At 68.9% G+C, this 50,562-nt stretch carries 53 protein-coding genes and 1 riboswitch (1 of these 54 cut by a window edge); of the genes, 28 read left to right on the plus strand and 25 right to left on the minus strand.

The window, feature by feature from the left end:
- The 5 genes from groL to E6C72_RS06085 form a co-directional block, all read left to right on the plus strand.
- A protein-coding gene (gene groL, locus E6C72_RS06065) for a chaperonin GroEL (RefSeq protein ID WP_109442795.1) crosses the window boundary here: on the plus strand, positions 1-915 show its 3' portion. 729 nt of this gene lie to the left of the window's left edge; only the last 915 of its 1,644 coding nucleotides appear in the window; its start codon lies beyond the left edge, outside the window; it ends in the stop codon at positions 913-915.
- A 270-nt stretch (positions 916-1,185) separates the two neighbouring features.
- Positions 1,186-1,527, plus strand: coding sequence for a hypothetical protein (locus E6C72_RS06070; RefSeq protein ID WP_109442794.1), 342 nt, complete (start codon positions 1,186-1,188; stop codon positions 1,525-1,527).
- Between the two features lie 17 nt (positions 1,528-1,544).
- Positions 1,545-2,462, plus strand: a complete 918-nt coding sequence (locus E6C72_RS06075; RefSeq protein WP_109442793.1) for a DMT family transporter — start codon at positions 1,545-1,547, stop codon at positions 2,460-2,462.
- A 435-nt stretch (positions 2,463-2,897) separates the two neighbouring features.
- Positions 2,898-3,590: a response regulator transcription factor gene (locus E6C72_RS06080; protein ID WP_247875915.1), complete on the plus strand. Its 693-nt coding sequence runs from the start codon at positions 2,898-2,900 to the stop codon at positions 3,588-3,590.
- Positions 3,591-3,734: 144 nt separating this feature from the next.
- Positions 3,735-4,907: a hypothetical protein gene (locus tag E6C72_RS06085; RefSeq protein ID WP_109442791.1), complete on the plus strand. Its 1,173-nt coding sequence runs from the start codon at positions 3,735-3,737 to the stop codon at positions 4,905-4,907.
- A 20-nt stretch (positions 4,908-4,927) separates the two neighbouring features.
- On the opposite strand, the gene E6C72_RS06090 is transcribed toward E6C72_RS06085, so the two are convergent.
- A complete protein-coding gene (locus tag E6C72_RS06090; protein WP_109442790.1) occupies positions 4,928-5,200 on the minus strand; it encodes a hypothetical protein in 273 nt (90 codons plus the stop codon).
- Positions 5,201-5,454: 254 nt separating this feature from the next.
- On the opposite strand from E6C72_RS06090, the gene E6C72_RS06095 reads away from it, so the two are divergent.
- Positions 5,455-6,480 (plus strand): zinc-binding alcohol dehydrogenase family protein, encoded by a 1,026-nt coding sequence (locus E6C72_RS06095; RefSeq protein WP_109442789.1) that lies wholly within the window; start codon positions 5,455-5,457, stop codon positions 6,478-6,480.
- A 35-nt stretch (positions 6,481-6,515) separates the two neighbouring features.
- Here E6C72_RS06095 and E6C72_RS06100 read toward each other — a convergent pair whose 3' ends face one another.
- Entirely contained in the window at positions 6,516-7,409 is an 894-nt protein-coding gene (locus tag E6C72_RS06100) for a LysR substrate-binding domain-containing protein (protein WP_109442788.1), read from the minus strand.
- A 208-nt stretch (positions 7,410-7,617) separates the two neighbouring features.
- Between E6C72_RS06100 and E6C72_RS06105 the strand changes: the two genes are divergently transcribed.
- Positions 7,618-8,154, plus strand: a complete 537-nt coding sequence (locus E6C72_RS06105; RefSeq protein WP_109442787.1) for a substrate-binding domain-containing protein — start codon at positions 7,618-7,620, stop codon at positions 8,152-8,154.
- Between the two features lie 22 nt (positions 8,155-8,176).
- On the opposite strand, the gene E6C72_RS06110 is transcribed toward E6C72_RS06105, so the two are convergent.
- Positions 8,177-9,727, minus strand: a complete 1,551-nt coding sequence (locus tag E6C72_RS06110; RefSeq protein ID WP_109442786.1) for an ATP-binding protein — start codon at positions 9,725-9,727, stop codon at positions 8,177-8,179.
- A gap of 209 nt (positions 9,728-9,936) precedes the next feature.
- Here E6C72_RS06110 and E6C72_RS06115 point away from each other — a divergent pair, with 209 nt between their 5' ends.
- Positions 9,937-11,820, plus strand: coding sequence for a GGDEF domain-containing protein (locus E6C72_RS06115; protein WP_109442785.1), 1,884 nt, complete (start codon positions 9,937-9,939; stop codon positions 11,818-11,820).
- 19 nt (positions 11,821-11,839) lie between these two features.
- On the opposite strand, the gene E6C72_RS06120 is transcribed toward E6C72_RS06115, so the two are convergent.
- From E6C72_RS06120 to E6C72_RS32695, 7 genes are all read right to left on the minus strand, one after another.
- The gene (locus E6C72_RS06120; RefSeq protein WP_109442784.1) at positions 11,840-12,619 is read right to left on the minus strand and encodes an ABC transporter ATP-binding protein; all 780 of its coding nucleotides are present in this window, start codon (positions 12,617-12,619) and stop codon (positions 11,840-11,842) included.
- A 3-nt stretch (positions 12,620-12,622) separates the two neighbouring features.
- Positions 12,623-13,483: an ABC transporter ATP-binding protein gene (locus E6C72_RS06125; RefSeq protein WP_109442783.1), complete on the minus strand. Its 861-nt coding sequence runs from the start codon at positions 13,481-13,483 to the stop codon at positions 12,623-12,625.
- Positions 13,484-13,486: 3 nt separating this feature from the next.
- Positions 13,487-14,407 (minus strand): nickel transporter permease, encoded by a 921-nt coding sequence (gene nikC, locus E6C72_RS06130; protein ID WP_109442782.1) that lies wholly within the window; start codon positions 14,405-14,407, stop codon positions 13,487-13,489.
- A complete protein-coding gene (locus E6C72_RS06135; RefSeq protein ID WP_109442781.1) occupies positions 14,404-15,414 on the minus strand; it encodes an ABC transporter permease in 1,011 nt (336 codons plus the stop codon). The genes nikC and E6C72_RS06135 overlap by 4 nt, the downstream gene beginning before the upstream one ends.
- A gap of 113 nt (positions 15,415-15,527) precedes the next feature.
- Positions 15,528-16,532, minus strand: coding sequence for a thioredoxin-disulfide reductase (gene trxB / locus E6C72_RS06140; protein WP_109442780.1), 1,005 nt, complete (start codon positions 16,530-16,532; stop codon positions 15,528-15,530).
- Positions 16,533-16,585: 53 nt separating this feature from the next.
- Positions 16,586-17,674, minus strand: a complete 1,089-nt coding sequence (locus tag E6C72_RS32690) for a hypothetical protein (RefSeq protein ID WP_371298432.1) — start codon at positions 17,672-17,674, stop codon at positions 16,586-16,588.
- On the minus strand, positions 17,614-18,513 hold the full coding sequence (locus E6C72_RS32695) for a hypothetical protein (protein WP_371298433.1): 900 nt from the start codon (positions 18,511-18,513) through the stop codon (positions 17,614-17,616). Before E6C72_RS32695 ends, E6C72_RS32690 begins: the two co-directional genes overlap by 61 nt.
- Positions 18,514-18,719: 206 nt before the next feature.
- Between E6C72_RS32695 and E6C72_RS06150 the strand changes: the two genes are divergently transcribed.
- The 10 genes from E6C72_RS06150 to sigJ all read left to right on the plus strand — a co-directional run bounded on the left by E6C72_RS06150 (position 18,720) and on the right by sigJ (position 25,496).
- A complete protein-coding gene (locus E6C72_RS06150) occupies positions 18,720-19,346 on the plus strand; it encodes a PadR family transcriptional regulator (RefSeq protein WP_109442778.1) in 627 nt (208 codons plus the stop codon).
- Positions 19,347-19,365: 19 nt separating this feature from the next.
- Complete coding sequence (locus E6C72_RS06155) at positions 19,366-19,674, plus strand: DUF2218 domain-containing protein (RefSeq protein ID WP_109442777.1); 309 nt, start codon at positions 19,366-19,368, stop codon at positions 19,672-19,674.
- 188 nt (positions 19,675-19,862) lie between these two features.
- The gene (locus tag E6C72_RS06160; protein WP_042701959.1) at positions 19,863-20,318 is read left to right on the plus strand and encodes an Rrf2 family transcriptional regulator; all 456 of its coding nucleotides are present in this window, start codon (positions 19,863-19,865) and stop codon (positions 20,316-20,318) included.
- Positions 20,319-20,427: 109 nt separating this feature from the next.
- Positions 20,428-21,387 (plus strand): cysteine synthase A, encoded by a 960-nt coding sequence (gene cysK / locus E6C72_RS06165; RefSeq protein ID WP_109442776.1) that lies wholly within the window; start codon positions 20,428-20,430, stop codon positions 21,385-21,387.
- Positions 21,388-21,554: 167 nt separating this feature from the next.
- A complete protein-coding gene (locus E6C72_RS06170; RefSeq protein ID WP_109442775.1) occupies positions 21,555-22,352 on the plus strand; it encodes a hypothetical protein in 798 nt (265 codons plus the stop codon).
- Positions 22,353-22,446: 94 nt separating this feature from the next.
- Positions 22,447-23,235, plus strand: a complete 789-nt coding sequence (locus tag E6C72_RS06175) for a molybdopterin-synthase adenylyltransferase MoeB (protein WP_169055131.1) — start codon at positions 22,447-22,449, stop codon at positions 23,233-23,235.
- Between the two features lie 81 nt (positions 23,236-23,316).
- The gene (locus E6C72_RS06180) at positions 23,317-23,769 is read left to right on the plus strand and encodes a DsrE family protein (RefSeq protein ID WP_109442839.1); all 453 of its coding nucleotides are present in this window, start codon (positions 23,317-23,319) and stop codon (positions 23,767-23,769) included.
- A gap of 31 nt (positions 23,770-23,800) precedes the next feature.
- A complete protein-coding gene (locus E6C72_RS06185; RefSeq protein ID WP_109442773.1) occupies positions 23,801-24,058 on the plus strand; it encodes a hypothetical protein in 258 nt (85 codons plus the stop codon).
- 23 nt (positions 24,059-24,081) lie between these two features.
- Positions 24,082-24,609 (plus strand): carboxymuconolactone decarboxylase family protein, encoded by a 528-nt coding sequence (locus tag E6C72_RS06190; protein WP_247875914.1) that lies wholly within the window; start codon positions 24,082-24,084, stop codon positions 24,607-24,609.
- Entirely contained in the window at positions 24,606-25,496 is an 891-nt protein-coding gene (sigJ, locus tag E6C72_RS06195) for an RNA polymerase sigma factor SigJ (RefSeq protein WP_109442772.1), read from the plus strand. The genes E6C72_RS06190 and sigJ overlap by 4 nt, the downstream gene beginning before the upstream one ends.
- Here the strand turns inward: sigJ and E6C72_RS06200 are convergent.
- The 4 genes from E6C72_RS06200 to E6C72_RS06215 all read right to left on the minus strand — a co-directional run bounded on the left by E6C72_RS06200 (position 25,493) and on the right by E6C72_RS06215 (position 27,803).
- On the minus strand, positions 25,493-25,867 hold the full coding sequence (locus tag E6C72_RS06200; protein ID WP_109442771.1) for a response regulator: 375 nt from the start codon (positions 25,865-25,867) through the stop codon (positions 25,493-25,495). The genes sigJ and E6C72_RS06200 overlap by 4 nt on opposite strands.
- A 76-nt stretch (positions 25,868-25,943) precedes the next feature.
- The gene (locus E6C72_RS06205) at positions 25,944-26,642 is read right to left on the minus strand and encodes an HAD family phosphatase (protein WP_247875913.1); all 699 of its coding nucleotides are present in this window, start codon (positions 26,640-26,642) and stop codon (positions 25,944-25,946) included.
- 152 nt (positions 26,643-26,794) lie between these two features.
- The gene (locus E6C72_RS06210) at positions 26,795-27,175 is read right to left on the minus strand and encodes a hypothetical protein (protein WP_109442770.1); all 381 of its coding nucleotides are present in this window, start codon (positions 27,173-27,175) and stop codon (positions 26,795-26,797) included.
- A 196-nt stretch (positions 27,176-27,371) separates the two neighbouring features.
- The gene (locus tag E6C72_RS06215) at positions 27,372-27,803 is read right to left on the minus strand and encodes a Fur family transcriptional regulator (RefSeq protein WP_109442836.1); all 432 of its coding nucleotides are present in this window, start codon (positions 27,801-27,803) and stop codon (positions 27,372-27,374) included.
- 462 nt (positions 27,804-28,265) lie between these two features.
- Between E6C72_RS06215 and E6C72_RS06220 the strand changes: the two genes are divergently transcribed.
- Positions 28,266-29,423 carry an ATP-binding protein gene (locus tag E6C72_RS06220; RefSeq protein ID WP_247875912.1) on the plus strand — a complete coding sequence of 386 codons (1,158 nt, stop codon included), beginning with the start codon at positions 28,266-28,268 and terminating at the stop codon, positions 29,421-29,423.
- Positions 29,424-29,496: 73 nt separating this feature from the next.
- Here the strand turns inward: E6C72_RS06220 and htpG are convergent, their stop codons facing one another.
- From htpG to E6C72_RS06255, 7 genes are all read right to left on the minus strand, one after another.
- Positions 29,497-31,377: a molecular chaperone HtpG gene (gene htpG / locus E6C72_RS06225; RefSeq protein ID WP_109442768.1), complete on the minus strand. Its 1,881-nt coding sequence runs from the start codon at positions 31,375-31,377 to the stop codon at positions 29,497-29,499.
- Between the two features lie 185 nt (positions 31,378-31,562).
- On the minus strand, positions 31,563-33,203 hold the full coding sequence (locus tag E6C72_RS06230) for a hypothetical protein (protein ID WP_109442767.1): 1,641 nt from the start codon (positions 33,201-33,203) through the stop codon (positions 31,563-31,565).
- Positions 33,204-33,312: 109 nt separating this feature from the next.
- Positions 33,313-33,981 (minus strand): glutathione S-transferase family protein, encoded by a 669-nt coding sequence (locus E6C72_RS06235; RefSeq protein WP_109442766.1) that lies wholly within the window; start codon positions 33,979-33,981, stop codon positions 33,313-33,315.
- A 123-nt stretch (positions 33,982-34,104) separates the two neighbouring features.
- On the minus strand, positions 34,105-34,566 hold the full coding sequence (locus E6C72_RS06240; RefSeq protein WP_109442765.1) for a GNAT family N-acetyltransferase: 462 nt from the start codon (positions 34,564-34,566) through the stop codon (positions 34,105-34,107).
- A gap of 126 nt (positions 34,567-34,692) precedes the next feature.
- On the minus strand, positions 34,693-35,973 hold the full coding sequence (locus E6C72_RS06245; protein ID WP_247875911.1) for a TAXI family TRAP transporter solute-binding subunit: 1,281 nt from the start codon (positions 35,971-35,973) through the stop codon (positions 34,693-34,695).
- A gap of 95 nt (positions 35,974-36,068) precedes the next feature.
- A complete protein-coding gene (locus E6C72_RS06250; protein ID WP_109442764.1) occupies positions 36,069-36,563 on the minus strand; it encodes a HupE/UreJ family protein in 495 nt (164 codons plus the stop codon).
- A 100-nt stretch (positions 36,564-36,663) separates the two neighbouring features.
- Entirely contained in the window at positions 36,664-37,209 is a 546-nt protein-coding gene (locus E6C72_RS06255) for a hypothetical protein (RefSeq protein ID WP_109442763.1), read from the minus strand.
- 186 nt (positions 37,210-37,395) lie between these two features.
- Here E6C72_RS06255 and E6C72_RS06260 point away from each other — a divergent pair, with 186 nt between their 5' ends.
- Positions 37,396-38,925 carry a DNA polymerase Y family protein gene (locus E6C72_RS06260; RefSeq protein ID WP_109442762.1) on the plus strand — a complete coding sequence of 510 codons (1,530 nt, stop codon included), beginning with the start codon at positions 37,396-37,398 and terminating at the stop codon, positions 38,923-38,925.
- Between the two features lie 26 nt (positions 38,926-38,951).
- On the opposite strand, the gene E6C72_RS06265 is transcribed toward E6C72_RS06260, so the two are convergent.
- Positions 38,952-41,015 carry a methyl-accepting chemotaxis protein gene (locus E6C72_RS06265; protein WP_169055132.1) on the minus strand — a complete coding sequence of 688 codons (2,064 nt, stop codon included), beginning with the start codon at positions 41,013-41,015 and terminating at the stop codon, positions 38,952-38,954.
- 239 nt (positions 41,016-41,254) lie between these two features.
- Positions 41,255-41,354: riboswitch (TPP riboswitch) on the plus strand.
- Between E6C72_RS06265 and thiO the strand changes: the two genes are divergently transcribed.
- The 5 genes from thiO to E6C72_RS06290 all read left to right on the plus strand — a co-directional run bounded on the left by thiO (position 41,346) and on the right by E6C72_RS06290 (position 44,751).
- Positions 41,346-42,527, plus strand: a complete 1,182-nt coding sequence (gene thiO / locus E6C72_RS06270; RefSeq protein WP_109864909.1) for a glycine oxidase ThiO — start codon at positions 41,346-41,348, stop codon at positions 42,525-42,527. It overlaps the preceding riboswitch by 9 nt.
- A complete protein-coding gene (thiS, locus tag E6C72_RS06275; RefSeq protein ID WP_109864907.1) occupies positions 42,524-42,745 on the plus strand; it encodes a sulfur carrier protein ThiS in 222 nt (73 codons plus the stop codon). Before thiO ends, thiS begins: the two co-directional genes overlap by 4 nt.
- A gap of 113 nt (positions 42,746-42,858) precedes the next feature.
- On the plus strand, positions 42,859-43,659 hold the full coding sequence (locus tag E6C72_RS06280) for a thiazole synthase (RefSeq protein ID WP_109864906.1): 801 nt from the start codon (positions 42,859-42,861) through the stop codon (positions 43,657-43,659).
- A 145-nt stretch (positions 43,660-43,804) separates the two neighbouring features.
- Entirely contained in the window at positions 43,805-44,248 is a 444-nt protein-coding gene (locus E6C72_RS06285; RefSeq protein ID WP_109864905.1) for a PaaI family thioesterase, read from the plus strand.
- Positions 44,249-44,277: 29 nt separating this feature from the next.
- A complete protein-coding gene (locus tag E6C72_RS06290) occupies positions 44,278-44,751 on the plus strand; it encodes a hypothetical protein (RefSeq protein ID WP_109864904.1) in 474 nt (157 codons plus the stop codon).
- 44 nt (positions 44,752-44,795) lie between these two features.
- Here E6C72_RS06290 and E6C72_RS06295 read toward each other — a convergent pair whose 3' ends face one another.
- The 3 genes from E6C72_RS06295 to E6C72_RS06305 all read right to left on the minus strand — a co-directional run bounded on the left by E6C72_RS06295 (position 44,796) and on the right by E6C72_RS06305 (position 47,613).
- On the minus strand, positions 44,796-47,048 hold the full coding sequence (locus E6C72_RS06295) for a hypothetical protein (RefSeq protein ID WP_109864903.1): 2,253 nt from the start codon (positions 47,046-47,048) through the stop codon (positions 44,796-44,798).
- A 95-nt stretch (positions 47,049-47,143) separates the two neighbouring features.
- A complete protein-coding gene (locus E6C72_RS06300) occupies positions 47,144-47,392 on the minus strand; it encodes a hypothetical protein (RefSeq protein WP_109864902.1) in 249 nt (82 codons plus the stop codon).
- Positions 47,393-47,427: 35 nt separating this feature from the next.
- Positions 47,428-47,613: a hypothetical protein gene (locus tag E6C72_RS06305; protein WP_109052013.1), complete on the minus strand. Its 186-nt coding sequence runs from the start codon at positions 47,611-47,613 to the stop codon at positions 47,428-47,430.
- A 251-nt stretch (positions 47,614-47,864) separates the two neighbouring features.
- Between E6C72_RS06305 and E6C72_RS06310 the strand changes: the two genes are divergently transcribed.
- The 3 genes from E6C72_RS06310 (at position 47,865) to E6C72_RS06320 (ending at position 50,515) form a co-directional block, all read left to right on the plus strand.
- Entirely contained in the window at positions 47,865-48,578 is a 714-nt protein-coding gene (locus E6C72_RS06310) for a response regulator (protein ID WP_109864901.1), read from the plus strand.
- Positions 48,579-48,695: 117 nt separating this feature from the next.
- Positions 48,696-49,310 (plus strand): 2-hydroxychromene-2-carboxylate isomerase, encoded by a 615-nt coding sequence (locus E6C72_RS06315; RefSeq protein ID WP_109864900.1) that lies wholly within the window; start codon positions 48,696-48,698, stop codon positions 49,308-49,310.
- Positions 49,311-49,489: 179 nt separating this feature from the next.
- Entirely contained in the window at positions 49,490-50,515 is a 1,026-nt protein-coding gene (locus tag E6C72_RS06320) for a potassium channel family protein (protein ID WP_109864899.1), read from the plus strand.
- Positions 50,516-50,562: the final 47 nt, after the last annotated feature.

Consider the following 50,562-nt stretch of genomic DNA (forward strand, 5'->3'; position numbering starts at 1 on the left):
TCGCGTCCGCTGCTGATCATCGCCGAGGACATCGAGGGCGAGGCGCTGGCCACCCTGGTGGTCAACAAGCTGCGCGGCGGCCTGAAGATCGCCGCCGTCAAGGCCCCGGGCTTCGGTGATCGCCGCAAGGCGATGCTGGAGGACATGGCCATCCTGACCGGCGGCCAGGTCATCTCCGAAGATCTCGGCATCAAGCTCGAGAACGTCACCCTCGACATGCTGGGCACCGCCAAGAAGGTCGTGATCTCCAAGGAGACCACCACGATCGTCGACGGCGCCGGCGACAAGGCCGACATCGAAGCCCGTTGCGGCCAGATCCGCGCCCAGGTCGAGGAGACCACCTCGGACTACGACCGCGAGAAGCTCCAGGAGCGTCTGGCCAAGCTGGCCGGTGGCGTCGCCGTCATCCGCGTCGGTGGTGCGACCGAGGTCGAGGTGAAGGAGCGCAAGGATCGCGTTGACGACGCGATGCACGCCACCCGCGCCGCGGTGGAAGAGGGTGTGGTCGCCGGCGGCGGCACCGCCCTGCTGTACGCCTCCAAGGCCCTGGACAAGCTGACCCCGGCCAACGACGAGCAGCGCGTCGGCATCGACATCATCCGCCGCGCCCTTCAGGCTCCGGTCCGTCAGATCGCCTACAACGCCGGCACCGACGGTTCGATCGTGGTCGGCAAGCTGCTGGACCAGACCGACACCAACTTCGGCTTCGACGCCCAGAAGGGTGAGTTCACCGATCTGGTCGCCGCCGGCATCATCGATCCGGTGAAGGTGGTCCGCACCGCCCTGCAGGATGCGGCCTCGATCGCCGGCCTGCTGATCACCACCGAGGCGATGATCGCCGAGAAGCCGGAGAAGAAGGCTGCTCCGGCCGGCATGCCGGGCGGCATGGGCGGCATGGACGACATGGGCTTCTAATCGGCCCACCGTCCGATAGCCCGTCGTCTGACCGTTCTTCGGTTCGGAAAGGGGCGCCTCCGCAAGGGGGCGCCCTTTTCTTTTGGGCGGACTTCTTTCGGGTGGATGGGCAAGGTGTGGTCGCAGCACGCCGCGATCCTGAAATGTCAAGACGAAGTCCGTCTTGCTTTGCCGCGGTCGCCTCCCAATAATCCGCCCCTCTCTTGCCGGGCCCTCCAGCGTGGGGCGCCGGCCTCCTGACTTCCGTATTTTTCAACGAGGGCCTGTTCCATGCGCTCCTTCGAGGGCCAGCATTCCGACAACGTCGCCATCAAGCGCAGCCGCGAGGAGAAGCAGCGTCAGCTGGTTCAGCTCAAGGAGCAGTTGGCGACGCTGAAAGCCCACGCGGCCCCCGCCATCCGTGAAGCGTTGGTCAAGCGCATCGCCGAACTCGACGCCGAACTGCGTCAACCCGCCAAGCCGCCCCGCGAGGGCCGGGAAGGCCGCGAGGACGCTCCCCGTCATCCCCGCCGCGAAGCCCGCCCCAGCGTCTTTCGCGCCGAAGACGGCGGCGACCGCAGCGCCGCGGTGACCGCGGCGAGCGTCTTCGCCTCGCCCCGCCGCCGCAGCTGACGGTACGGGACAGCGCCATGCCCGCCGGCCGCACCGCCACCGTCAAAGGATCCCGTCTCGCCGATCAGGCCTGGCTGCTGATGATGCTGCCGCCCCTGTTCTGGGCGGGCAACGCGGTCCTGGGACGGGCGGTCGCCGGGACGGTGCCGCCCATCGGGCTGGCCTTCTGGCGCTGGTGCCTGGGCATGCTGATCGTGCTGCCCTTCGCCTGGCCGCACCTGCGCCACGACATCACGCCGATCCTGGCGCGGTGGAAGAGCGTGCTGCTGCTGGGCACGCTGGGCATCGGCATCTACAACACCTTCCAATACATCGCGCTGACCACGACGACCGCGCTGAATTGCGTGATGTTGCAGTCGTCGATGCCCGTGATGATCGTGCTGATGAGCCTCGTGCTGTTCCGCGACCGGATCGGGGCGATGCAGGGCGTCGGCATCGCCGTCTCGCTGGCCGGTGCGATGACCCTGATCTCGCACGGCGATCCGGGCACCCTGCTGGGGCTGGAACTGAATGCGGGCGACGTCTGGATGCTGGCGGCGGTGGTGATCTATGCCGCCTACACCACGCTGCTGCGCCGCCGGCCGGCCATCCACGGCCTGAGCTTCGTCGTCGTCACCTTCGCCATCGGCGCGGTGGAACTGCTGCCCTTCTATCTCTGGGAAAGCCTGAGCGGCCATCCGGTCCGGGCCAGCGGGATCACCCTGCTGGCGGTCGGCTATACCGTGCTGTTCCCGTCCATTGCCGCCTATCTCTGCTTCAACCGGGCGGTGGAGCTGCTCGGCCCCAACACCGCCGGCCTCGCCATCCATCTGGTTCCTGTCTTCGGCAGTCTGCTGGCCATCCTGTTCCTGGGCGAACAGCCGCACCTCTATCATGGCATCGGCATCGCCCTGATCGCCGCCGGTATCGTCCTGGCGACCCGCCGCCGGGCCTGACCACCGGCAGGGTTCCGGCCGGGAAGACAATGCGGAACGTTAAGATCCAAAGGCGGTTATTTTCAAACCCTGACAGTGCAATGAACGAAATGGGTGATGTTGTTTATCCTGTGATAAAGTTTGGGCAGCGTTGGGTTGGTGCGAATAGTTCTCATTTCGTTAGAGTTTGCGAAAATACTTGTGCAGTTCGCCATGTGGTTTTGTGGTGCCCCACCGGATAGCGCAATGATTGGCGTTCTTATTGGGAACTTCGCCGGTATAATATCCCCGATATCCTTTTAGACATCCCCGCTATCCCTCGCGCCTGCGGCGGTCAATAAGGGATGACCGCTAAAATGTCGGTCATGACGGCGGTTCGCTCACGGATCGACCGTCATGTGGAGCCGGCGCTGTTCGCCGGTCCGATGTGGTGGAGGTCCCAAGATGCCCCTGCAAATGTCCGCGCCCGTTTACCCGCAAACCACCTGCCTGGTTCACATCGTCGATGGCGACCTGCTGTCGCGCAGCACGCTTTCGCGGGCGCTCGGCGCCGTCGGCATCGCCTGCCGTGTCCACAGCACCGCCGCCGATGCGCTGGCCGTGCTTGGCACCGGGTCCTCCTGCATCGTCCTGCGCAGCGACCTGCCGGACATGAGCGCCATGGAGTTCATGGCCGAAGCCTCGCTGCACGGCCATGACCTGCCGGTCCTGGTCGTGACCGAGCAGGGGGATGTCGACGCCGCCGTCGCCGCGATGAAGGCCGGTGCGGTGGACTGCATCGCCCGCCCCTTCGCCATCCCCGCCTTCCTGGAGCGGCTGCGCGCCTGTCTGGCCTCCGGCAGCCCGCATGCCCAGCAGCGTGATCGCAGCCGCGATGCCGTCCGCCGCCTCGCCCTGCTGAGTCGCCGTGAGTCGGAGGTTCTGGAACTGATCGTCGACGGCAAGCAGAGCAAGACCATCGCCTGGGAGCTGGGCATCAGCATCAAGACGGTGGAGGTCCATCGCGCCCGCATCATGGAAAAGACCGGTTGCCGCTCCATCGTCGGGCTGGGCCGCCTGTGGGAAGCGGCGGAGATGCTGCGCGGGCGCGATCTGCCCCATGCGATTGCCATGCGCCAGCCGGCGCTGATGGAGGTGGCGGCATCCTGATGCCGCCATGCCCGGGTGCCGTGACTCCGTCGGCGCGGGTCGGTTGAAAATTGAAGGCGGACGAGTCCTTATCCGTGGGCTTGACCGGAAGAGGATTGTAAAGTTCTGGGGAACAGCAACCAGAACGCTGACAGGAGCGGTCCGATGTTCCCCGACCATGGTCACCGTCGCATCGCCGTGGCATCGCCCGACGATATAGCCACGGCGCGTCGGATCGCGGCAGAACGGGCTGACGGAGTGCTGCCGTCCGACGAGGCGGCCCGGCTCGACCGGCTGGTGATGGCTGTCGCCGGTTACGCTCTGGGCCGACCGGACGGCACCGTCCTGATCGCCCGGATGCGGAGCGGGGCCGGTGTCGAATGCCTTGCCTACGATCGCGATCCCGCCACGGTCTGCCTGCCGCCGCCACTGGCAGCGAATGCCGGGCTTCCCGCGCTCGATGCCGCGTTGGAAGCGGTGCGCGGCCAGGCCGACCGGTTCCACATCCATGCCACGCCGGGAATCGGGACGGCGCTTCTCACCCGCGTCCTGCGGCCCGGTGCGGACGATGCCCCCGCGGCCGATGCCCTGGCACAGGCCGGCGCGGTGATGGTCGAGCGCAGCGGCGGCGAGGCTGCGCGGGGGGGGCCCTTCATCGACCATTGGTTCGTCAGCTGTGCCCCCGCCCGCAGCGGCGACGGTCCCTGCGGAATCGCCCTGATGGTCGACGGCGATACGATCACCGAAGCGGGCTCCGCAACCGCCGTATCCGTTGAGGACGCCGGCAAGGGGCAGGGGTGTCCGCCGCAATCCCTTACGATGATGACACCCGCCGTGGTCGGGCAGATGGAGGCGGTGGTCGCCGCCACGGTGCCCGGCCTGCCGGCTCCGGTCGTGGTCAATGCGATCCGGCGCGACCTGAAGGGGCGGCCCGAACTCGGGCTGTCCCAGGACCGGGCCCTGACGCGGATCGGACGGTCGGCCGTCGCGGTTTTGCGCTTCGACGCCGACGCGGTGGATTACACGGCACTCGGCACCCTGGCCGGGGCTGTGGTGCGCCGGCAGGAGATCACGGCGCTCGGCGCCCGCTGGGCGATGATCGGCTTCAACCCGCTGGCTCCCGCCTCGGTCCATCTGCGTTGGGGACCGGGGGAGCATGTCGTGCTCTACAGCGGTGGCTGCGCCCGGCTGCCCGCCCTGTTCATCCACCGCGACCTGCATGGGGTCGAGCCGACGCTGGCGGCGCTGGTCCTGCTGCGCGACGGTGCGGTGAGCGACGACGACCATACCGTCCTGGTGCTGCGCAACCGTGCGGACTGCGTGGCGGACGCCGCCTGAACCCGCTCGGGCTCTGCGGATCAGCGCCAGCCGCGCGGTCCGCCCGGACCCCACCCGCGTCCCGGTCCATACCAGCCGCGATCGCCACGCCAATGGTCATGCCAGGGACGGCGGTAATAATAGCCCGGCCCCACCACCACCGGCGGTGGCACCGCATAGACGGTCGGCGGCGGAACGACCACCGGCTCACGGTATGTCGGATAATAGGGGTCGTAGGCGACGCAGCCGGACAGCGCAGCGGCACCCGCGGCGAGGAGCAGGGCGGTCAGGATCCTTGGACGGGTGGTGCGCATGGCCGTACTTCCTGTCTTACAAAGGACCGGGTTCGGCGATGAGGCCGGTCATCTGCATGAACACCCCAGCCCGCCCGGCTATTCCATATCCCTTCGGCGTTGCGATTTTCGAGGTGGGTTCCCCGAATGGTGGGGCATCGCCGGCCATTCATTGCGGTTTCGGATGGATGAAACAAGAACTATGAATTTCACCCATCGGCCGGATACCGCCATCCTGTGCTTCGACTTCCTCCCCTTCAGAAGACGAGGCCATCATGAAAGCCGTTGGTTTCCGTAAGTCCCTGCCCATCACCGATGCCGGCGCGCTGATCGACGTCGAGATCGCCCGCCCGACGCCCACCGGACGCGACCTGCTGGTCCGGGTTGAGGCGGTGTCGGTCAACCCGGTGGACACCAAGGTCCGCCGCAACGCCGCCCCGGCCGAGGGCGACCTGCGCATCCTGGGCTTCGATGCCGCCGGCACCGTTGAGGCGGTCGGGCCGGAGGTGACCCTGTTCCGTCCGGGCGACGCGGTGTTCTATGCCGGCTCAATCGACCGTCCCGGTACCAACAGCGAATATCATCTGGTCGACGAGCGCATCGTCGGCGCCCGCCCGGCCAGCCTGAGCGTCGCCGAAGCCGCCGCCCTGCCGCTGACCGCCATCACTGCCTGGGAGATGCTGTTCCACCGGCTGGGGCTGCCGCGTGACGGGGGTGCCCACAACAATGGTGAGGGCAAGTCGCTGCTGATCGTCGGTGGCGCCGGCGGTGTCGGCTCCATCGCCATCCAGCTGGCCCGCCGGTTGAGCAAGGTCCGGGTGCTGGCCACCGCGTCCCGTCCGGAGACGGCCGACTGGGTGCGCGAGCTTGGCGCCCATGACGTGATCGACCACAGCCGGCCGATGGCGGATCAGGTGAAGACGCTGGGGCTGGCCGGTGTCGACTATGTCTTTTCCACCAACGCCACCGACCGCCATTTCCAGGATCTGGTCGAACTGGTGGCGCCGCAGGGGCACATCGGCCTGATCGACGATCCCGAGCCGATCGACGTCCGCCTGTTGAAGCGCAAGAGCGTCTCGCTGCATTGGGAGCTGATGTTCACCCGGCCGCTGTTCCAGACCGACGACATGATCGCCCAGCATGAGCTGCTGACCGAGGTGGCGCGGCTGGTCGACGCCGGCACGCTGCGCACCACCCTGACGGAAACACTTGGCCGCATCGACGCCGCCACCCTGCGCAAGGCCCATGGCCTGATCGAATCGGGCAAGGCGCGCGGCAAGATCGTGCTGGAAGGCTTCTGACCGGCTGTTCCGGCGTCCCGGCTCGGCCAGCCCCCTCACCCGGCCAGCGCGAGCGGCGGGCGGGCCGGGCGCAGCGCCGACAGGCTCTCCAGGATGAAGCCCACCAGCGGTTCGGCGAGGCGGCGGTTGCGCGGCGTCTCGCCGAAGACAGCCATTTCGACGTTGCCCAGTTCGGGCAACCCGTCCTCCACCCCCAGCCGGCGCACGCCGTCGGGCACCGAGGACTCGCTGAGCACCGCCACCCCCAGCCCGGCGCGGACGGCGGCCTGCACCCCCATCACGCTGGCGCTGGTGTAGACCACCCGCCAAGGGCGCCCGGCTTCGCCCAGCGCCGCAAGCCCGCGGTTGCGAAAGACGCAGGGGGCCGGCAGCGCGCAGAAGGGCAGGGGGCCGTCGGTCGGGATCTCCAGCCCCGGTGCGGCGATCCAGCGCATCGGCTCGGTCCAGATGACGCGGCCGCGGCTGTCGCCGGCATCGCGCCGCGAGATGACGAGGTCCAGATCGCCGGTATCCAGCGCCGAAACCAGATCGCTGCACATGCCCACCCGCACGTCGATGTGCAGGCGCGGGTGCTGCTTGGCGAAGCGGCGCAGCACATGGGGCAGATGGTCGGACAGGAAATATTCGGCCACGCCCAGCCGCAGCTCGCCTTCCGCCGCCGGTTCGGCGAAGCGGCGCACCGTCTCGTCGTTCAGATCCAGCAGGCGGCGGGCATAGCCCATCAGCAGCTCGCCGTCATGGGTCAGCGCCAGCGAGCGGCTGGTGCGCTCGAACACCCGGCGGCCGAGCGTGTCCTCCAGCTTCCTGATCTTGACGCTGATCGCCGACTGGGTGCGGCCCAGCCGCTCCGCCGCCGCGGTGAAGCCGCCGGCCTCCGCCACGGTGACGAAGGCGCGCAGCGCGTCGATCTCCAGGTCGGGCAGGGGCATCGGGGATGAATTCCGGATAATGATGGTTTCTGCGCACTCTATTGCAGATGTTCATGGATGGCGAGCGGTGCGTTGGGGCAAGCCGTCGGACAGATGGGGCCCGGCCGTTTAAGCCGGCCCGTTGAAGTCGGGCCGGGGCGTTCTCATTGTCAGCCTCCAGGGTCTTGCCATCCGGATGCCTGACGATGCTTGAGGAGAGAGACGCCCGATGACCCGTTTTTCGGCGACGGCCGGCAAAGTTGCTTCCAAACAATTGCTCCTGGCACTCGCCGCTGCGGCCTTGCTCGCCGGCTGTCAGATGCCGGGCCTGACACCGCCGCCGCAACAGACCGCCGCCCTTCCGCCGCCGGCCGTGCCCAAGCCGCCGCCGGAAGCCCGCGGCATCTGGATCGTCGGCAGCCCGGCCCTGCGCGGCACGATCGATCAGGCCGCCGCCAAATATTCCGGCGGGCCGGACACCAAGCCGCATCTCGACGCCCGCGGCACCGCCACCGGTTTCCGCGCCTTCTGTGGCGGGGTCGGGCTGGACCATCCCGACATGGTGGCTTCCGACCGTCCGATCAGTGCGGCCGAGTATCAGCGCTGCCGCGCCGCCGGCATCACGCTGACCGAATATGGGTTCGGGCCGAAGCGCTTCGTCTACGTCAAGGATTCGCACATGATGGCGGTCCCCGGCGTGAACGACTTCGTCGCCAGCTGGGGCCAGACAGGCAAGCCGGTGAGCGCGCCGACGACAGGGAGTTGACCGGCGGGGAGCTGAGGACGCCTCACCCCGCCGCGAACAGTCCGCCTTCGTCGGACGCGTCGGCGGCATCGTCGGCGTTGGGGTCGCCCAGCGCGGTTTCCCAGCCCAGCGCCGGCAGGGCGATGGCGCGGGTGTTGCCCAGGCCGCTGCGGCTGGCGATGAAGCCTCGCTGTTCCATGTAGGTCAGCAGGCGGCGGCCGCGCCCCTTCGAGCGGCTGCCGCAGGCGCGCGCCACGTCGGCGTCCGACGGGCAGGGGGCATGGTCGAGCGCGGCGCGGGCCAGCAGCAGGAAGACCGGCTGGATGTCCTCCGCCAGGGTGGCGGCGACTTCCGTCGCGCGCTGCCAGGCGGGATCGTCGCCGCTGCCGGCCCCGGCGCGGGCGGTCGCCAGACGGCGGCGGAAGGCGGGCAGGGCCAGCCGGTCGCCATCCACCCCGCGGCCCCGGCAGCGCACCAGGAAATCCTGGTAGAGAACGGCGAGCGAGCGGTAGGGCGCCTCCGGGTCGGCCAGCACCTCGGCCAGCACGTCATCATACTGCGCTTCGCGCTCGGCGGCCTGTTCCGGGGTTTCCTCCGGCTCCAGCGGCAGCAGGGCGGGTTGCTCGGCCTCATCGTCGAGAGAGGGCGGCGGGGCGGCGGGGCGGCCGCGCGCCAGCTGCGCCATCAGGTCGGCGCTGGCCGAGGTGGAGGGGCGGCGGACGTAGCGCGGCGGCTCCGGCCCGGTGGTGGTGAAGATCAGGTCGCGGGCGTCCTCCACCGGGGTGGCGGGCGGCGGCATCAGGGTCGGGCTGCCGGTGCGGCCTTGGGTTTCCACCGCGCCGATGCGCAGCGGCAGCGGCCGACGCGACAAGGCGGGGCCGAGCGCGATGAAGTGCCCGCGCTCCAGATCGCGGAACATCTCCGCCTGCCGGCGCTCCATGCCCAAGAGGTCGGCGGCGCGCGCCATGTCGATGTCGAGGAAGGTGCGGCCCATCAGGAAGTTGGATGCCTCGGCCGCGACGTTCTTCGCCAGCTTCGCCAGGCGCTGGGTGGCGATCACCCCGGCCAGCCCGCGCTTGCGCCCGCGGCACATCAGGTTGGTCATGGCGCCGAGCGAGACCTTGCGCGCCTCGTCCGAGACCTCGCCGGCGGCCGAGGGGGCGAACAGCTGCGCCTCGTCCACCACCACCAGCATCGGATACCAGAAATCGCGGTCGGCATCGAACAGCCCGCCCAGGAAGGCGGCGGCGTGGCGCATCTGCATTTCCGCGTCCAGCCCTTCCAGGTTCAGGACGACGGAGACGCGGTGCTGGCGCACTCGGGCGGCGACCGATTGCAGTGCTGCCTCGCTGTGCTCGTCGGCCTCCACCACCACATGGCCGAAGCGTTCGGCCAGGGTGACGAAATCGCCCTCGGGGTCGATCACCGCCTGCTGCACCCACTGGGCGCTCTGTTCGATCAGGCGGCGCAGCAGGTGCGACTTGCCGGAGCCGGAATTGCCCTGGACCAGCAGACGGGTCGCCAGCAGCTCCTCCAGGTCGAGCGTCGCGGCGCCGCCCGCGTTCGTCGCCCCCATGTCGATGCCGACCTTCATTCCGCTCGCCTCCCGCTCACCCGAACCGCTCCCCTTGAAGACGGGGGCCTTCCTATAGCGCAGGCGGACGCGGCGATACGAGGATTCGATTCGGGACCTACAGGTTTGCCCACGGCATAACAACTTGGCTGGCGGTCATGAAACCGCAAACAAGCTCTGTTACAAACGAACGCCGATCCCATGCGCGACCGGCGCTGGCGGACCGAGCGATGACTGTGCTGACCACCATAGAAGCCGGGGCAAAAGAAGCCGGGGCCAGAACCGGAAATCCGGAAAGCGACCGCGCCGGGGCCTATGGCGCGAATTGGACCGCTGTCCGCTCCGGTCAGGGCGATGTCGCGGTGTTCGATTGGGCGTCGGCGGTGGGAGCCCTGCGCTACGCCTTCCAACCGATCGTGCAATTGCGGTCCGGCCGCTGCCATGGCTATGAGGCGCTGCTGCGCGGGTTCGAGCGCACCGGCTTCGCCAATGCGGGCGAGCTGCTGGACGCCGCCGAGGCCGCCGGCCTGCTGGCGACGGTGGAGACGGCGCTGCACGCCAAGGCGGTCGCGGCATACCGCGCCTTGCCGGGCTGGAACGAGGCGAAGCTGTTCCTGAACCTGGATGCCCGGCTGATCGGCCGGCCCGACTCGCCCTGGATGGCCCGCGATCCGGCGGCGTCGCGCAACAGCGGCATCGTGCTGGAGCTGTCGGAAAGCCGGCCGGTGTCCAGCGGCGTCGCGGTGGACGCGGCGGTCGACCGCTACCGCCAGAGCGGGGCCGGCATCGCCATCGACGATTTCGGCGTCGGTCATTCCGGCCTGCGCACGCTGTACGAGGCGCGGCCGGACTATGTGAAGATCGACCGCTTCTTCATCGCCGGCATCGACGGGGATGCGCGCAAGCGGGCGCTGGTGGCGGCGCTCGCCGGCCATGCCCATGCGCTGGGCATCCAGATCGTGGCGGAGGGGGTGGAGACGGTCACCGAGTTCTACACCTGCCGCGATCTCGGCTGCGATTTCGCCCAGGGCTTCCTGATTGCCCGGCCGCGCGTCGATCTGACCGCTTTACCGAACCGCTATCCGGTGGTCGAGGATCTCAACCGCAAGGACCGGCGCCAGCCCAGCGAATCGCACCGCCGCCTGTCGGAGGTGATCGAGCGGCTGCCGCCGCTGCGGGTCGAGTCGCGCAAGACCGAGCTGCTGGATTATTTCCGCCGTGACGGCAGCGCCGCCATCGCCCCGATCGTCGACCAGCATGACCGGCCGCTCGGCCTGATCCGCGAACGCGACCTGAAGCGCTTCGTCTATTCGCGCTTCGGCGGGGAGCTGCTGCGCAATCGCGGCCTGGGCAATGGTCTGGACGATCTGGTCATCCGCTCGCCGGTCTGCGACATCTCCACCCCGCTCGACCGGGTGATCGAGGCGTTCTCCACCGAGTCGGCCGCCGACGGGATCGTCATCGTCGAGGGCGGCGCCTATGCCGGCGTGCTGTCGAGCGGCGCCCTGCTGCGGCTGGTGCATGAACGCAATCTGGCGATGGCGACCGACCAGAATCCGCTGACCCGGTTGCCCGGCAACGCGGCGATCCAGCGCCACATCGAAGCGGCGCTGGCCGACTCAGGCAGCGGCCATGTGCTGGCCTATCTGGATTTCGACAACTTCAAGCCGTTCAACGACAATTTTGGCTTTCGCCAAGGTGACCGCGCCATCCTGATGTTCAGCGAGCGGCTGAAGGCCTGGACCGGCAGCGCCGGGGCGGTCATCGACGCCGATGCCTTCGCTGGCCATATCGGCGGCGACGATTTCTTCCTGGGCATCAGCGGCGGCGAGGAAAGCGAGGTGCTGGCCCGGCTGACCGAACTGTTGGCGCTGTTCCGCTCCGACGCCGAGAGCCTGTACGACGTGGAAACGCGGGTCAGCGGTGGCTTCCTGGCGAAGGACCGTTACGGGGCGGTGCGGCGCTTCCCGCTGCTGGCGGCCAGCGGGGTGGCGGTGGTGATCCCCTCTGGAAGCCATGGCCTGACCCCCGACGCCATCAACGCCGCCATCGCCGACCACAAGGCCGCCGCCAAGGGGGCGGAGGACAAGCTGTGCGTGGTGCGGCTGTCGTGAGAGCTGCTACGGCGCCCCCTCACGCATAATCCCGGAAGCTCTCCGCCGTGGCGCGGTCGTAGCCTTGGCTGGCGCGCAGAAGCTGCAACGTATAGGGCTCGCGCGCCGCACCCCGGCGCAGTTCCTCCACGCTCATCTCCTCCACCAGACGGCCACGGTTCATCACCGCCAGCCGGTCGCACAGATTGGCGACGACGGCGAGGTTGTGGGTGACCAGCACCAGGGTCAGGCCATGCTCCGCCCGCAACCGGCGCAGCAGGTTCAGGATCTCCGCCTGCACCGACACGTCGAGAGCCGAGGTCGGCTCGTCCAGCAGCAGGACGCGCGGCTCCAGCACCAGGGCGCGGGCGATGGCGACGCGCTGGCGCTGGCCGCCGGAGAGCTGGTGCGGGTAGCGGAACCGGAAGGCGGGGCCGAGCCCGACATCGCGCAGCACCCGGTCGATGCGCCCGTCGGCGTCGCCCAGGCCGTGGATGGCGATGGGTTCCGCCAGGATGCGGTCCACCGTGTGGCGCGGGTGCAGCGAGCCGTAGGGGTCCTGGAACACCATCTGGCAGTGCTTGTAGAAGCCCTTTTGCCTCTTCGGTCCCTGCTCCGTGCCGGCGACGGCGATGCGACCGGTCCAGTCGTCGTTCAGGCCGCTGACGGCGCGCAGGACCGTCGATTTGCCGGAGCCCGATTCGCCGACGAGGCCGAAGCTCTCTCCCTCGCGCACCGACAGGGTGACGCCGTCCACCGCGGTGACGGCGTCGCCGCCCTGGCCGAAGCGGACACGCAGGTCCTGGATGTCGATCATCATCCTTTACGCCTCCAACCAGGCCGGATCGCGGCTCAGCACCGGCAGGTCGCCGGGCGGCTCGTCGATCCGCGGCAGGCTGGCCAGCAGGCCGCGGGTGTAGGGGTGCTGCGCCGCGTGCAGGTCCGACGCGCGGCAGCTCTCCACCACCCGGCCGGCATACATGATCAGGATGCGGTCGCAGAAGGAGGCGACGAGGTTCAGGTCGTGGCTGACGAAGATCATGCCCATGCCGCGCTGGGAACAGAGGTCGTCGAGGATCGCCAGCACCTGCATCTGCACGGTGACGTCGAGCGCCGAGGTCGGCTCGTCGGCGATCAGCAGGTCGGGGTCGGGGATCAGCATCATCGCGATCATGATGCGCTGGCCCATGCCGCCCGACACCTCGTGCGGGTAGCGGTCATAGACCCGCTCCGGGTCGCGGATGCGCACGGCGGCCAGCATCTCCAGCGCGCGGCGCCTGGCCTCTGCCGCGCCGGCCTTGCTGTGGACGCGGTAGGCCTCGGCGATCTGGCGGCCGACGGTCATCACCGGGTTGAGCGAGTATTTGGGGTCCTGCATCACCATGGCGATGCGGCGGCCGCGGATGTCGCGCATGCGTTTGGGCGATGCCGCCAGCAGATCCTCGCCGTTGAAGGCCAGCCGGTCGGCGCTGACCCGGCCCGGCGAAGGGACGAGGCGCAGGATGGAGCGGCCGGTCATCGACTTGCCGGAGCCCGACTCGCCGACGATGCCCAGCTTTTCCCGCCCGAGCGTGAAGGCGACGCCGCGCACCGCCTCGGTCATGCCGGTGCGGGTCGGGAAGGCGACGCGCAGGTTGGAGACGTCCAGCAGGGGGGTGTCGTCCGCCGTCATTTTATCGGCCATGGCTCAGTCCCCCTTCGGGTCCAGCACGTCGCGCAGACCGTCGCCCAGCAGGTTGAAGCCCAGGCTGACGATGAAGATGGCAAGGCCGGGCATGGCGGCGACCCACCATTGCTCCAGCACATATTGCCGGCCGCTGGCGATCATCGCCCCCCATTCCGGCAGCGGCGGCTGGGCGCCGAGGCCGAGGAAGCCGAGACCGGCGGCGGTCAGGATCACGCCGGCCATGTCCAGCGTCGTCCGCACGATCAGCGAGGCGACGCACAGCGGCATGATGTGGCCGAGGATGATGCGCAGGCTGGACGCTCCTTGCAGCCGGGCGGCGCTGATGAAGTCGGCGCGGCGGACGGTCAGCGTCTCCGCCCGCGCGATGCGGGCATAGGGCGGCCAGGAGGTGATGGCGATGGCGATCACCGCATTCTCGATGCCGGGGCCGAGTGCGGCGACGAAGGCGAGCGCCAGGATCAGCTTGGGGAAGGCGAGTGCGATGTCGGTGATGCGCATCAGCACCGTGTCGACCCAGCCGCCGAAATAGCCGGCGGCCGTGCCGATCACCAAACCGGCCAGCGGCGCCGTCGCCGCCACCAGCCCGACGATCATCAGTGTCAGCCGCGCGCCATGGATCAGGCGGGACAGGATGTCGCGGCCGAAGGAGTCGGTGCCCAGCCAGTGGCCGGGACCGGGCGGCAGCAGCCGGGCGCTCAGATCCTGGGCATAGGGATGGTGGGGCGCCAGCAGCGGGGCGAGTGCGGCGACGACGATCAGGGCCAGCACGATCAGCAGCCCGGCGACGGCCAGCCGGTTGCGGCGGAAGGCGGTCCAGCCGGCCCAGGCGCGGCCCAGCCGGGCCTGGGCGCGGGACTGCGGAGTGTCGGTGGTCAGCCAGTCCCGCCAGCCGGCGGATGGGGGGGCAGTGCGCGCGGTCATCGGGCCCGGGGATCCAGAAGGCGGTAGAGCAGGTCGGACAGCAGGTTCAGCGCGATGAAGACCGCGCCGACCACCAGCGTCCCGCCCAGCACCGCGTTCATGTCGGCGCTGAGCAGCGAATTGGTGATGTAGAGGCCGAGACCGGGCCAGGCGAACACCGTCTCGGTCAGCACCGACCCCTCCAGCAGGCTGGCATAGGACAGGGCGATGACGGTGATCAGTGGCACCGTGATGTTGCGCAGGGCATGGCCCCAAACGACGCGGGTCTCCGACAGGCCCTTGACCCGGGCGGTGGTGATGTATTCCTGGCGCAGCTGGTCCAGCATGAAGCCGCGCGTCATCCGCGCGATGTAGGCGACGCAATAGAGACCGAGGATCGCCGAGGGCAGCACCAGATGATGCAGCGCGTTCCAGAATATGTCGGTTTCGCCGGCCAGCAGGGCGTCCACCGTGACGAGGCCGGTCACCGGATCGACCATCCCCTCATAGAAGACGTCGACGCGCCCCGGTCCCGGCGCCCAGTCCAGCCGGGCGTAGAACAGCAGCAGCGCCATCAGCCCGAGCCAGAAGATCGGCACCGAATGGCCGAACAGACCGAGCAGGCGGATGGTGTGGTCTGGCCAGCGCCCGCGGTTGGTGGCGGCGAACACCCCGGCGGGGATGCCCAGCACAGCACCGACGATGGCGGCGACCGTCGCCAGTTCCAGCGTCGCCGGGAAGACGCGCAGCACATCCTCCAGCACCGGGCGGGAGGTCAGTACCGAGGTGCCGAGGTCGCCTTGCAGCACGTCGCCGACATAGCGCAGGAACTGCTGCCACAGCGGCTGGTCGAGGCCGAGCTGGGTGCGCATATGCGCATAGCTTTCGGCGCTGGCCCGGTCGCCGAGCGCCGACAGCACCGGATCGATCGGCACGACGCGGCCGATCAGGAACGTGACCAGCAGCAGGCCCAGCAGGGTGGCGGCCACCGTGACCAGCAGGGTCAGGCCGCGTTTCAGCGTAGGCAAGAGGACTCCCTCGCGATTGGATACGCAAGGGAGCCAGACTCGGCGCTTTGTGCAAGCGCCGTCAAGCACATATGGCTATATGCAGAGGCGATTGCCGCGGGTGCCCCCTCGGCTCACCAAGTCCCCGCCGGGCTGGGATCGCCATGGGCGCCGGCGGCCGGCTCGTGGTGGGCGAGCCAGCGTTCGGCCTCCAGGGCGGCCATGCAGCCCATGCCGGCGGCGGTGACCGCCTGGCGGTACACCTTGTCCTTCACGTCGCCGGCGGCGAAGACGCCGGGGATGTTGGTGGCGGTCGAATCGGGCACCGTGACGATGTAGCCCGATTCGTCCATCTCCACCTTGCCCTGGAAGATGCCGGTCGCCGGCACATGGCCGATGGCGACGAAGACGCCCGCCACCGGGATCACGCGCTCGTCGCCCGACTTGACGTTCTTGACGCGGACGCCGGTGACGGCGCGCGGGTTGCCCGTGGTTCCGTCGCCCTCGCCGACGATCTCCTCGACCGTGCTGTCCCACACCACCTCGATCTTCGGGTGGCGGAACAGGCGGTCCTGCATGATGCGTTCGGCGCGGAAGCTGTCGCGGCGGTGGATGACCGTGACCTTGGACGCGTGGTTGGTCAGGTACAGTGCCTCCTCGACCGCGGAGTTGCCGCCGCCGACGACCGCCACCTCCTTGCCACGGAAGAAGAAGCCGTCGCAGGTGGCGCAGGCCGACACGCCGAAGCCGCGATAGATTTCCTCGGTCGAGATGCCGAGCCAGCGCGCCTGGGCGCCCGTGGCGATGATGACGCTGTCGGCGGTGTAGGTGTCACCGCTGTCGCCCTTGCAGACGAAGGGGCGCTTGGTGAAGTCGACGTCGGTGATCAGGTCGAACACCATCTTCGTGCCGACATGCTCCGCCTGCTTCTGCATCTGCTCCATCAGCCAGGGGCCCTGGATCGGATCGGCGAAGCCGGGGAAATTCTCCACATCGGTGGTGATCATCAGCTGGCCGCCCGGCTGCATGCCCTGGACCATCAACGGCTCCAGATTGGCGCGCGCGGCATAGATGGCGGCGGTGTAGCCGGCCGGGCCGGCGCCGATGATGAGGACCTTGGTGTGGTGCGTGGTGGCCATGGGTCTGATCCCGCAGTGTATCGGCGAAGGACGGTGTGCGTGTTGGAACGGTTCTAGAAACCGAACATATGGTCGAGGCTGAAGGCGCTGTCACCGGCCGCAAGGCAGCCATGGTAGCCGAACAGGCGGCAGCTGGTGTCACGGATCAGCACATAGGCGTGGTCGCCCGCCGCCAGACGTTCCGCTTCCGTAAACATCTCGTGATAGCGCCAGAAGCGTGAGCCGCCGCAGGGGATCGCCAGCCGCTTGCGCGCCACTTCGACGCCGTCGCGCCGCACCAGCACGAGGCTGGTGTCGGAGGTGGCATGCCACTGGGTCGAGGCAGGGTAGACGAGGTGGCAGAGCGTGTCCCACGGGTCGGTGCCCAGCCGCAGGAACAGGCGGGTCGACAGGCCGGGCGGGCGGCCATGGTAGCTCTGCGGTTCGTCGCGGTAGACCATCGCCATGTTGAACATGTGGCTGCCGAAGCTGGTCTCCGCCACGTGGCCGGTCGTTATGTCTTCGTAACGGACCAGCGCGTGCAGCCAGCCATCGGCAATCGTTCCGGATTCGAAATCATAGACCAGCTCGACATGGCCCCAGCCGTCCGCAACGCTCTTGTCGGCAACCAGCCCGGTGACGTCCAGCGCCACGCTGTCGGAGCGCTTGAGGTTGCCGAAGCGGTGCTCGGCCACGGCGGCGCCGTTGCGGTCGTAGACCACCGCCTTCACCGGAAGCTCGGTCTGCGCCGTGCTCATCGGCGTCGGCAGCAGGGTGGTGCGCCAGCGGCCCATCGGCAGCAGCGGCGCCGGCAGGATGTGGCCCTTGCCCACCACGCCCTTGTCCACCGCCCCGCCGGTCAGCAGCGGCAGCCTGGGGTCCGGCTTCAGGTCGGTGCGCTCGACATTGGCGTGGGCCATGCGGCGGCGGCCGTCGGCGGCGAGGATCTCGTAGCGCGGGCGGACGAAATGCTTGCCGGCCTGCACCTCGAACTGCTGGGGCCAACGCGCCTCGGGGAACAGGCTGGCGACGTCCAGCTCGATGGTGGCGAAGGCCGGGACCACCTGGTCGAGCGTGCGGATGTCCGGCGACCCCATCAGGTTCAGGCCGACGGCGCCGGCCGGGATCGGGGTCGGGTGACTGTTCTGGATCCACAACGACACGCGCTCGCCCTCGCGCGGGCGGGGAGGCCGGCATAGAGGTCGGCCGGCCAGGCGTTGGCGTCATGGGTGCAGGACAGCACGGTGTCGTCGTCGCCATAGGTGTCGAGCGCGTATTTCACCACGTCATGCCCGGCGGCGCCGATGACGTGCAGGAACAGCGACCCGCAGAAGGGCGACAGGTTGAAGCGCTCGCGCACCAGCCGGCTGTCGATCACCACGGTGCCGTCGGTCGGCGGCATCGGCTCCGTCCAGTCGGCGATCGGGCGGCCCTCGCCATCGAACAGGCAGGCCCACAGCCGGGTGCCCTTGGCGCCGTAGCGCGGCCAGTAGTTGGCCGACACCACGCGGGTGTGGTGGCCGTCGCCGTCGCGGAACCAGGCGAAGTTGGTCGCCCAGTTGAACTTCGACAGGTAATGGCCCGGATCGTTCAGCATGTCTTCCGGCACGCGCATGGCGTCCAGCGAGACGACACCGGCCTGCTTCGGGATCAGATGGGCGATGTGGCCTTCCAGCCGCTGCGAATCGAAGGCGACCACGAAGACGGTGCGGGCGCCGCTGGACGGCAGCTCGGTGACCGGACGGGCGGCATGGCCGAACACCTCCCGGCCGACCTGTTCCACGTCCTGGACATAGATGCCGCAGATGTCGATCGACGACAGGTCGTAGAACTCCGCCAGCCCGGACAGCAGGCCCAGCGGGTCATAGACCGCCACCGGGCCGAAGGAGGCCAGCCGCGCGATCAGGATCGCCGCCTTGGGGGCCGCCAGCGGGTGGCCCACCGCCTTGAAGAAGCTGGAGCCGCCGGTGACGTTTGAAAAGGTCTCGATCCGAAGGGACATCAGGGCACACACGCGCGAAAGCAAAGCCGGGGCGTCGGTTATAGCCCCTTCGGCCGGACAGGCGACAGTGATTTGCGGACGGACATGATTTGTCCGTGGCGCCGATGCCCGACGCGCGTCCGGTCGCCCGCTTCCCCCTTGTCAGAGAGCGTATTTCGATATATCTAAGTTTTCGTTATATCGAAACTGCATCAAGAGAGGGTTTCATGCTTCGGCATCTGTTTCACAAACACGGGCGCCGCTTCTCGCGTCCGGACTTCGAGGATGAAGCGCCGGAAGGGCGTGGCCGTCACGGCCGCCACGGTCATCGCGGCGGCTGGGAGGGCTGGGGCGGCCATGGTTGGGGTGGTCACGGTCGGGGTGGCCGCGGTGAGCGGCGGGTCTTCGACCATGGCGACCTGCGCCTCGTCCTGCTGTGGCTGATCGCGGAGAAGCCGCGGTCGGGCTATGACCTGATCAAGACGATCGAGGAGATGGTCGGCGGCGCCTACAGCCCCAGCCCCGGCGTCGTCTATCCGACCCTGACCCTGCTGGAAGAGCAGGGGCACATCCGCGTCGGCGCCACCGAGGGCAACAAGAAGCTCTACGAGATCACGCCGGAGGGTTCGGAGGCGCTGAAAGCGGCGGAACCGGCGGTTGCCGCGGTGCGCGAGCGCATCGCCCATGCGCGGGCCCGGCAGCAGCGCGAGTCGTCGCCGCAGATCCACCGCGCCATCGAGAACTTCAAGCTGGCCCTGCGGCTGCGGTTGTCGCGTGGCGACCTGACGACGGAACAGACCCAGGCAATCGCCGAGATCATCGATGACGCCGCCCGCCGCATCGAACGCATCTGAGCGGACAGGAGACGAAGACATGGCCGCAACGACCGCACGCATCGCCACCCCGAACGGACGCCGCTACATGACCCAGCTGTGCAAGCACTGGGCGCACAAGTTCGAGGTCGTCCATGACGAGACCCAGGGCCTCGTCCCCTTCGCCGCCGACCGCCGCTGCCGCATGGCGGCCGACGACGGCGGGCTGACCCTGACCCTGGAGATGGACGGCGACGGACCGATGGAGCGCCTGCAGGAGGTGGTGATCGAGCATCTGAAGCGCTTCGCTTTCCGCGAGGAAAATCTGGTCCGGGATCTGGGGGAGGTGGCCTGGACCCCAGCTGGGTGATGGGGTGGGGTGACCGCAACCCGAACGGAAGAGGTGGCGCATTTTCCCGAGTCTGTCTGCGACAAATCCTGTTGAGAATTACCGCATCCGCGGTGTAAAACGGTTCTTAACCAACAGGCGGAAGTGGGGGAGAGGATGGTGGTTCCACCGTCGGCCACCCACGGTCAGAATACCGGGAGTCGTTCGTGATGCTCCGCATCTCCAAAAAGCTGATGTTCGCCATCGAGGCGGTCCTCGACATCGCCTACAACGCGGGCACCGAGCCGGTGCAGTCGGGCGAGATCACCCGCCGCCAAGGCATCCCGAAGCGCTATCTGGAACAGGTGCTGCAACAGCTGGTGCGCGAAGGCGTGCTGGCCGGGGTGCGCGGACCTCGCGGCGGCTACCGGCTGGCGCGCGAGCGGCGGCGGATCACGCTGGGCGAGATCGTGAAGGTGGTCCGCGCCATGGAGACCGCCACCGACCCGATCGAGGAGCCGGCCGGTTCCGTGCTGGGCCATCAGGTGGTGCGCCCGCTGTGGGGCGAGCTGCAGGAAGAGTGCATGGCCAAGCTCGACACCATCACCATCGAGGATCTGTGCATGCGCGCGCGCCGTGCCGGGGTGGAGAGCGAGACCGAGGACCGCATCGACTTCACCATCTGACGGAAGAGGCTTGGCGGCACCACTTCCCGTTTGACAGGCACCCTGTGCTGGATAATGCTCCGCCTGGGGTGTTGAAATCACATATAACACAAATTTCAGAGGTGGAATCATGGCTGCACCGGAGTTCCGCGGCAAGATCTACGACAGCATCCTCGACACGATCGGCGCCACGCCGCTGGTGCGGCTCGACCGTCTGGCCGCAGAGGCGGGGGTGAAGGCCCAGATCATCGGCAAGCTGGAGTTCTTCAACCCGCTGGCCAGCGTCAAGGACCGCATCGGCCGCGCCATGATCGAGGCCGCCGAGGCCGCCGGCACCATCGCCCCCGGCCGCACGACGCTGGTCGAGCCCACCTCCGGCAACACCGGCATCGCGCTGGCCTTCGTCGCCGCCGCCAAGGGCTACAAGCTGATCCTGACCATGCCGGAAAGCATGTCGGTGGAACGGCGCAAGATGCTGAAGCTGCTGGGCGCCGAGCTGGTGCTGACACCGGCGGCGGAAGGCATGAAGGGCGCCATCCGCAAGGCGGAGGAGATCCTGGCCGCCGACCCGAACGCCTATCTGCTCCAGCAGTTCAAGAACACCGCCAACCCGGCCGTCCATCGCGCCACCACGGCGGAGGAAATCTGGAAGGACACCGACGGTCAGGTCGATTTCCTGATCTCCGGCGTGGGCACCGGCGGCACGCTGACCGGCACCGCCGAAGTCCTCAAGGGGCGCAAGCCCTCCTTCAAGGCGGTGGCGGTCGAGCCGGAGGACAGCCCCGTCCTGTCCGGCGGCATGCCCGGCCCGCACAAGATCCAGGGCATCGGCGCGGGCTTCGTCCCTGACATCCTGAAGAAGGAGCTGATCGACGAGGTGGTGCGCATCTCCAACCAGCGCGCCTTCGAGACCGCCCGCGCCGTCGCCCGTCTGGAAGGCGTGCCGGTCGGCATCTCGTCGGGCGCGGCGCTGGCCGCCGCGCTGGAGGTTGGCGCCCGTCCGGAGAATGCCGGCAAGCAGATCGTCGTGATCCTGCCGTCCTTCGCCGAACGCTACCTCTCGACCGCCCTGTTCGAAGGTCTGGAGTAAGCGGGGATCAACGCCGATAGGGGCGGTTGGGGGCGATCCTTGCGCCCCCACCCGCAGCCTATCGGCGAAATTCCGGGCCGAAATTTGACGAAAATCGCCGTTTCGGCTAATCTTTCCGTCGATCGCGCCGCAGTTTCCGTCCGCGCCGCCGCCGGGGAGTGACCGATATGTCGGATGTTGCCGCCGCCACCTATGTCCCGAACCTGTCGAGCAGCGCCTTCTCCCAGTTCAAGGGGAAGACGACGGGCATCGGTGCCGATGGCGCCAACGCCGATACCCAGACCTTCACGGTCAGCAAGTCCGGCGAATTCAATTTCAAGATCAACAACAGCTACACCAACGTCGAAATCCGCAACGACCGCAACGAGGTGGTTACCACCCTGCGGTCGAACGAATCGACGGCGGACGCCAGTGCGCGGCTGGGCCCCGGCACCTATACGGCGACCTTTTCCCAGGCCAACCGCGCGGCGGGCGTGCGCGACTATTCGATGGACGTCACCGAGCGCCAGAATATCCTGGTGACCGGTGCCGGCGCGTCGCTGAAGGGCACCGCCCAGCCGCCGGGAAACGGCGACACCGGCATTCAGAAACACACCTTCAACGTCGTTCAGGGCGGCACCTTCACCGCCAACCTGTCGCTGCCCAACACGCGCTGGGCGTTGATGGACAAGGACGGCAAGGTGGTCGCGGCCAGCGACTCGGGCAAACCGGACACCCAGGAGACCTTCCTGCAGAAGCCGACCTACAAGCTGGATCCCGGCCAATACACGATGGTGGTGGTGCCGCCGTCGGATCTGAAAACGCCCACCGATTTCCAGCTGAGCCTTGTGCCGCGCAACCCGACCTTGACGGAAAGCGGCACCAATCAGGAAAGTGCCATCCAGAAAACGCTGCGCGAACGGCAGGCCCGCCTGCAACAGTGGGCCTCGGAAGCGAAGCCGACCACCACATCGACCAAGGTCTGAGCCGGTTCCGCACTGCCGGCGGCGCAGCCGGCTTGCGGAAAACGCAGCGTCGAATGTTGTCGCAACGGCCGATCCTTGCGCTATGCTGCCGGCCATGGACTTCACGGATACCCAGCTTCACCGCTATTCCCGCCACATCGTGCTGCCGGAAGTCGGCGGCATCGGCCAGGAAAAGCTGCTGCAATCCAAGGTGCTGGTCGTCGGCGCCGGCGGCCTCGGCGCGCCCCTGCTGCTCTATCTGGCGGCGGCCGGTGTCGGCACCATCGGCATCGTCGACGACGACACCGTCGATCTGTCGAACCTGCAACGGCAGGTCATCCACGACGAATCGACACTCGGCCATCCGAAGGTGGACAGTGCCGCCGCCCGCATCCACGCGCTGAATCCCGATGTCCGGGTCCAGACGCACCGGACGCGGATCAACCGCGACAACGCGATGGAGCTGATCGCCGGCTATGATCTCGTCGCCGACGGGTCGGACAATTTCGCCACGCGCTTCCTGCTGAACGACGCCTGCTTCCTGGCCGGCAAGACACTGGTGTCTGCGGCGATCCTGCGCTTCGACGGGCAGCTGAGCACCTTCAAGGCGCATCTGGGGGCGCCGCACCCCTGCTATCGCTGCCTGTTCTCCGAACCGCCGCCACGCGGCACCGTGCCGTCCTGTTCGGAAGGCGGGGTTCTGGGGGCGCTGGCCGGATTCGTCGGCTCGCTGCAGGCGACGGAGGTGCTGAAGGAACTGCTGGGGCTGGGCGAGAGCCTGTCGGGCAGCCTGCTGATGATGGACACGCTCTATGCGTCCTATCAGCGCATCGCCATCAAGCGGGATCCCGACTGCGCGCTTTGCGGCGATCATCGGACGATCCACGACCTGTCCGCCCACTGACGGGCGCTGCGGCACTGACGGGAGGCGGCCATCATGTCCACTGCCCTGCCTGAGACCATGCCTGAAAAGATGCCTGTGATGATGCCTGCGACCGGAGCCGGCGGCACGACGGCCCTGTCGATCGTGCTGTTCGCCGGCGGTTTCGACCGCGTCCATTACGCGCTGGTGATGGCCAGCGCCGCGGCGGCGACCAACCGCAGGGTCACGTTGTTCTTCACCGGCCGCGCGCTGCGCGCCCTGGTGCACGAGACGGAGCCGGGCGTGCTCGGCTGGCACGATCTGGATCCGGCCGACGACGGCAGCACGCCGGTGGCGCGCGACCGCTATTTCGCCACCCACGGCCTTGCCACCTTCGAGGAGCTGTTGGAGGCCTGCGTCGCCATGGGCGTCACGGTGATGGCCTGCGAGATGGGGCTGCGGGCGCTGGGGCTGCCGCCGGGCGTCTCGCTGCGGCCCGACGTGCCGGTCGCCACCGGCGGCGTCGTCACCTTCCTGAATGAGGCGCCCGGCGGCGGCGCCATGCTGTTCGTCTGATATCTGTTCGTCTGACACTGCTGGAACGGGCATGAGTGACAATCGCGAGATCCTCGACCTTGCCAACCGGTTCGAGTCGATCGCCACGGATGGGTTCGAGGGGCGCCCCTACCGGCCGGCGCTGGCCGGGCTTGCCACCCGCGTGCGGGAACGGCCGGGGATGGCGCCGCGCGTCGCCCATGCCCTCGGCATCATGATCCAGCTGATCGGCGAGAGCGATCCGGAGGGGCGGTTCGCCGTCAAGATCGCCATCCTGCGCGAGGCGGTCGGGCTGCTCGGCGACGCCTGACGGCCGGGGTTTGGAGCGGGTGCATGGCAGCCATGCGTCACGCCGGACTGCGCTGTCCCGTCATGGGGGCGATGACACTCCAGACGAGGATGACCACCATGGCTTTCCGTTTCACCGTCGCCGCCGACGCTCCGTCCCTCTACGCGCCGATGCTCGCCCTCACCAAGGCGATTCGCGGCAGCGGTCTGCCGACCGGGCTGATCCACCTGATCGACCTGCGCGTGTCGCAGATCAACGGCTGCGCCTATTGCATCGACCTGCATACCAAGGAAGCCCGCCACGACGGCCAGTCGGACCAGCGTATCGCCGCCGTGGCGGAGTGGCAGCGGTCGGACCTGTTCCTGCCGGACGAGCGCGCCGCCTTCGCCTGGGCCGAGGCGCTGACCCGCAACCGGCATCATGATATTGATGCCGCCCATCAGGAGTTGCAGCGCCATTTCAGTGCCGAGCAGATCGCCCATCTGACGGTGGTGGTGGCGCAGATCAACGCCTGGAACCGCGTCGGCATCGCCCAGCATGTCGAGGGCACCGCCGTCGGGATGGCGGCGTGACGGCGCTGGCCGGCCCCGGCACCGCGCTCGCCGCCTTCGCCGGCGAGCGGGCGCGGCTGCGCGCTTTGGCCTATCGTCTGCTCGGCTCGGTGGCGGAGGCGGAGGACACGGTGCAGGACGCCTGGCTGCGCTGGTCGGCGGTGGCGTCCGGCAGCGTCGGGTCGGCCCCCGCCTACCTAACCACCCTGGTGACCCGGCTGGCGCTCGACCGGCTGCGCTCCGCCCGGGCGACCCGGGAACGCTATTACGGGCTGTGGCTTCCCGAACCGGAGGTCGCGGATTGGGACCCGGAGCCTGAGGATGAGGCTGAGCCCGAGTCGGTGTCGCTGGCGATGCTTCTGCTGCTGGAACGGCTCGCGCCGGACCAGCGGGCGGTCTTCGTCCTGCGCGAGGCGATGGACCTGGACTATGCGGAGATCGCCGGGATGCTCGGCAAGTCGGTCGATGCCTGCCGCCAGATCATGCGGCGGGCCCGCGCCAGGCTGGCCGAGCCGGCCGCCTGGGGGCAACCCGCCAATTCCGTGGATGCCGGAAGGCGTCTCGCCAATGCCTTCGCCGAGGCCAGCGTGCGGCGCGATTATGCCGCCATCGTCGTCCTGCTGTCCGACGATGCCCAGTGGCTGAGCGATGGCGGCGGGATGGTGCGGACGGCGGTCAACCCGCTGTTCGGCGCCGACCGCATCGCCCGTTTCCTGGTGGGCGTCCAGCGCAAGCGTGGTGTCAGCTTCGCTTTCACCCCGGTGCGGGTGAATGGCGGGCCGGGGCTGCTCGCCGAACTGGGCGGGTCTTTCCGCAGCGTTCTGGCCTTCGACATCGTGGATGGAAGGATCGTCCGGGTGTACCAGATCGCCAACCCGCAGAAGCTGGAGCGCGTTGCCGTCGTTTAAACGGTCGCCTCGTCCAGCCAGCGGTCCAGCGCCGTCAGGTCGACCGGGCGGGGCAGGATGGGGAAGGGCAGGTTCGGCATGCGCGGGCCGGTCATCAGGATGCGCGTCTGCGGATAGAGCATCGCCGCCAGCGCCGCGGCCCGGTCGCCGTCGTCGCCCTCATGGTCCAGCGGCAGCAACGCCACCACCGGCGCCTCCGCACCGATGATGGTCAGCGCCTCCAGCGCGTCATCGGTCTGCGAAACCTGAAAACCGCGACCGGACAGATGTCCGGCCAGCGCCTCGCGCTGGATGCGGTCGGCATCGGCAACCACCGCCCGGCGCCCGCCATAGCCCGGCATCCGGATGTCGGCATCGATGCTGAAAGCCACGTTCCCCCTCCGTCCATCATGTTTTTGTTATGGACGGTTCGAGTATGCGGGCGGGCGGGCGGGTTGTAAACGGCTGCTACCTGCGGTTCGACCTTCGTCGAATACGGACCACTTCGCCCTTGTGCATCAGGGCCAGCATCGGCAGGTCGCTGGGATGGTTGCCGTAGCCCCAGGTGGCGGCGACCGGACCATGGCCGGCGATCCAGCCGGTCACCCGTTCCGCCTTGTCCAGCCGCACGCAGTTGGCGGTGCTGAGCCGGCCGGTCAGCCTGCCGTCCACCACCTCCATGCCGGTCGCCAGCAGGTCGTCGACCTCCAGCCCGCGCAGCAATGCCGGCATGTAGAGGTCGAGCGCGCCGGTCGCGACCACCACGCGGCGGCCCTGGCGGCGGTGGTCCTTCAGCACCTCCAGCATCGGCTGGTGCCAGCGCACGCGCGGCACCATGCGTTCCGCCGCGGCAAGCGCGTCGGCCACCGGCAGCCCGCGCAGCGTGCGCTTCAGGTAGATCGCCTTGACCGATCCCGGAAAGTCGCAGCCCGGCCCGCGGCCGCGGACATGGCGGTGCAGGGCCGAGCGGATGGCGTCGGCCAGCGCCAGGGCGGCGCGGCGCCGGCCGATCACCTCGCCGACGAACATCGGCAGGCTGTCGCCATGGATCAGCGTTCCGTCGAAGTCGAAGAAGGCGACTCCGGCCGGACCCGAGATCGGCTGTCCGGAGATCGGCTGTCCGGGGATCGGCGAATCGACCGGGGCCACCGGCAGCGGCGAAGGCACGTTCAAGCCGGTCCCGGGCTCCAGGCCATGCGGCGGGGATGACGTCGTTTGCATGACCGCAGTTATCCGGCCGCCACGGTGCGGCGGGCAAGGGTTTTCAGGTCTACCCGATGAAGACTTGGCCCGATGCGGATCCGGATAGGGCGTCCGGGTCAATGCAGCATGTTCGGGCCGCAGGGCACCTCGAACAGCGGTCCGTCTTCGGAGCCGTCGTCGGTGCCGTCATCCCGCCCGGCGCCGTCGTCGGCTTCCTCCAGCTGGGCGATCAGGTCGCCTGACGCTTCCTCAAGCCCGGCCTTGACGGCGATCAGCAGATTGATGATCTCGCCATTGTCCTGCTCCAGGCTGCGCACCCGCTCTTCCAGCCGGTCGATGCGGCGCATCAGCAGATCCGACAGGCGGTCCAGCCGCTCCAGCACGGGGTCGATGGTTGGGACGGCATTGGTCTGGGAGGCCGGCCCGGCCGTGCTGGGCGGGCTTTCGGGCCGGGCGTGGGGGGGCTGGCCTTGGCGGTTGTCGGGACGGTCATCCATGGTGCGGCCGGTTCCGGTCAGTGAGGTTTGCTCCTCGCCTAACCTTGGGCTGGCGGCCGGCAAGGTCCAGACCGGCACCCGATGCACCACGCAAGCGATTGCCGCCTGACCCACCCGTCCAGCGCGTGGCGATTCCGGGTGGGTATGGGGTCAGCCGCCACCCCTTGTGCGCATCACAAATGAGTTCGCTGTATAGTCAAGACTCAGTTTTGTCGGCACGGCGTTTGCGCGGGACACCGTACAGTTCCAACCGATGGCCGATCAGGTCATAGCCCAATTCGCGGGCTATGCTTTCCTTCAGCCGTTCCATTTCATCGTTGGTGAACTCGATGACTTCACCCGAATCGACATCGATCAGATGGTGATGGTGATCGGTTCTTGTTTCTTCATAGCGTGCGCGGCCGTCACCGAAATCGAGCCGGTCGATGACATGCGCCTCTTCAAACAGCCGCATCGTCCGGTAAACCGTGGCGATGGAAATGCGCGGGTCGATGGCGGATGCGCGGCGGTGCACCTCCTCCACATCGGGGTGGTCCGTCGCCTCCGACAGCACGCGCGAGATCACGCGGCGCTGGTCGGTCATCTTCAATCCCTTCTTCACGCACAGTTCTTCGAGGCGCGAGGGCATGGACATCCCCTGTATTCCTGTCTTCGTTCGACGGGCGGCGGTTCGCCCCTCTGGTCTCCCTGATGCCCGGAACGCCAGCGGCAAGAGCCGGCAACGGAGCTGATCGTTCAGTCCACCCCGGCCGGCCGTTCGCGGCATTCCGAATACCCGACCATCATACTGTGTTTCGGAGGCATTCTCAAACACCCGCATTCCCGCCGGACGGCCGAGTGGAGGGGGCGGTACCCGCCAAGGCCATAATACTTTCAGACTATTGTGCGGCGGGCTGATGGGGTGGGGCAGAAACCAATTGCTCATAATCCGCTGCTAGGTTTTTCGTAAGGAACGCCGTTCGATCCAGTAAGGTGCTCTTTTCCGACATTACCCGACCGGACCCGACAACGCCCGACAGGAAGGAGGGAGGCCGCAATGACGCCGTTCGATTTCCCGCCTTCCGCCCCTTCGTTCACGGCGGAGCCGCATATGGACGAACCCGCCTTCACCGCCGCCGGGCTGGCCGTCCCGGTTCCGCCGCTGGCCCCGTCGCAGGACTGCGCCCTCGCCCTGGCCCGTTTCCGGCGCCAGCCCGAGCTTGCCGCCCTGCCGGTGGTCGATGGTGACGGCCAGGTCGCCGGATTGCTTGAGCGTGGCCGGCTGCTGCCGGACGGTGGCGGTGAAGCCACCGGCGCGCCGACGGTCGCCGAGGTGATGGACCCGCAGCCGCTGCTGGTCGACGGGGCGACTCCGCTGGCGGAGATCGGGCGGCGGCTGGCGCGGCTGAAGCCGGCGGCGCTGGTGACCGGCTTCCTGGTGGTGGAGCAGGGCCGCTATCTCGGCGTCGGCACGGTGACCGGGCTGATGGCGCGCTCGGCCGAACAGACGGAGCTGCGCGCCCGGCAACTGGACGAGGCGCGCCGGCAGGCCGAGCAGGCGATCCGGGCCAAGACCGCCTTCCTCGCCAACATGAGCCATGAGATCCGTACGCCGCTGACCGCGATGATGGGTTTCGCCGAACTGCTGGAGCAGGAGGTGCTGGGGCCGCACGCCATCCCGCTCTATCGCGAATATTCCCGCGACATCGCCGAGAGCGGCCGGCACCTGTTGGAGCTGATCAACGACCTGCTCGACCTGTCGAAGGCCGACGCCGACCGGCTGGAGCTGGTGGACGGCACGGTGGATGTGGTGCGGGTGGCGATCGGCACGGCGCGGCTGCTGACCGAACGGGCGGCGCGCCATGGCGTCAGCATCGCCACCGCGGTGCCGCTGGACCTGCCGCCGCTGCGGGCGGACGAGCGCAAGCTGCGCCAGATGCTGCTGAACCTGCTGTCCAACGCGGTGAAGTTCACGCCTGCCGAGGGAATCGTGACGCTGCGCGGCCATGTGGCGGCGGACGGTGCGCTCTGGCTGTCGGTGCACGACACCGGCATCGGCATGACCGGGGAGGAACTGGCCAAGGCGCTGGAACCCTGGGGGCAGGTGGACAGCGCACTGGCCCGCGCCCAGGTCGGCACCGGGCTGGGGCTGCCGCTGACCAAGCGGCTGATCGAACTGCATGGCGGCCGTTTGGACGTCGTCAGCCGCCGGGACGAGGGTACCACCATGTCGCTGGTCTTCCCGCCCCATCGGGTGGGGCGGGGGTAGACCGGGGAAGCCTTTCTCCCGGACCGCCCCCTACCGTGCTGGGGGAGGGCGGTCCATTGCGGTGCGGCGATCCTTACGCCAGCCCCTTCTCCATCGCGCTCGCCAGGCGGCGGGCGAAGGCGGCGGGATCGGGCAGGGGCTCGCCCTCGACGATGCGGGCCTGATCGAGCAGAAGCCAGGCCGCATCCTCCAGCGCGTCGGTGGCGCCGTTGCCCTTGGCCCGTTCGGCCAGACGCTTGATCAGGGCGTGCGACGGATTGATCTCCAGGATGCGCTTGCCGACTTCGCCGTTCAGCTGCTTGTGCTGCTTCAGCAGGCGCTCCAGATGCATGTCCATGTCGTTGTCGTCGGCCACCAGACAGACGGCGCTGTCGGTCAGGCGTTCGGACTTGCGGACGTCCTTCACCGCGTCGGACAGGGTCAGCTTCAGCAGGGCCAAGAGATCGGTCAGTTCGCCCTCCGGCGCCTTCTCCTCCGGCTTCTCGGTTTCCTCGCCCTTGATCTTGCCGAGATCGGCGCCACCGCGGGTCACCGACTTGAACGGCTTGCCGTCATAGACGCCGACCGACGGCATCCAGAACTCGTCCACCGGGTCGGTCAGCAGCAGAACCTCGACGCCCTTGGCCTTGAAGCCTTCCAGCTGCGGGCTGCGCAGCAGGGTGTCGATGTCGTCGCCGCTGATGGTGTAGATGGCGTCCTGGCCCTCCTTCATGCGGGCGACATACTGCTCCAGCGACACCAGCTCATCGCCGGCGGTGGTGCGGAAGCGCAGCAGCTTCAAAAGCTCGTCCCGGTGCTCGTAGTCCTCGTAGAGGCCTTCCTTCAGCACCGCGCCGAAGTTTTCCCAGAAGCTGTCATATTCGGCCGCGTTTTCCGTGTCCTTGGCCTTCTTGGACAGTTCGGACAGCACGCGGCGGGTGATGCCGGCCTTGATCTTTGCCAGCATCGGGTTGTGCTGCAGCATCTCGCGGCTGATGTTCAGCGGCAGATCCTCGCTGTCGACCACGCCGCGCAGGAAGCGCAGGTAGGGCGGGATCAGCCCTTCCGCCGCGTCGGTGATGAAGACGCGCTTGACGTACAGCTTCACCCGGTGGGCGCGCTTGGGGTCGAACAGGTCGAAGGGCTTGGTCGAGGGCACATAGAGCAGGTTGGTGTATTCCAGCGCCCCTTCGGCCCGCCAGTGCAGGGTCAGCCACGGATCGTCGAAGGCGTGGCCGACATGGTGATAGAATTCCTTGTACTGGTCGGTGGTGATCTCCGACTTCGACCGGGTCCACAGCGCCGACGCGCTGTTCAGCGCCTTGGCGTCCTCACCCTCGCCGAACAGGATCGGGATGGCGATGTGGTCGGAGTATTTGCGGACGATGCCGCCGAGCCGGGCCTCGTCGAGATACTCGTCGTCGCCGGCGCGCAGATGCAGGACGATCTGCGTGCCGCGCGTCAGGTCGGTGGCCTCGGCGATGGTGAACTCGCCCTTGCCGTCGGATTCCCAGCGCCAGCCGGTGGTCTCGCCGGCCTTGCGGGTCAGCACGGTGACCTTGTCGGCGGCCATGAAGGCGGAATAGAAGCCGACGCCGAACTGGCCGATCAGGTTGACGTCCTTCTTGCCGTCGCCCTTCTCCGCACCTTCGAGCGACTTCATGAAGGCGGCGGTGCCGGAACGGGCGATGGTGCCGAGATTCTCGACCAGATCGTCGCGGTTCATGCCGATGCCGTTGTCGGCGACCGTCAGGGTCCGCGCGTCCTTGTCGACCAGCAGGCGGACCTTGAGGTTCGGATCATCGGCCGAGAGTTCGGGCTGGGTCAGCGCCGCGTAGCGCAGGCGGTCGCAGGCGTCCGACGCGTTGGAGACCAGTTCGCGCAGGAAGACTTCCTTCTCGCTGTAGAGCGAGTGGGCGACGATGTCGAGCAGACGGCTGACCTCGGCTTGAAAACTGAGCCGTTCCTCGGTCATGGGGGCACCTTCGTTGGTTTTGCACGGGTGTTGGCGTCAAGACGGCGGAGATATGTGAAAGCGTCCCGGCCGTTCAAGAGGCTTGTGCCGTGCAACCGCGGGAGGTGTGCGGTCAGGTGTCGCGGTGGAGTGCCGTTGCGCAGGTGGGAGGCGTGGGGGAAAGCATCCCCCACGCCCGGTATCCCTTACTTCTTCTTCTTCGGCTGTTCAGCCGGTGCCGGTGCCGGCTCGCTGCCGCCGGCCAGCAGGGCGGTCATGTCGGCGCCGTTCAGCAGGAGCTGGCCGGCCTCCGTCACGTCGATCTTGTAGGTGCGGGTGTCGGCGCCGCTCTCGTCCTTGCCGGCCTGGCCAAGGGCCTGGATCATCGCCAGACCGCCCAGCAGATCCTGCGTGTCCTTGTCGGGCTTGGCGCCGGGGGCCGGCTGCATCGCCTTCACCGCGGCGTCGATGCCGCGCAGCAGGACGGTGGCGCCGCCGGTGACCCCGAAGGCGGCCTGGGTGGCGACCTTCATCGCGCCGGTGGCGGTGCCGGCCGTGGCCGGGGTGTCGAGGTTCAACGCGTCGATGCGCAGCTCCGTCCCGGCCTCGCCCATCGCGGCCATCGCCTGCTGCATGATCATGTCGGACGAGGGCGGCGTGGGGGTGCTCGCCTTCGCCTTGGCGCCCTTCTTCGGCGGCGGGGCCTCTTCCGCCTCGGCGGCCTTGGCCAGATCGGTGAAGGCCTTCCACAGGGCGCTGTTCGGCAGCTTGGCGACCGACAGCTTCATCTCGAAGGCGCGCGGGGTGAAGCCGGCGGGGGCGGGCGACGGCGTCATGGCGAAGTCGCGCGCCTCCATGCCCATGCTGACGGTGGACAGAGCCTGATCGAGGTCGGTCAGGCCGCTGCGGAAGGCCAGCTGGCCCAGCGTCACCGTGGTGCCGTCCTCCGGGCTGACGAAGGACAGGTTGGACAGGCGCATCGCGCCGGTCACGCCGCCGAACATGCCCTGGAGCTTCGGCAGCAGCTCGGAGGTGCTCGGCGCCACGCCCTTGGCGGCGGTCTGTTCCGACAGCTTCTGCAGCGCGCTGACCTTGGTCAGGTCGACCCGGGTATAAGCGGCCTCGGCGGTGACCCCGCCGATCTTCACCAGTTCCTTGTTCTTCTCGTCCTGCACCGACAGGCCGCCAAGGGCGAAGGCGGCCGGGCCGCTCCACAGGGTGGCGCCGCTGGTCCCGGCCTCCGGCTTCAGGTCCTGGACCATGGTCATGGAGGCGATGGCAACCTTGCCCTTGCCGCCGGCGGCGGTGACCGCGATGTCGTTGTAGGCGCCGTCGACCGTCAGCAGGGTCTCCAGCGCGCCCGACCAGGTGCTGGTGAAGGACTGCTTGCCGATGGAGATGGTGGCGGCGTCGACATACTCGTCGTTGTCGTCGAGATTCTGCACCTTGATCGCGCTGGGCAGCGTGATCGACACGCCATACTGGCTGTCATCCTTCGGCGTCACCGACAGCAGGATGGTGCCGATGTCGAACAGGGTGCCTTCGGCGTCCTCGGCCGACAGGCGGGGCAGGGCGACGTCGTAATGGTCGCCGGCCGGCTTGACCGTCGGTTCGCCCTGCCATTCGAAGCCGATGCCCTCGCCATCCTCGGCGGGCGGCGGGAACCAGCGCGGAAGATCCTGCTTCAGCGAGGCGGCGAGCGCCTTGGCGCCGGCCTCGTCGACGGCCGGGGCGGCCTGGACGGGCGACCAGCCGGCCACCAGCGCCAGCATGCCGCCGGCGATCAGGGCGGGCCTCAGGGAACGGACCGGCAGGGCCGGGACGGGCGAAAGAGGACGCAGGCGCATCGAGGAATTACTCCCACCTAAGATTTTGGCACTTAAGCTTTTGGGAGCACGTTAAGCTTGATACGCTCGGCCGGTCCATGCCCCTGATGGGCGAATTCCCAACAGGATGTTAAAAATCCAGGTCGGCATAGTGCCTGGGCGGCGGGCAGCCGGTGATGTTGTCGGCCAGCAGCGCGCGGAAGCTGGGGCGCGACTTGATCCGGGCGTACCAGTCCTTGGCCTCCGGGCTGCGGTCCCACGGCACGTTGTCGATGTAGTCCAGGCAGGACAGCTGCGCCGCGGCGGCGATGTCCGCCAGCGTGAAGGTCGACCCCGCCAGCCACGGCCGGCGTTCCGACAGGAAGGCGATGTAGTCGAGGTGGTAGGTGACGTTGGCCAGCCCGGCGCGAATCGCCGGTGCGAAGGGATGGCCCTGGCCGGACAGCCGCTTGATCAGCTTCTCGCCGACGAGGTTCTCGGTCACCTCGCGCTCGAACTTGGTCAGGAACCAGTCGGCGACCCGCCGCACCTCGGCCCGCGCCGCGATCTCGCGCGGCAGCAGGGGGGTGTCGGGATAGGCCTCCTCCAGATATTCGATGACGGCGAGGCCGCCGGCGACGACCGTCCCGTCCTCCTCCACCAGAACCGGAACCTCGGCGGCCGGGTTCAGCTTCAGGAAGTCGGTCCGCCGTTCCCAGGGCCTTTCGACCACGGGTTCGAAGGGCAGCCCCTTCTCGGCGAGCATCACGCGCGCGGTGCGCGACAGGGCGTGGATCGGGTGGTGGTACAGGGTTCGCATGGCGGCGGGACTTTACCGCAACGCCGCAAGCGAAAACAGCCTGCGCATCGGAGCCGAAGAGTCTCGTTGGAGGAAGTTTCGCGAGGCAAGTGCGAAGAAGGGGGAGTTGGGCGGAGCCGTCCCCTACCCCGCCTGGGACAGGCGGTAGAGCACCAGCGCGTCGGGCTGGTTCGACGGTTCGCCCACCGGCGTCCAGCCGTTGCGCTCGTAGAAGGCGCGGGCGGCGGCGTTGCGGGCGGCGCAGGCCAGTTCGGCCGGCCGGGCGTCGCCCTGCAGCAGGCCCAGCGCCTCGCGCAGCAGGGCCGATCCGATGCCGCGCTTGCACCAGACGGGGTCGATGAAGAGGTTGTGGATGATGCCGGCCTCGGGGTCGAGGGAGACGAAGCCGACCACCATGCCGTCCGCCTCGGCCACCAGCACCGCATCCTCGCGGACGCAGTCGTAATAGTCGTCCAGCCCGAACCGGTCGGCGGGTTGCCAGGAAAAGGCCTGGCGGCGGCCGTGCAGGAAGATCTCGGCGCAGCGGGCGGAGTCGGCGCCATGGGCGGAACGGATCGCGATGCGCACCCCTTCCCCGGCCGGCATGCCTGTCTCCTTCTGTCCGTTGCGCCCGATCACGAGGATCAACCGGATCGCGCTCAGACTATTCCACCGGCGGGCGTCACGGGAACGGTCCTTTCGTCCTGCCTCGGCAAAAGGATGCGCTCAGCGCTACGGCTTGTCGCCGGCGGCTTTCTCGGTCGGCGGAGTCCCGGTGGCAGCCTTGTCTCCGGCCTTGTCTCCGGCCGTGTCCCCGGTCTTGTCCTTTGCGGCGGCGGGGGCGTTGCCGGCTCCGCCGGCAGGCGGACGGGCCGGTTCGTTGGCGGCGCTGCCGAGCAGACCGGCCTCGCGGTAATAGCGTTCCGCCCCCGGATGCAGGGGGACCGAGACGTTGGCGACCGCGCGGGCGGGGTCGAAATTGCGGCCTTGGGGGTGCCCCTCGGCCAGGACGCGGCGGGTGTTCTCGTGCCACAGGGCACGGACGACGCCATAGATCAGGTCGGGGTCGCGGTCGGCGCGGGTCAGCAGCTCCGCCCCCAGGCTCAGCGTCGGGGTGGGAGCGCTGCCGGGATAGGCGTTGGCCGGGATCTCGTGCTCGATATAGAAGCGCTGGCTGCGCAGCAGCCGGTCGGCCGGTTCACCGTCCAGCGGCACCAGGCGGATCGGCACCCGCGCCGCCACGTCGCTGACCGCCGCCACCGGATAGCCGCCGACCATGAAGAAGCCGTCCAGCTCGCCCTTCGCCAGCCGGTCGGCCGCCGTGCCGGGCTTCAGGTAGAGCGGGGTGACCGTGCTTTCCGACAGGCCGTAGGCGTCGAGGATCAGCCGCGCCTCCACCAGTGTGCCGGATCCCTCCTCGCCGAGAGAGATGCTGCGGCCCTTCAGGTCGGCCATGCGGTCGATGAAGCCGTCGGAGCGGACGACGACCTGGATCGCCTCGGCATAGAGCATGCCGAGCGAGCGCAGTTCGGTGAAGGGACGCTTGCCGGTGAAGCTGCCGGTGCCGCTGTAGGCCCAATAGGCGACGTCGGCCTGGGCGAAGCCGGCCTCCACCGTGCCGGCGCGCAGCATCTCGACATTGTCGACCGACCCGTTGCTGGCCTGCGCCACCACGATCAGTCCGGGGATGCCGCAGCTTCCCCCCTTGTCGCAGGGGCGGGAGCCCGGCGGGTTGGAGATGGCATTGGCGATCAGCCCGCCGATCGGGAAATAGGTGCCGGAGGTGGTGCCGGTGCCGATGCGGAAATAGCGCAGATCCTGGGCGGCGGCTGGACCAGCCAGCAGCCCGCCGCTCAACAGTCCTCCGCCCAGCAGCGGGGCCAGGGCCACCCCTCCCATCAGGCCGCCCAGCAGATTGCGGCGGGTCAGGGGAGCCGCATCGCAATGCGTCGGAAGCCCCGGAGAGCGGAGCCCCGGTGGGGGAGGGCAGGCTTTGGCTGCTGCGCGGGGCACCGGATCGTTCCGTTCGTTTGGCCCGTTGGTCCCGGATGGGAAGGGCGTGCCCTCAAAGATTTCCGCGCAACCCGCTCATTTCAAGGCACATCCGGTCAAATCACGCCGACGAGGTCGAGAACGCCGGCGACTGCTACCGCACCGCCACACAGACGCACCGCGCGCTCCGACTCGGCCTGCGTCACCACGATCGACAGACCCAGCCCGCCGCAGGCGACCAGCATCAGCCCGGACGCGAATCCGGCCCAGTAGAGCGGCGGCCCCTGGTGCGCATGGCCGTGGAACACCGCGGCGACGGCGGCGACCAGAACCGCCACCACCGCCGGCGCCCGCACCCCCAGCGCCACCAGCGACCCGATCACCACCAGCGACGCCGCCAGCCCCGGCCCGGCATAGGGCAGCCGCACGCCCATCTGGGCGGCGAAGCCCGCCGCCAGCGCCGCGGTCACGGTGGCGGCCGGCACCTGCCAGACCGCGGTGCCGCCGGCCTGCCCGGCCCACAGGCCGATGCCGAGAATGCCCAGCAGATGCTGCAGCACCCAAACCGGCGTGGTCAGCCCGTTGCCGAAGGCTCCCGTCACCGTCGTCATGCGCCCGCATCTCCCCGTCAGTTCAGCTGTCCGTTCAGCTCCAGGGGCCGGTATGGCGGCTGAGCGGGTGTGGGGTCAAGCCGTCAAGGTGAGGTTGCGGCTACCGCGCCAGCGGGTCGCCCCACTGGCGCAGATCGTTCTCGCGCCGCATCAGGTCGCGCTGGCCCAGCGGGTCGAGCCGGCCCATGGCGTCGTCGGTGCGCATGCGGTCGACCTCCGGCCGGATCAGGTCGCGCTTGAAGGCGTCGGTGGCGCTCTGCGACGAGGGCGGGGGCGGCACCGGGATCGGGCGCGGCGGCTGGGGCAGGGCGGCCGGGTCGGGCGGCGGCGACGAGCTGCCGCGGCGGCGTTTGGGCGGCGGCTGGTCGGTGCCGTCCTGGTCGCGGCGAATCTGACGGTCGTCGGGCTGGCGGGACTGTGCCGTGGCGGTGGGGTTCGAGTCGGCGCGCGACTGTTCCGCCTGAATCTGGCTCCAGGTTCGGCGCTCCCCGACTCCCGGGATGACCGTATGGTTGTAGACCGGCGGAAAGGCCTGGGCGCGGCCGGGATTGTCGTCGCGCAGCTCCGTCGGCGCGCAGGCGCCCGCCGCCAGCAGGAGAAGGAGCGGTGTCAGTCGACTGGCGAGCGATGGGAGAGGTGGGGTCATTGATGGAATGTCGGCATCGCTGATCGTTTCGGCAAGGTGACCCCAAAGGAGGGACTCCCCTTAAGGCCAAGCCGGCGCTAAAATGTTCTTCTTTTGTTCGGCATTGTTGGTCTTTGTATGACGCACCCCTTCCCACACCCGCCCCTGTCACCCTCTCCCCCCGGGAAGAGGGGATCTTGTCGTGGGGTGGAGAGAACCAAGCGCCGCATCCTCGCCCTGTGGCTGCCGCGCCTGCCGACCGACGCGCGGGAGCGGCCCATGCCGCCGGAATTGCGCGCGCGCCCCTTCGCCCTGCTGCGGACGGAGCGCCAGCGGCGGATGGTGGTCGCGGTCAACCGGGCGGCGGCTGGGCTGGGCATCGCGCCCGGCCACACCCTTAGCGACGCCCGCGCGCTGGAGCCGGCGCTGGAGGTGGCGGAGGCGACGCCGGAGGCCGATTCCGCCCTGCTCGGCCGCATCGCCGACTGGGCGCGGCGCTACAGCCCCTGGACCGCGGCGGACGAGCCGGACGGGGTGGTGATCGACATCACCGGCTGCGCCCATCTGTTCGGAGGCGAACCGGCGCTGGCCGCCGACCTGACCGGACGGCTGCGCGCCGCCGGCTTCGCCGCCCGCGCCGCCATCGCCGACACCCCGGCCGCCGCGTGGGGGCTGGTGCGGTTCGGCAGGCCGGAAGATCGGCGGGCGGAGAGGCTGGACGGCTTGGCCCTCGCCGCCCTGCGGCTATCGGCGGAGATGGTGGAGGAACTGCATGCGCTGGGCCTGCGCCGGATTGGCGATCTGCATGCCATGCCGCGGGCGGGACTCGCCGCACGGTTCGGGGGCAGGTTGCTGCAACGCTATGATCAGGCGTTCGGCCGGCTGGACGAGCCGATCTCGCCACGCCGGCCGGTGGCGGACCATTGCGAGCGCCTGACCTTCGCCGAACCGATCGCCACGCCCGAATCGATCGCCGGGGCGCTGCGCCATCTGCTGGGCCGGCTGTGCAAGGGGCTGGAGGCGGCGGGGCAGGGAGCGCGCCGGCTGCGGCTGGACGCCCACCGCACAGACCAGCGGGTGGACGACGAGCCGCAGAGCCTGACGCTCGGCACCAGCCGCCCGACCCGCGATCCGGCGGCGCTGGCCCGGCTGTCCGCCCCGCTGCTGGAGCGGATAGAGCCTGGGCCTGGGCTGGAGACCCTGGTGTTATCGGTGACGGAGACAGGGCCGCTGTCCGCCATCCAGACCGGACTTGATGGTGAGGAGGCCGATCCCGGTCTGGATGGCGGACTGGCCGAGCTGGTCGACCGGCTGACGCTGCGGCTGGGGGAGCGCGCGGTGCTGCGGTTGGTGCCGCGGGAAAGCTGGCTGCCGGAACGCTGTGTCGCGCCGCATCCGCCGCTCGAACGCCTGCCGGCGCAGAAACCCTGGCCGGCCGGGCCGCCGCGTCCCCTGCGCCTGCTGACCCCGCCCGAACCGGTGGAGGCCATCGCCCCGCTGCCCGACGACCCGCCGCTGCAATTCGTCTGGCGTGGCGTGTCCCATCGCGTGCGCCGGGCCGAGGGTCCGGAGCGCATCGAATCCGAATGGTGGCGGCCTGAGGGATCGCTGGGGCTGGCGCTGCGCGATTACTACCGGGTGGAGGATGACGGCGGCCGGCGGTTCTGGCTGTTCCGTGCCGGTCTGTACCAGCCGGGCGAGCCCCCGCGCTGGTTCCTGCACGGGTTTCTGGGGTGAGGTGTCGGGGGTGAGGGACGGGGCCCTCACCCCGCGCGGTCGAGCTGCTTCAGGAAGGCGATGTAGCGGTTGATGTCCTCCATGCGGCGGGCATGGTCGTTCAAGTCGGACAGGCGGCCTTCGATGGCCTGCTGGGCGCCTTCCACCTCGTCGATCACCGTCTGGATGTCGGTCTGCAACGCCTGCGAGGCGGTCGCGGCCTCATCCATGCGGACACTGGTGTCGTCCAGCTGGCCGCCGACGGAGCGGACCGACGTCACCACCTGATCGATGGCGCGGCGGGTGTCGGCCAGCGTCTGCTTGGTGTCGTTGGCCAGCTTGCGCACTTCCGCCGCCACCACGGCGAAGCCCTTGCCCGCCTCGCCGGCGCGGGCCGCCTCGATGGTGGCGTTGAGCGCCAGCAGGTTGGTCTGGCTGGCGATGCCGTCGATCACCGACAGAACCTTCTCGATGCTCTTGACCACGGTGGACAGCTGGTTGAATTCGCGGACCAGCGCTTCCTTGCGGTCGGTGTGGCCGTCGAACAGGCTGGCGTGGCGGTTCAGCGTCGTCTCGATCGCCGACATCGAGCCGCCGATGCGCGCGGCGTAGCTGGCGGTTTCCTGAACCCCGCTGTTCAGCGTCACCATCGCGTCGAGATAGCTGTGCATCCGCTCGATCACGCTGTTGCGGATGCGGCTGAGCAGTTCCAGACGGTTGTAGCGGGTGGCGATGAAATAGCTTTGGAACCGGGCGTAATGCACCGGGAAGCGGTCGACCATGTCGTCGGAGAACGCGGTGTCGGGTGGCACCTCGAAGAACATCAGCGCCGACAGGGTCTGGTTGATGTTGATGCCCAGCAGCTCGCCGAAGGTCGAGAAGCCGGCGGCGGCCAGCCCGTCGAAGGCATGGACGCGCGACAGCTGGTCCGGGTTGTTCAGCCGGCGCAGGATGCAGTCGTTCAGGATGGCGCCGACCGGCCGCGGCTTGCCCCGCAGATAGGCCGAGAGGTCGTCCTCCGTCTGGCGGACGAAATCGGTCGCCTCCACCAGACACAGCGAATCGCCGGGATTGACGTCGCAGTAGAAGGCGACCTCCCCCTTCTCGAAATCGAAGCCGGAGATGGAGCGGACGAACAGCTCCCCCTCCATCTCGATGGCGAAGGTGTTCTTCGCCAGCTTGCCCGGCAGTTCCTGCGGCTTGCAGCGCAGGGATTTGGCCAGCGCGTCGATGAAGCTCACCACCTCGAAGCCGTCGCGGTCGATCACGCTGCGCACGATGCGGCGCATCGGGTCGGCGTCGACCACGGCGAAGCGGGTCTGGGTCGGGCGGAAATTCTGCGACTTGAAGATGCCGTAGCGGATGCCGGGCGCCATCTTCAGGAAGATGGTCACCGCCGCGTTCTCCAGCACGCGCTGGCCGTCGAACAGGTGGGTGTTGCGGAAGTCGAGCTTGCCGCCGGCCGAGCCGCCGATGAACAGGCAGGGGAAACGGCCGGAGCGGTAGACCGCTTCCATGAACCAGCTTTCGCTGGCCGACAGCCCGTCGATGAAGGTCAGCGCCACCGTGTCGTGGCTGTCGACGGCGAAGGGAACGCGGATGCGGTCGAGTTCGCCGCGGATCGCTTCCACCCGCGCCGGAACGTCGCGGGTCGGGCGGCCGCCGCGCAGGTCGTCGCAATGCAGCGGGACCGTCTGGATGCTGACGCCGGCGAACAGGCGGGGGCTGAAGGATTGCAGCACCACGCTGTCCCAGCGGTCACCGGCCTTGCGGTAGAGCGGCTGGCCTTCCGCCGCGCACAGCTCGCCTGCGGTGGAGACCAGCACCAGCTGGGTCGCCGGCGGCAGGGCGGACCGCACCGCGCGGGTGGTGGCAGCGAAATCGACATGCGGCGACACGAAGCCGACGACCAGCGCCGGAGCGCCGGCGGCGAAATTCAGCCCATCCAGCGCTGCGGCGCCGATCTGCGCGGCCGGCAGGCACAGGCTGCGGATCGGCTGTTCCGCCGGGCCTGCGGCCGGTGCCGCTGGTTCGGACTTGCCGGCCGGATTGCCGACCGAGGTGCCGGAGACGGAGGCGGTCGGAGAGTCCGAACGGAAGAATGACAGCATGCTGGCGAATCCTCGGTCGTCTTTGTTGTTCATTCTGCTTGCCGAAGGCGCCCGTTCCTTGCTGCGAGTGCTCCGGTATGGCTCATTTTGCAGATAATTTTGCTGCGGATTGGTAGAGTTTCTTATCCGGGGGACTCCCTATCGGGCTGTGACATGTGGCCGCAGCGGTGAGGCGGTGAGGCGGGACGGGCGAGACTCGATTCCGCTTGTGGGGCCAGCGAAAGGTTGGCATAAGGCAAGCCATAGGCCTGGGGTGCCGCGCGGTGGTCGCGCGGCTGAGAACACACCCATCGAACCTGTCTGGGTAATTCCAGCGAAGGGAGCCGCCGCATGATCCATGCGCCAGAATTACACTCTTTTTCCGCTTCAGCGTCCGGACTCCGTCCCTCCGTCGCCATCATCGGCGCCGGCTGCATCGGTCTTGCCATCGCCTGGAGGCTGGCGTCGGCCGGCTGCCGGGTCGATTTGTTTGAACGGGGAGAGGCCGGTCGCGGCGCCACCCACGCCGCCGGCGGCATGTTGGCCGCCTGTGTCGAGACCGAACCGGGCGAGGACGGGCTGCTGCCGCTGACCCGCGCCTCGCAGGCGCTGTGGCCGGACTTCGCCCGCGATCTCGAAGCCGCCAGCGGCATGGCCGTCGATCTGCGCAGCGAAGGCACCATGGTCATCGCGCTGACCGCCGACGATGCCGCCAAGGTCCGGTTTCTGCACGGCTTCCAGCGCGACCTGGGCCTGCCGGTGGAGTGGCTGAGCGGTGCCGAGGTGCGGCGGCGCGAGCCCTTCCTTCAGCCCGGCGTCGCCGGTGCGCTGTTCTGCGCCGGCGACCATCAGGTCGACAACCGCAAGGTCGCAGCATCCCTGCGCCGCGCCGCCGAAGCCGTCGGCGCCCGTCTGCACGAGCGGTGCGGCGAGGTGGCTCTGGCGGTGGAGGGCGGGCGCGCCGTCGGTGTGCGGGTGGCCGAAGCGCTGCACCGGGCCGACCGGGTGGTGCTGGCCGCCGGGGCGTGGTCGGCCGGGGTGCCGGGACTGCCGCCCGCCGCGAAGCCGCCGGTGCGGCCGGTGAAGGGGCAGATGGTCTGCCTGCGGATGGACGCCCGTCTGCCGCTGCTGCGCCATGTGGTGTGGACGCCCGGCACCTATCTGATCCCGCGGCTGGACGGCCGGCTGCTGATCGGAGCCACCACGGAGGAGCGCGGCTTCGACGACCGCCTGACCGCCGGCGGCCAGTTCGCCCTGCTGGAAGGGGCATGGCGGGCGCTGCCGGGCATTGCCGAACTGCCGATCGAGGAGGCCTGGGCCGGCTTCCGTCCCGGCAGCCGCGACGACGCGCCGATCCTGGGCGAGAGCGGCATTCCCGGCCTGATCCATGCCACCGGCCACCATCGCAACGGCATCCTGCTGACCCCGGTGACCGCCGACGGCATCGCCCGTCTGGTGCTGACCGGCGAGACCGACCCGCTGCTGCGCCCCTTCGCCGCCGACCGCTTCGTTGCCGCGGGAGCCGCCGCATGAGCGCCGTTTCACGTGAAGCCATCCGCGTCAACGGCCGCGAAGAGCCGCTGTCCGCCGCCTCCGTCGCCGAGTTCCTGGCCGGGCGCGGCATCGCCACCGGCACTCTGGGCGTCGCGGTCGCCTTGAACGGCGCGGTCGTTCCCCGGCGCCGCTGGCTTGAAACCCCGCTCCAGCCCGGCGACAGCCTGGAAATCGTCCGCCCGATCCAGGGCGGCTGACCCTTGATCCTCCCTCTTCCGGGACCGATCCGGGAAGAATCCCCTCTTCCCCCTGGGGAGGGGGGAATTCCCCAGGCCGGCCCCGGGAGAGGGCCTCATCAAAAGGCTCCCCCATGTCCCACCCCGACACCCTCACCATCGCCGGGCGCAGTCTCGGCTCGCGGCTGTTTCTCGGTACGGCCGGCTATCCGAACCAGCAGGTGATGCTCGACGCGCTGGCGGCCAGCGGCAGCGAACTGGTCACGCTGGCGATCCGCCGCATCAGCCTGGACGGCTATTCCGAAAGCCTCGTCGACGTGCTGGCCCGCGCCACCGCCGGGCGGCCGGGCGGTCCGGTCGGGCTGCTGCCCAACACCGCCGGCTGCATGACCGCCAAGGAAGCCGTGCTGACCGCCCAGCTGTCGCGCGAGGCGCTCGATACCCCCTGGATCAAGCTGGAGGTCATCGGCGACCGCGAACTGCTCTATCCCGACGTGGAGGAACTGCTGCGCGCGACCGAGGAGCTGGTGAATGACGGCTTCGTCGTGCTGCCCTATTGCAACGACGATCCGGTGACCTGCCGCAAGCTGGCCGATCTGGGGGCGGCGGCGGTGATGCCGCTGGGGGCCTTCATCGGCTCGGGCATGGGCATCCGCAACCCGCACGCCATCGAGACGATCTGCGCCCGCAGCCCGGTGCCGGTGGTGCTGGATGCCGGCATCGGCACCGCGTCCGACGCGGCGCTGGCGATGGAACTCGGCTGCGCCGCCGTGCTGCTCAACACCGCGGTGTCGAAGGCGCGCGATCCGGTGCGGATGGCGGCGGCGATGCGCGACGCGGTCAGCGCCGGCCGCGCCGCCCATCTGGCCGGCCGCATGCCGATGCGCGCCTATGCCGAACCGTCCAGCCCGCAGATGGGCCTGATCGGCAGCTGATGCCGGCCGACTGCGGGGCAACCTGGGGGGCAGCGGGGTGGGCAAGGTGACGCGCACTCCATTCGGCCGCTTGATCCGGCGGGGCGGCTGACGCAGGCTGTGGCGCACCGCCTCCCTTGGCGGCCATCTGCCGGAGACTTCGCCCTTGCCCGCCACTTTTGAACCCCGCACCCCCGACTGGAAGGCGCGCTGCCTCGCGTCCTTCGAACAGCAGCCGATCTGCAGGACGCTCGGCATCGAGATGGCGGCGATGGAGCCGGGCTTCTGCGAGATGCGGCTGCCCTTCCGTGCCGACCTGACGCAGCAGCATGGCTTCTTCCATGCCGGCATGGTCAGCACGCTGGCCGACAACGCCGGCGGCTATGCCGCGCTGAGCCTGATGCCGGCCGGGGCGGAGGTGCTGGCGGTGGAGTTCAAGATCAACCTGATGTCGCCCGCCAAGGGCGAGGTGATGATCGCCCGCGCCCGCGTGGTGAAGCCGGGCCGCACCCTGGTCATCACCCAGGTCGAGGTGTCGATGCTCGATGGCGGGGTCGAGAAGGACTGCGCCCTGATGCAGCAGACCGCCTTCTGCGTGATGCCGAAATGACGTTCCAACCGGTTTGAAAGGGCTTTTCCATGCTGTCTGCCCGTCTTCTCTCCACACGCCTGTTGCCCGCCGCCCTTCTGCTGGCCGGCGGTGTCGCCGTGCTGGGCGCCGCCCCGGCGGAGGCCAAGGATCCGCCCTCCTGCGCCGCCATCTCCTTCCGCTCGCTGCCCAACGGCGCGCCGGACGGCGAACAGGATGCCGGGCTCTACAAGTCGCGTTTCGGCAAGATCGAGGTGAAGGCCACCGTCAAGGGCGGGCAGGCCACCAGCTACTACATGGTGCTGAACGGCAAGAAGGTGGAGGGCCCGGCCAACCCGCCGAAGATGGCGGACGCCTGCCTGAAGTCCAAGCATGTCAAGCTGCCCTTTGCCAAGCAGACCCAGGGCACCTGCACCGGCAGCCGCTTCCGCGTCGTCGTCGACCGCTCCAGCGGCAAGCCGGTCGCGGCGTTCTTCGGCCTGCAGGGCGAGGATTGGGCCTATTGCAGCGCGACGACGCTCTAAGGACCGGTTCCGACGGGGGGCGGAACCCCGCCCCCCTCACTTTCTCAGATCACCATCGCCTTCACCCGCTCGCGCAACGTCTGCCGCGCCGCCTCCGCCTCCGCCCGGGCGGTGGTCATGTCGCGGGTCAGACCGTCCAGGCGGGTCTCGGCCTCCGCCATCTTCCCCAGAGTGCGCTTGTGCAGGTCGCTGCCCGCCGGCAACGCCTTCAGGTTCTCGCGCAGGCGGTCCTGGTCGGCGATGCGTTCGGTCCGCTCGCGCTCCAGATCGGCGATGCGGCGGTCCTTCTCGGCGACGGCGGCACGCAGCCCCGCCAGCGTGGTCAGCGCCTGACGCAGCTCCGGCGGCAGTTCGGGTGCGGAGGCGCGGGCGGCGATCTGGTCGGCGCTCAGGTCGGTCAGGACGATCCGCTCCTGCCGTGGCCGTTCAAGCGTGGCGGTCAGAGTCACCGTCTTGCCGGCCGGCACCGCCAGCGGCAGGCGATAGGCACCGGCCGTCGCTTCCGGCTTGTTGTCCGCCGGCTCGGCCAGTTCCCAGCCGGCGCGGCGCGGATGCTCGATCACCACGCTGCGGTCGCCATCCGGGGCGCCGGCAACCGTATAGACGGTGCTCTGCCGGTCGGTGACCGACAGCGTCAGCACGCCGTCGGCCAGGGTGGCGCGGGACAACCGGCGGCCCGGCTTTTCCTCGCGGTCGATTGTCACCGCCTGATCGACGGCAAAGGACAGCAGCCGGCTGTCGCCCGCCGGCAAGGTCGCCATGCGGGCGTCGCCGACATAGGCGGTGCTCCCTGCGGCGGTGGTCCCTACGGCGCCGGCCGCCGTATTGCGGTCATAGAAGGTCAGCAGTCCCGGCGGCAGGGCAGTGTCGCCGTCGTTGCGCAGCCGCAGGGACGCCAGCGGATGGCGGGCGTCGGTGCCCGGTTGATAGAGCGCCACCCGCTCCACCGGCAGGGCGCGGGCGATGATCGGCATCATCAGCGTCCCGCCATTCGGCACGCTGACCGGCTGCGGATAATGGAACAGCACCTGGGCCCCCTCCGCCGCCCCGGCCTCGGCACCACGCACCGCGGCCATGGCGGGAGTCCCGGCGGCGGTGCCGTAGGGTGCGACCTTCGCCAGCGGTTCGGCCATCGGCGCCGGTGCGGCCGCCATCGGCGTGGCCTGGGGCGGGGGAGGGGCCATCGCCGTGGCGGGCGGCACCCCGGCGCGCGAGGCCTCCGACTGCGGCCGCATCGCCGGACGGGCATCGTTCAGCGTCACCGTGCCCTCGTCGGCCGTCGGCAGAACCCGGCCCAGCACCTCCACGGGCACTTCCGGCCGCTCGACGAAGTATGGGGTGTAGAGCGCCTGGCGCAGGGTCACCGGGTTGCCCGACACCACCGTCAGATCGACGCCCTGCCAGTCCTCGCCGCTGAGATTCTCCAGCACCGCCCAGCCCTGCAAGGCGCCGCTGCCCTCCTTCGGCCCGGTTGCTGGCTGTCCGGTTGCTGGCTGTCCGGTTGCTGGCTGTCCGGTCTGCGGTTGCCCGTTCTGCGCCATGCTGAGCCGGTAGGTCGCCTTCCACAGCGGCATCTCGGCGACATAGCCGACGCGGACCCGCCGCTCGCCTGCCGCCTGCCCGTCTTGGGGAGCCCGGCTGTGGACGGTCAGCCGCCGCCGCTCGCGCCTGGCATTCTCCGCCACCGCCGACAGCGCCCGGTCGATCTGCGCCTGCACCGCCGGATCGGTGAAGCGCAGCGCATCGGCCTCCTCCAGCACCAGCTGCCGCAGGCCCTCGGCGGTCATCAGCGTCACCCGGTGGCGCGTGGCGGTGGCGCCGTCGCTGCCCGGCAGCCGCACCGTCTCCTCGGTCACCGACATCAGCCGGCCGGTCAGCTGGCGGGAACCGCCGGACGTCACCTCCGCTCCGCGCATGGCGTTCAGCAGAGCGGCGGGGGAGGAAAGGTCGCCCGCCGAGAAGGGCAGCTCGCGGAAGGCGGTGTCCAACGGCTCGGCGCCGGCCAGGCCGATGGTGCCGACGCCGCCCTTGTCGTCATAGACGACGATGCTCTTCAGCACGTCATCGACCTGATCGCGCCGCACCTCCAGCGACAGGTCGGCATCGCCGCTGACCGTCGCCTCATATTCGAAATAGCCGACGCCGCCGGTCGACAGCAGGACCCGCGTCAGCGTCAATTGCCCACCCGCCATTTGCCCGCCGGCCGGTTGCCCGCCGATTGGCCCGTACCCGGCGGCCAGGGCGGCCGGGGCCGCCATCAGCAGGGCGGTGGAGGCGAGAAGGATGGCGCGGGGCATGGTCGGTCTCTCCGGTTCTGTGACTCCCGACCGTCGGCATAGGCGCGAATTCGGGCGGGATTAGGGAGAGCTTCGCAGGACGGCCCTGAATAAGGTCAGAGGGCCGCCGCCAGCCAGCGTTCCATCATCGTGCGCCACAGCGATCCGTCATGATGGGGCGCAGCGTTATGGGACGCGACCGGAACCATGGCCGGCGCGCAGCCCGAATGGTGGCTGCACCGCTCCGTCACCGGACGGCGGTTGCCGTCGGCCGGCAGGCGCCTCGCGGTCCTGAGATGAGCCGGTGCGCAAGAGGCGGTGCGCTTGGGCGGCGTCAGCGTCGCCGGAACGGTGCAGCCGGGCATGATCGCGGTCCTGTTCAAATCCTGCGGTCCGGCCGTCAGCCCGGCCGACCGACCGAGCGCGCCGAATCGAGGTGGCGCCTCGCCTCGCCCAGCAGCAGCCGGTGCTGCGCCAGCGTTTCACGGATCGGGCCATGCTGCCCATAGACCCGCACCTCGTTCAGCAGACGATCGGCACGGTCGAGCAGGGCCAGGCGCTCCAGGCAATGATCGATGTTCGACATGGCGGCCAACTCCCCCATCACGGCATGGGTCCGGCGCCCTTGCCGGGCAACCGTTCCCTGTTCGATGATCCGGATTTAAACCGCAGCGTGTTTCCGGTTAATGTCTGTGCAAGGGTATTTTTATGTCGCCGGCACGGCGGGCGATTTCAACCAACTCACGGGGTTGGCGAATTGGCCGCGGCTGTTACCGGGTTGTAACGCATTGCGTGGCGCACGCGCGTGAGATAAGAAGGTTTGGGGAGGTAACAGGCATGCACATTCTCGCGGTCGACGACGACGAGCCGATTCGGGAGCTTTTGGCCTCATATCTGGCGGGAGAGGGCTACCGGGTCACGACGGCGCAGGATACCGCATCGGCCCGTCAGGCCCTGGATGGCGAGCCTGTCGATCTCGTGGTCTGCGACCTGCGCCTGCCCGATGGCGACGGGCTGGGACTTGTCCGCCAGATCCGCACGGAATCGCAGATCCCCGTCATCATCCTGTCCTCCAAGGACCAGGATGTCGACCGCATCGTCGGGCTGGAGCTGGGCGCCGACGATTACCTGACCAAGCCCTTCAACCCGCGCGAACTGCTGGCCCGCATCAAGGCGGTGCTGCGCCGCGTGTCCAACGACGCCCGTCCGCCCCGCAACGCCGACGAACTGCGCGCCGTCGTGCAGTTCGCCAATTGGGAACTCGACCTCACCGCCCAGCGTCTGCGCGGGCAGGAGGGGCGCGAGGTGGAGCTGACCAAGGCGGAGTTCGGCCTGCTGGCCGCCTTCGTCAAGCGGCCGCAGCGGGTGCTGACCCGCGACCAGCTGCTCGACCTCACCCGTGTCGACGGGGCGGAGGTGTTCGACCGCTCCATCGACGTGCTGATCCTGCGCCTGCGCCGCAAGATCGAGGCGAACCCGAAGGAGCCCCGCATCATCAAGACCGAGCGCGGCGCCGGCTACGTCTTCGACGCCAAGGTCCGCACGGTCTGACGAGTCCGGGCCGACGGATATCTGGGCGCTTGTCCGGGTCTCCCCCGGAAGCCACCCTGGACGCCTTGCCACACTCGAGTTAGCCTTTCCGGAAAACCTGCCGGAGAGGAAACGCGCGTGCCGGATCCCATCGATTTCTATTTCGATTTCGCCTCGCCCTACGGCTATTTCGCCAGCCTGCGCATCGACGAGCTGGCGGCGAAGCACGGCCGCACCGTCACCTGGCGCCCGGTCCTGCTCGGCGCCATCTTCAAGGTGACGGGCATGAAGCCCAATCTGGAGCAGCCCCTGCGCGGCGAGTATCTGACGCACGATGTCGGACGCATCGCCCGCCTGACCGGCGCCCCCTTCACCTTTCCCGATTCCTCGCCGGCCAACGGCGTCGCCGCCTCGCGCGCCTTCTACTGGCTGAGGGACGAGCACCCGGAACAGGCGAAGCTGCTGGCCCACGCGCTGTTCCACGCCCATTTCGGCGAGGGGCAGGACATCGGCCCGGCCGACACGGTGGCGGAGATCGCGGCGCAGACCCTGGGCGGTCTCGGCATCGACCACGCCGCGGTGAGCGCTGCCATCCAGGACCCGGTGGTCAAGGACCGCCTGCGCACCGAGGTTGAGGATGCCGTCGAGCGCGGCGTCTTCGGTTCGCCCTTCTTCATCGTCGACGGCGAGCCCTTCTGGGGCTGGGACCGGCTCGACATGGTCGACCGCTGGCTCGCCACTGGCGGTTGGTAGGGGGCGGTTGGTAGGGGGCGGTTGGTAGGGGACGGCCGGCAGCAGCGGACTTTGCGGTTCTTCGTCCGGGTGGATCGAAAGTGCTGACGGTCGGAGCGGGCGAGCCGCTATAACCATGGGATAAGTCTTTCGGTTGGGCGCCGGCTGCGGTGCCTGCTCTCGTTTCGGTTTACCGCCCCATGGATCAGATCGTTCCTGACCGCCGTCCCCGGACGTCCAGCCCACCTCCGGCAGTCCCGCCCGGCGGTCCGCACGGTGGCCATGGCGGTCCACATGGGGGCCGCGGGGCGTCGAAGTCCTGGCTGGGTGGCGCGCTGCTGACGGCATTGCTGCTCGGCCTGATCGCGCTGTCGATCCGGTCGGTGTCGGGCAACCTGACCTTCGTCCTGCTCGGGTCGGTCGGGCTCGTGGTCGGCGCCTTCCACTACCTGTTCCCGGGCAGCCAGTTCTTCACCCTGGCGCTGACCAACTTCATCGGCGTCTATGCCTGCATCTTCGTCTTTTTCGCCGAAAGCAACTTCCACAACATCAGTCCGCTGATCCAGGCCATCGCCTTCGTCCTGCCGTTGGTCGCCTTCCTCGGCGGAGCGTGGTGGCGGGCGGAGGACATCCGGCGGATCGTGATGTCGCGGCGCCTGCGGGAGGGCGGCCATTTCGACCGCGTCTTCCTGTGGATGGCACCGGTCTGGGGCATCGGCGCCCTGACCTTCCTGGTGCCCGAACAGGACATGGACACCCAGACCATCGGCGCGATCTTCCTGCTGGCGATGTCGGCCATCGCCGTCATCGTCACCCTGGTGTCCCGCGACATCGCCATCTTCCTGCTCGACGCCGGTCTGCTGTTCGAAGGCTTCTTCCAGCAATCGGCCCGTCTGGTGCTGCCGGCCTTCGCCTTCCTGACCTTCTATTCGCTCTGCATCATCCTGTTCGGCTCCATCTACACCATCATGGACCGCTTCATGGCGGAACCGAACTTCGTGATCGAGGGCGTCAGGCGCGACATCACCTTCGCCGAGGGGATCTATTTCTCGATCGTGACCTTCGCCACCGTCGGCTATGGCGACATCCACCCGGTGTCGGGGCCGGTCCGCCTGGTCTGCGGCATCGAGATCATCATGGGCGTGCTGCTTCTGCTGTTCGGCTTCAGCGCCATCATCGGCCATGCCCGGCCAAGCGGCCGGTCCGACCGCAACGATCCGCTCTGAATAACGGATCCGCTCTGCGGCGGCGGGATACGGGACAATCCGGCATA

It is taken from the genome of Azospirillum sp. TSH100 (assembly GCF_004923295.1).
Classification (GTDB): domain Bacteria; phylum Pseudomonadota; class Alphaproteobacteria; order Azospirillales; family Azospirillaceae; genus Azospirillum.

What these genes read in the sequence shown, in the direction of transcription:
- E6C72_RS06070 (WP_109442794.1), top strand. Translation starts at nt 1,186, where the DNA reads ATGCGCTCCTTCGAGGGCCAGCATTCCGACAACGTCGCCATCAAGCGC.
- E6C72_RS06075 (WP_109442793.1), top strand. Translation starts at nt 1,545, where the DNA reads ATGCCCGCCGGCCGCACCGCCACCGTCAAAGGATCCCGTCTCGCCGAT.
- E6C72_RS06080 (WP_247875915.1), top strand. Translation starts at nt 2,898, where the DNA reads ATGTCCGCGCCCGTTTACCCGCAAACCACCTGCCTGGTTCACATCGTC.
- E6C72_RS06085 (WP_109442791.1), top strand. Translation starts at nt 3,735, where the DNA reads ATGTTCCCCGACCATGGTCACCGTCGCATCGCCGTGGCATCGCCCGAC.
- E6C72_RS06090 (WP_109442790.1), bottom strand. Translation starts at nt 5,200, where the DNA reads ATGCGCACCACCCGTCCAAGGATCCTGACCGCCCTGCTCCTCGCCGCG.
- E6C72_RS06095 (WP_109442789.1), top strand. Translation starts at nt 5,455, where the DNA reads ATGAAAGCCGTTGGTTTCCGTAAGTCCCTGCCCATCACCGATGCCGGC.
- E6C72_RS06100 (WP_109442788.1), bottom strand. Translation starts at nt 7,409, where the DNA reads ATGCCCCTGCCCGACCTGGAGATCGACGCGCTGCGCGCCTTCGTCACC.
- E6C72_RS06105 (WP_109442787.1), top strand. Translation starts at nt 7,618, where the DNA reads ATGACCCGTTTTTCGGCGACGGCCGGCAAAGTTGCTTCCAAACAATTG.
- E6C72_RS06110 (WP_109442786.1), bottom strand. Translation starts at nt 9,727, where the DNA reads ATGAAGGTCGGCATCGACATGGGGGCGACGAACGCGGGCGGCGCCGCG.
- E6C72_RS06115 (WP_109442785.1), top strand. Translation starts at nt 9,937, where the DNA reads ATGACTGTGCTGACCACCATAGAAGCCGGGGCAAAAGAAGCCGGGGCC.
- E6C72_RS06120 (WP_109442784.1), bottom strand. Translation starts at nt 12,619, where the DNA reads ATGATGATCGACATCCAGGACCTGCGTGTCCGCTTCGGCCAGGGCGGC.
- E6C72_RS06125 (WP_109442783.1), bottom strand. Translation starts at nt 13,483, where the DNA reads ATGGCCGATAAAATGACGGCGGACGACACCCCCCTGCTGGACGTCTCC.
- nikC (WP_109442782.1), bottom strand. Translation starts at nt 14,407, where the DNA reads ATGACCGCGCGCACTGCCCCCCCATCCGCCGGCTGGCGGGACTGGCTG.
- trxB (WP_109442780.1), bottom strand. Translation starts at nt 16,532, where the DNA reads ATGGCCACCACGCACCACACCAAGGTCCTCATCATCGGCGCCGGCCCG.
- E6C72_RS32695 (WP_371298433.1), bottom strand. Translation starts at nt 18,513, where the DNA reads ATGTCCCTTCGGATCGAGACCTTTTCAAACGTCACCGGCGGCTCCAGC.
- E6C72_RS06150 (WP_109442778.1), top strand. Translation starts at nt 18,720, where the DNA reads ATGCTTCGGCATCTGTTTCACAAACACGGGCGCCGCTTCTCGCGTCCG.
- E6C72_RS06155 (WP_109442777.1), top strand. Translation starts at nt 19,366, where the DNA reads ATGGCCGCAACGACCGCACGCATCGCCACCCCGAACGGACGCCGCTAC.
- E6C72_RS06160 (WP_042701959.1), top strand. Translation starts at nt 19,863, where the DNA reads ATGCTCCGCATCTCCAAAAAGCTGATGTTCGCCATCGAGGCGGTCCTC.
- cysK (WP_109442776.1), top strand. Translation starts at nt 20,428, where the DNA reads ATGGCTGCACCGGAGTTCCGCGGCAAGATCTACGACAGCATCCTCGAC.
- E6C72_RS06170 (WP_109442775.1), top strand. Translation starts at nt 21,555, where the DNA reads ATGTCGGATGTTGCCGCCGCCACCTATGTCCCGAACCTGTCGAGCAGC.
- E6C72_RS06175 (WP_169055131.1), top strand. Translation starts at nt 22,447, where the DNA reads ATGGACTTCACGGATACCCAGCTTCACCGCTATTCCCGCCACATCGTG.
- E6C72_RS06180 (WP_109442839.1), top strand. Translation starts at nt 23,317, where the DNA reads ATGCCTGCGACCGGAGCCGGCGGCACGACGGCCCTGTCGATCGTGCTG.
- E6C72_RS06185 (WP_109442773.1), top strand. Translation starts at nt 23,801, where the DNA reads ATGAGTGACAATCGCGAGATCCTCGACCTTGCCAACCGGTTCGAGTCG.
- E6C72_RS06190 (WP_247875914.1), top strand. Translation starts at nt 24,082, where the DNA reads ATGGCAGCCATGCGTCACGCCGGACTGCGCTGTCCCGTCATGGGGGCG.
- E6C72_RS06210 (WP_109442770.1), bottom strand. Translation starts at nt 27,175, where the DNA reads ATGGATGACCGTCCCGACAACCGCCAAGGCCAGCCCCCCCACGCCCGG.
- E6C72_RS06215 (WP_109442836.1), bottom strand. Translation starts at nt 27,803, where the DNA reads ATGCCCTCGCGCCTCGAAGAACTGTGCGTGAAGAAGGGATTGAAGATG.
- E6C72_RS06220 (WP_247875912.1), top strand. Translation starts at nt 28,266, where the DNA reads ATGGACGAACCCGCCTTCACCGCCGCCGGGCTGGCCGTCCCGGTTCCG.
- htpG (WP_109442768.1), bottom strand. Translation starts at nt 31,377, where the DNA reads ATGACCGAGGAACGGCTCAGTTTTCAAGCCGAGGTCAGCCGTCTGCTC.
- E6C72_RS06230 (WP_109442767.1), bottom strand. Translation starts at nt 33,203, where the DNA reads ATGCGCCTGCGTCCTCTTTCGCCCGTCCCGGCCCTGCCGGTCCGTTCC.
- E6C72_RS06235 (WP_109442766.1), bottom strand. Translation starts at nt 33,981, where the DNA reads ATGCGAACCCTGTACCACCACCCGATCCACGCCCTGTCGCGCACCGCG.
- E6C72_RS06240 (WP_109442765.1), bottom strand. Translation starts at nt 34,566, where the DNA reads ATGCCGGCCGGGGAAGGGGTGCGCATCGCGATCCGTTCCGCCCATGGC.
- E6C72_RS06250 (WP_109442764.1), bottom strand. Translation starts at nt 36,563, where the DNA reads ATGACGACGGTGACGGGAGCCTTCGGCAACGGGCTGACCACGCCGGTT.
- E6C72_RS06255 (WP_109442763.1), bottom strand. Translation starts at nt 37,209, where the DNA reads ATGACCCCACCTCTCCCATCGCTCGCCAGTCGACTGACACCGCTCCTT.
- E6C72_RS06265 (WP_169055132.1), bottom strand. Translation starts at nt 41,015, where the DNA reads ATGCTGTCATTCTTCCGTTCGGACTCTCCGACCGCCTCCGTCTCCGGC.
- thiO (WP_109864909.1), top strand. Translation starts at nt 41,346, where the DNA reads ATGATCCATGCGCCAGAATTACACTCTTTTTCCGCTTCAGCGTCCGGA.
- thiS (WP_109864907.1), top strand. Translation starts at nt 42,524, where the DNA reads ATGAGCGCCGTTTCACGTGAAGCCATCCGCGTCAACGGCCGCGAAGAG.
- E6C72_RS06280 (WP_109864906.1), top strand. Translation starts at nt 42,859, where the DNA reads ATGTCCCACCCCGACACCCTCACCATCGCCGGGCGCAGTCTCGGCTCG.
- E6C72_RS06290 (WP_109864904.1), top strand. Translation starts at nt 44,278, where the DNA reads ATGCTGTCTGCCCGTCTTCTCTCCACACGCCTGTTGCCCGCCGCCCTT.
- E6C72_RS06295 (WP_109864903.1), bottom strand. Translation starts at nt 47,048, where the DNA reads ATGCCCCGCGCCATCCTTCTCGCCTCCACCGCCCTGCTGATGGCGGCC.
- E6C72_RS06300 (WP_109864902.1), bottom strand. Translation starts at nt 47,392, where the DNA reads ATGCCCGGCTGCACCGTTCCGGCGACGCTGACGCCGCCCAAGCGCACC.
- E6C72_RS06305 (WP_109052013.1), bottom strand. Translation starts at nt 47,613, where the DNA reads ATGTCGAACATCGATCATTGCCTGGAGCGCCTGGCCCTGCTCGACCGT.
- E6C72_RS06310 (WP_109864901.1), top strand. Translation starts at nt 47,865, where the DNA reads ATGCACATTCTCGCGGTCGACGACGACGAGCCGATTCGGGAGCTTTTG.
- E6C72_RS06320 (WP_109864899.1), top strand. Translation starts at nt 49,490, where the DNA reads ATGGATCAGATCGTTCCTGACCGCCGTCCCCGGACGTCCAGCCCACCT.